This window comes from Cellulomonas sp. P22 (genome assembly GCF_044392165.1).
Window position 1 is genome coordinate 1 of the sequence record NZ_JBISBW010000012.1, and the last position, 55360, is coordinate 55360.

Annotated in this window: 56 protein-coding genes and 1 tRNA gene (1 of these 57 cut by a window edge); 44 read left to right on the top strand and 13 right to left on the bottom strand. The window is 72.0% G+C overall.

Annotated features, from left to right (window positions below):
* Nucleotides 1-23: 23 nt before the first annotated feature.
* Nucleotides 24-1289 carry an OFA family MFS transporter gene (locus ACGIF2_RS13710; RefSeq protein ID WP_396047521.1) on the bottom strand — a complete coding sequence of 422 codons (1266 nt, stop codon included), beginning with the start codon at nt 1287-1289 and terminating at the stop codon, nt 24-26.
* A gap of 2 nt (nt 1290-1291) precedes the next feature.
* Nucleotides 1292-2902 (bottom strand): acyl CoA:acetate/3-ketoacid CoA transferase, encoded by a 1611-nt coding sequence (locus ACGIF2_RS13715; protein WP_396047523.1) that lies wholly within the window; start codon nt 2900-2902, stop codon nt 1292-1294.
* Nucleotides 2903-3100: 198 nt separating this feature from the next.
* Between ACGIF2_RS13715 and ACGIF2_RS13720 the strand changes: the two genes are divergently transcribed.
* Genes ACGIF2_RS13720 through ACGIF2_RS13740 form a run of 5 tightly spaced genes read left to right on the top strand, consistent with a single transcriptional unit; the run spans nt 3101 to nt 7580 of the window.
* Nucleotides 3101-4243, top strand: a complete 1143-nt coding sequence (locus tag ACGIF2_RS13720) for an acyl-CoA dehydrogenase family protein (RefSeq protein ID WP_396047526.1) — start codon at nt 3101-3103, stop codon at nt 4241-4243.
* Between the two features lie 29 nt (nt 4244-4272).
* Nucleotides 4273-5046, top strand: a complete 774-nt coding sequence (locus tag ACGIF2_RS13725; protein WP_396047528.1) for an electron transfer flavoprotein subunit beta/FixA family protein — start codon at nt 4273-4275, stop codon at nt 5044-5046.
* Nucleotides 5047-5059: 13 nt separating this feature from the next.
* On the top strand, nt 5060-5986 hold the full coding sequence (locus ACGIF2_RS13730; protein WP_396047530.1) for an electron transfer flavoprotein subunit alpha/FixB family protein: 927 nt from the start codon (nt 5060-5062) through the stop codon (nt 5984-5986).
* Nucleotides 5983-7302, top strand: coding sequence for an FAD-dependent oxidoreductase (locus ACGIF2_RS13735; protein ID WP_396047532.1), 1320 nt, complete (start codon nt 5983-5985; stop codon nt 7300-7302). Before ACGIF2_RS13730 ends, ACGIF2_RS13735 begins: the two co-directional genes overlap by 4 nt.
* Nucleotides 7299-7580: a ferredoxin family protein gene (locus ACGIF2_RS13740; protein WP_396047535.1), complete on the top strand. Its 282-nt coding sequence runs from the start codon at nt 7299-7301 to the stop codon at nt 7578-7580. Before ACGIF2_RS13735 ends, ACGIF2_RS13740 begins: the two co-directional genes overlap by 4 nt.
* Here ACGIF2_RS13740 and ACGIF2_RS13745 read toward each other — a convergent pair.
* Nucleotides 7561-8307 carry a TetR/AcrR family transcriptional regulator gene (locus tag ACGIF2_RS13745; RefSeq protein WP_396047537.1) on the bottom strand — a complete coding sequence of 249 codons (747 nt, stop codon included), beginning with the start codon at nt 8305-8307 and terminating at the stop codon, nt 7561-7563. The two genes, ACGIF2_RS13740 and ACGIF2_RS13745, sit on opposite strands and share 20 nt — an antisense overlap.
* 9 nt (nt 8308-8316) lie before the next feature.
* On the bottom strand, nt 8317-8937 hold the full coding sequence (locus ACGIF2_RS13750) for a TetR/AcrR family transcriptional regulator (protein ID WP_396047539.1): 621 nt from the start codon (nt 8935-8937) through the stop codon (nt 8317-8319).
* An 88-nt stretch (nt 8938-9025) separates the two neighbouring features.
* Here ACGIF2_RS13750 and ACGIF2_RS13755 point away from each other — a divergent pair, with 88 nt between their 5' ends.
* From ACGIF2_RS13755 to ACGIF2_RS13770, 4 genes are all read left to right on the top strand, one after another.
* A complete protein-coding gene (locus ACGIF2_RS13755; protein WP_396047541.1) occupies nt 9026-9412 on the top strand; it encodes a DUF1304 domain-containing protein in 387 nt (128 codons plus the stop codon).
* Nucleotides 9413-9459: 47 nt separating this feature from the next.
* Nucleotides 9460-10494, top strand: a complete 1035-nt coding sequence (locus tag ACGIF2_RS13760; RefSeq protein ID WP_396047543.1) for an NADP-dependent oxidoreductase — start codon at nt 9460-9462, stop codon at nt 10492-10494.
* Between the two features lie 72 nt (nt 10495-10566).
* Nucleotides 10567-11010 carry a type II toxin-antitoxin system PemK/MazF family toxin gene (locus tag ACGIF2_RS13765; protein ID WP_396047545.1) on the top strand — a complete coding sequence of 148 codons (444 nt, stop codon included), beginning with the start codon at nt 10567-10569 and terminating at the stop codon, nt 11008-11010.
* Nucleotides 11011-11265: 255 nt separating this feature from the next.
* Nucleotides 11266-12645 (top strand): MDR family MFS transporter, encoded by a 1380-nt coding sequence (locus ACGIF2_RS13770; RefSeq protein WP_396047547.1) that lies wholly within the window; start codon nt 11266-11268, stop codon nt 12643-12645.
* 58 nt (nt 12646-12703) lie between these two features.
* Here ACGIF2_RS13770 and ACGIF2_RS13775 read toward each other — a convergent pair whose 3' ends face one another.
* Nucleotides 12704-13276, bottom strand: a complete 573-nt coding sequence (locus tag ACGIF2_RS13775) for a sugar O-acetyltransferase (RefSeq protein WP_396047549.1) — start codon at nt 13274-13276, stop codon at nt 12704-12706.
* A 67-nt stretch (nt 13277-13343) separates the two neighbouring features.
* On the opposite strand from ACGIF2_RS13775, the gene ACGIF2_RS13780 reads away from it, so the two are divergent.
* From ACGIF2_RS13780 to ACGIF2_RS13800, 5 genes are all read left to right on the top strand, one after another.
* Nucleotides 13344-13931 (top strand): DinB family protein, encoded by a 588-nt coding sequence (locus ACGIF2_RS13780; RefSeq protein ID WP_396047551.1) that lies wholly within the window; start codon nt 13344-13346, stop codon nt 13929-13931.
* A gap of 131 nt (nt 13932-14062) precedes the next feature.
* The gene (gene thiD, locus ACGIF2_RS13785) at nt 14063-14863 is read left to right on the top strand and encodes a bifunctional hydroxymethylpyrimidine kinase/phosphomethylpyrimidine kinase (protein ID WP_396047746.1); all 801 of its coding nucleotides are present in this window, start codon (nt 14063-14065) and stop codon (nt 14861-14863) included.
* A 54-nt stretch (nt 14864-14917) separates the two neighbouring features.
* Nucleotides 14918-14991, top strand: a tRNA-Met gene (locus ACGIF2_RS13790).
* Nucleotides 14992-15146: 155 nt separating this feature from the next.
* A complete protein-coding gene (locus tag ACGIF2_RS13795; RefSeq protein WP_396047553.1) occupies nt 15147-15923 on the top strand; it encodes a hypothetical protein in 777 nt (258 codons plus the stop codon).
* Nucleotides 15924-16167: 244 nt separating this feature from the next.
* Nucleotides 16168-16557: an NUDIX domain-containing protein gene (locus ACGIF2_RS13800; RefSeq protein WP_396047555.1), complete on the top strand. Its 390-nt coding sequence runs from the start codon at nt 16168-16170 to the stop codon at nt 16555-16557.
* Here ACGIF2_RS13800 and ACGIF2_RS13805 read toward each other — a convergent pair.
* Nucleotides 16473-17129, bottom strand: a complete 657-nt coding sequence (locus ACGIF2_RS13805) for a hypothetical protein (RefSeq protein ID WP_396047557.1) — start codon at nt 17127-17129, stop codon at nt 16473-16475. The two genes, ACGIF2_RS13800 and ACGIF2_RS13805, sit on opposite strands and share 85 nt — an antisense overlap.
* A gap of 225 nt (nt 17130-17354) precedes the next feature.
* On the opposite strand from ACGIF2_RS13805, the gene ACGIF2_RS13810 reads away from it, so the two are divergent.
* Together ACGIF2_RS13810 and ACGIF2_RS13815 are read left to right on the top strand one after the other, a co-directional pair.
* The gene (locus ACGIF2_RS13810; protein ID WP_396047559.1) at nt 17355-17939 is read left to right on the top strand and encodes a DapH/DapD/GlmU-related protein; all 585 of its coding nucleotides are present in this window, start codon (nt 17355-17357) and stop codon (nt 17937-17939) included.
* A gap of 72 nt (nt 17940-18011) precedes the next feature.
* Entirely contained in the window at nt 18012-18752 is a 741-nt protein-coding gene (locus ACGIF2_RS13815; protein WP_396047561.1) for a Mut7-C RNAse domain-containing protein, read from the top strand.
* On the opposite strand, the gene ACGIF2_RS13820 is transcribed toward ACGIF2_RS13815, so the two are convergent.
* A complete protein-coding gene (locus tag ACGIF2_RS13820; RefSeq protein ID WP_396047563.1) occupies nt 18727-19125 on the bottom strand; it encodes a cupin domain-containing protein in 399 nt (132 codons plus the stop codon). The genes ACGIF2_RS13815 and ACGIF2_RS13820 overlap by 26 nt on opposite strands.
* Before the next feature lie 70 nt (nt 19126-19195).
* Nucleotides 19196-20242 carry a zinc-binding dehydrogenase gene (locus tag ACGIF2_RS13825; protein ID WP_396047565.1) on the bottom strand — a complete coding sequence of 349 codons (1047 nt, stop codon included), beginning with the start codon at nt 20240-20242 and terminating at the stop codon, nt 19196-19198.
* 158 nt (nt 20243-20400) lie between these two features.
* On the opposite strand from ACGIF2_RS13825, the gene ACGIF2_RS13830 reads away from it, so the two are divergent.
* The 17 genes from ACGIF2_RS13830 (at nt 20401) to ACGIF2_RS13910 (ending at nt 38708) form a co-directional block, all read left to right on the top strand.
* Complete coding sequence (locus ACGIF2_RS13830) at nt 20401-21306, top strand: helix-turn-helix transcriptional regulator (protein WP_396047567.1); 906 nt, start codon at nt 20401-20403, stop codon at nt 21304-21306.
* Nucleotides 21307-21332: 26 nt separating this feature from the next.
* Nucleotides 21333-22319: an aldo/keto reductase gene (locus ACGIF2_RS13835; RefSeq protein ID WP_396047569.1), complete on the top strand. Its 987-nt coding sequence runs from the start codon at nt 21333-21335 to the stop codon at nt 22317-22319.
* An 81-nt stretch (nt 22320-22400) separates the two neighbouring features.
* A complete protein-coding gene (locus ACGIF2_RS13840) occupies nt 22401-23549 on the top strand; it encodes an NAD(P)/FAD-dependent oxidoreductase (RefSeq protein WP_396047571.1) in 1149 nt (382 codons plus the stop codon).
* A gap of 77 nt (nt 23550-23626) precedes the next feature.
* On the top strand, nt 23627-24505 hold the full coding sequence (locus tag ACGIF2_RS13845) for a universal stress protein (RefSeq protein ID WP_396047573.1): 879 nt from the start codon (nt 23627-23629) through the stop codon (nt 24503-24505).
* Nucleotides 24506-24749: 244 nt separating this feature from the next.
* Complete coding sequence (locus ACGIF2_RS13850) at nt 24750-25784, top strand: LacI family DNA-binding transcriptional regulator (protein ID WP_396047575.1); 1035 nt, start codon at nt 24750-24752, stop codon at nt 25782-25784.
* A gap of 61 nt (nt 25785-25845) precedes the next feature.
* Nucleotides 25846-27090, top strand: a complete 1245-nt coding sequence (locus tag ACGIF2_RS13855; RefSeq protein WP_396047748.1) for an extracellular solute-binding protein — start codon at nt 25846-25848, stop codon at nt 27088-27090.
* A 44-nt stretch (nt 27091-27134) separates the two neighbouring features.
* Nucleotides 27135-28112: a carbohydrate ABC transporter permease gene (locus ACGIF2_RS13860; protein WP_396047577.1), complete on the top strand. Its 978-nt coding sequence runs from the start codon at nt 27135-27137 to the stop codon at nt 28110-28112.
* On the top strand, nt 28109-28927 hold the full coding sequence (locus ACGIF2_RS13865; protein ID WP_396047579.1) for a carbohydrate ABC transporter permease: 819 nt from the start codon (nt 28109-28111) through the stop codon (nt 28925-28927). Before ACGIF2_RS13860 ends, ACGIF2_RS13865 begins: the two co-directional genes overlap by 4 nt.
* Nucleotides 28928-28980: 53 nt before the next feature.
* Nucleotides 28981-30984: a TIM-barrel domain-containing protein gene (locus ACGIF2_RS13870; protein ID WP_396047581.1), complete on the top strand. Its 2004-nt coding sequence runs from the start codon at nt 28981-28983 to the stop codon at nt 30982-30984.
* Nucleotides 30985-31056: 72 nt separating this feature from the next.
* On the top strand, nt 31057-33012 hold the full coding sequence (locus ACGIF2_RS13875) for a glycoside hydrolase family 127 protein (protein WP_396047583.1): 1956 nt from the start codon (nt 31057-31059) through the stop codon (nt 33010-33012).
* A gap of 95 nt (nt 33013-33107) precedes the next feature.
* Nucleotides 33108-33383 (top strand): helix-turn-helix transcriptional regulator, encoded by a 276-nt coding sequence (locus ACGIF2_RS13880; protein WP_396047585.1) that lies wholly within the window; start codon nt 33108-33110, stop codon nt 33381-33383.
* A complete protein-coding gene (locus ACGIF2_RS13885; protein WP_396047587.1) occupies nt 33380-34606 on the top strand; it encodes a type II toxin-antitoxin system HipA family toxin in 1227 nt (408 codons plus the stop codon). Before ACGIF2_RS13880 ends, ACGIF2_RS13885 begins: the two co-directional genes overlap by 4 nt.
* 228 nt (nt 34607-34834) lie before the next feature.
* A complete protein-coding gene (locus ACGIF2_RS13890; RefSeq protein WP_396047589.1) occupies nt 34835-35323 on the top strand; it encodes a hypothetical protein in 489 nt (162 codons plus the stop codon).
* A gap of 154 nt (nt 35324-35477) precedes the next feature.
* Complete coding sequence (locus ACGIF2_RS13895) at nt 35478-36428, top strand: ABC transporter ATP-binding protein (RefSeq protein ID WP_396047591.1); 951 nt, start codon at nt 35478-35480, stop codon at nt 36426-36428.
* Nucleotides 36425-37198, top strand: a complete 774-nt coding sequence (locus ACGIF2_RS13900) for an ABC transporter permease (protein WP_396047593.1) — start codon at nt 36425-36427, stop codon at nt 37196-37198. Before ACGIF2_RS13895 ends, ACGIF2_RS13900 begins: the two co-directional genes overlap by 4 nt.
* The gene (locus ACGIF2_RS13905) at nt 37195-38013 is read left to right on the top strand and encodes an ABC transporter permease (RefSeq protein WP_396047595.1); all 819 of its coding nucleotides are present in this window, start codon (nt 37195-37197) and stop codon (nt 38011-38013) included. Before ACGIF2_RS13900 ends, ACGIF2_RS13905 begins: the two co-directional genes overlap by 4 nt.
* A gap of 131 nt (nt 38014-38144) precedes the next feature.
* Nucleotides 38145-38708 (top strand): hypothetical protein, encoded by a 564-nt coding sequence (locus ACGIF2_RS13910; protein ID WP_396047597.1) that lies wholly within the window; start codon nt 38145-38147, stop codon nt 38706-38708.
* 33 nt (nt 38709-38741) lie between these two features.
* Here the strand turns inward: ACGIF2_RS13910 and ACGIF2_RS13915 are convergent, their stop codons facing one another.
* From ACGIF2_RS13915 to ACGIF2_RS13925, 3 genes are read right to left on the bottom strand one after another with little or no spacing between them, the layout of a single operon-like run.
* Nucleotides 38742-40589: a carbohydrate-binding domain-containing protein gene (locus tag ACGIF2_RS13915; protein WP_396047599.1), complete on the bottom strand. Its 1848-nt coding sequence runs from the start codon at nt 40587-40589 to the stop codon at nt 38742-38744.
* A 23-nt stretch (nt 40590-40612) separates the two neighbouring features.
* On the bottom strand, nt 40613-41389 hold the full coding sequence (locus tag ACGIF2_RS13920) for a polyphosphate polymerase domain-containing protein (protein WP_396047602.1): 777 nt from the start codon (nt 41387-41389) through the stop codon (nt 40613-40615).
* Entirely contained in the window at nt 41386-41988 is a 603-nt protein-coding gene (locus ACGIF2_RS13925) for a DUF4956 domain-containing protein (protein WP_396047604.1), read from the bottom strand. Before ACGIF2_RS13925 ends, ACGIF2_RS13920 begins: the two co-directional genes overlap by 4 nt.
* A 251-nt stretch (nt 41989-42239) precedes the next feature.
* Between ACGIF2_RS13925 and ACGIF2_RS13930 the strand changes: the two genes are divergently transcribed.
* Nucleotides 42240-43130 (top strand): hypothetical protein, encoded by an 891-nt coding sequence (locus ACGIF2_RS13930; RefSeq protein WP_396047606.1) that lies wholly within the window; start codon nt 42240-42242, stop codon nt 43128-43130.
* Nucleotides 43131-43187: 57 nt separating this feature from the next.
* Here the strand turns inward: ACGIF2_RS13930 and ACGIF2_RS13935 are convergent, their stop codons facing one another.
* Nucleotides 43188-44021, bottom strand: a complete 834-nt coding sequence (locus ACGIF2_RS13935) for an alpha/beta fold hydrolase (RefSeq protein ID WP_396047608.1) — start codon at nt 44019-44021, stop codon at nt 43188-43190.
* Between the two features lie 157 nt (nt 44022-44178).
* Between ACGIF2_RS13935 and ACGIF2_RS13940 the strand changes: the two genes are divergently transcribed.
* The 8 genes from ACGIF2_RS13940 to ACGIF2_RS13975 all read left to right on the top strand — a co-directional run bounded on the left by ACGIF2_RS13940 (nt 44179) and on the right by ACGIF2_RS13975 (nt 53242).
* Entirely contained in the window at nt 44179-44703 is a 525-nt protein-coding gene (locus tag ACGIF2_RS13940) for a MarR family winged helix-turn-helix transcriptional regulator (protein WP_396047610.1), read from the top strand.
* Between the two features lie 243 nt (nt 44704-44946).
* Entirely contained in the window at nt 44947-45039 is a 93-nt protein-coding gene (gene kdpF / locus ACGIF2_RS13945) for a K(+)-transporting ATPase subunit F (protein ID WP_396047613.1), read from the top strand.
* A complete protein-coding gene (gene kdpA / locus ACGIF2_RS13950; protein ID WP_396047615.1) occupies nt 45036-46700 on the top strand; it encodes a potassium-transporting ATPase subunit KdpA in 1665 nt (554 codons plus the stop codon). Before kdpF ends, kdpA begins: the two co-directional genes overlap by 4 nt.
* 62 nt (nt 46701-46762) lie before the next feature.
* Entirely contained in the window at nt 46763-48868 is a 2106-nt protein-coding gene (gene kdpB / locus ACGIF2_RS13955; RefSeq protein WP_396047751.1) for a potassium-transporting ATPase subunit KdpB, read from the top strand.
* A 1-nt stretch (nt 48869) separates the two neighbouring features.
* Nucleotides 48870-49541 carry a potassium-transporting ATPase subunit KdpC gene (gene kdpC, locus ACGIF2_RS13960; protein WP_396047617.1) on the top strand — a complete coding sequence of 224 codons (672 nt, stop codon included), beginning with the start codon at nt 48870-48872 and terminating at the stop codon, nt 49539-49541.
* Between the two features lie 95 nt (nt 49542-49636).
* Nucleotides 49637-52132, top strand: coding sequence for a DUF4118 domain-containing protein (locus ACGIF2_RS13965; RefSeq protein WP_396047753.1), 2496 nt, complete (start codon nt 49637-49639; stop codon nt 52130-52132).
* Nucleotides 52129-52812, top strand: a complete 684-nt coding sequence (locus ACGIF2_RS13970; RefSeq protein ID WP_396047619.1) for a response regulator — start codon at nt 52129-52131, stop codon at nt 52810-52812. The genes ACGIF2_RS13965 and ACGIF2_RS13970 overlap by 4 nt, the downstream gene beginning before the upstream one ends.
* An 82-nt stretch (nt 52813-52894) precedes the next feature.
* A complete protein-coding gene (locus tag ACGIF2_RS13975) occupies nt 52895-53242 on the top strand; it encodes a cupin (protein ID WP_396047621.1) in 348 nt (115 codons plus the stop codon).
* Nucleotides 53243-53262: 20 nt separating this feature from the next.
* Here the strand turns inward: ACGIF2_RS13975 and ACGIF2_RS13980 are convergent, their stop codons facing one another.
* A complete protein-coding gene (locus tag ACGIF2_RS13980; protein ID WP_396047623.1) occupies nt 53263-53952 on the bottom strand; it encodes a Crp/Fnr family transcriptional regulator in 690 nt (229 codons plus the stop codon).
* Nucleotides 53953-54259: 307 nt separating this feature from the next.
* Between ACGIF2_RS13980 and ACGIF2_RS13985 the strand changes: the two genes are divergently transcribed.
* Together ACGIF2_RS13985 and ACGIF2_RS13990 are read left to right on the top strand one after the other, a co-directional pair.
* Nucleotides 54260-54505, top strand: a complete 246-nt coding sequence (locus ACGIF2_RS13985) for a heavy-metal-associated domain-containing protein (RefSeq protein ID WP_396047625.1) — start codon at nt 54260-54262, stop codon at nt 54503-54505.
* A protein-coding gene (locus ACGIF2_RS13990; RefSeq protein WP_396047628.1) for a heavy metal translocating P-type ATPase crosses the window boundary here: on the top strand, nt 54505-55360 show its start. The gene runs 1085 nt beyond the window's last position; 856 of the gene's 1941 nt are visible here — the first part of the coding sequence; the start codon lies at nt 54505-54507; the stop codon falls past the right edge of the window. The genes ACGIF2_RS13985 and ACGIF2_RS13990 overlap by 1 nt, the downstream gene beginning before the upstream one ends.

The window sequence follows — 55360 nt, forward strand, 5'->3', positions numbered from 1 at the left end:
CACCACGGCTGTCGAGCGGAAGGTCAGCTGCCGACCTTCGCGTCCGCGGCGAGCGGCGCCTCCGCGGGGACGGGGCCGGCCGCCGAGTTGGCAGAGAGCCGGGTGAAGCCGAGCGTCAGCACGAGACCGACGAACGCAAGGCCGATCGCGATGACGAACGGCTTGGTGTAGTCGCCCTCGGCGCCCATGCTGGCGGCGATCCGGGGGGCGAAGAACGCAGCGATCGAGTACGCGGTGAACACGATGCCGTAGTTGACGCCCTGGAACCTGGGACCGAAGTTCTTCATCGTCAGCGCCGGGAAGATGCCCATGACGCCGCCGAAGCACAGGCCCAGGCCGATGATGCCGATCGCGAAGCCCACGGTCGACGAGACGAGCACGAGCACGAGCATCGACAGCGCGACGGTGCCGTAGATCATCATCAGCGCGTTGGTGTAGCCGAGGCGGTCGGAGATCGCGCCCCACACGATGCGGCCCAGCATGTTGCACGCCGCGTAGATCGAGACGAACGCCGCTGCGGTGCCGGCGCTCAGGCCGAACATGGCGCTCTGACCGATGCCCGAGGCCTGCGAGGCGATCATGAGGCCCGAGAACGCGCCGACTCCCATCATCAGGAAGATGAGGAAGAACCGCGGGGTGCGCACCATGCCGGTCCAGGGGAGGTTGACGGCCGGGCCGGCACCCGCGGGCGCCGTCCAGCCGGCCGGGGTGAAGCCCACCGGCGCCGTGCGCAGGAAGAACGACGCGACGATCACGATGACCGCGTAGACGGCACCCATCCTCAGGAACGCGGCGTCGACGCCCGCGCTCTTGATGAGCGCCCGGGCGACGGGCGCGGCGATGACCGACGCGGCGCCCATGCCACCCGTGATCAGGCCCGCTGCCATGCCCCGCTTGTCGGGGAAGAGCTTGAGGGTGTTGTTCAGGCACCCGGAGTACGCCAGGCCCTGCCCGAGGCCCGCCAGCACGCCGTAGCTGAGGTACAGCATGGTCGTGGTGGTCGCGGCGCCGGCGAGCATGAAGCCCGCGGCGAACATGAGTCCGCCGACCATGATGGGGATCCGGACGCCGCCCTTGTCGACGATCCAGCCGCCCAGGATCATCGGGATCGGCCCGATGGCCGCGTTGATGGTGAACGCCATCATGACCTCGGGCATCGTCCAGCCGCGCAGCCCGCTGAGCGGGCCGGCGAAGACGGAGAACGAGTAGATCGCGCCCGTGCACATGAGGATCGCGACGGACCCCCACAGCACCGCCCACCTGTTGATCGTGGTGCTCGGTGTGGACATTGTCAGGCCTTTCCGACAGGCGCGGGCGTCATCGCCCGCGCGGTGGGGGTGTGGGTGGTGCTCAGGTGCGAGGCGAGCTCGCCCCAGGTCTGGCGGAAGATCCCCGCGGGCATGAGCCGCAGGTCGGGGGAGACGGTCGGGACGAAGCTCATCTGGTCCAGGACGTCGGCCTGCAGGTCGATGCCGGGTGCGATCTCGATGAGCGTCATGGTGCCCGCGCCGAGCTCGAACACGGCGCGCTCGGTGACGTAGAGGACCCGCTGCCCGCGCGCGGCGGAGAACGGGCCGCTGAACGTGATCTGCTCGACCTGGTCGAGGAACTTGCGGGTCCGGCCCTCGGTGGTGATCCGCAGCTCCCCGTCGACGACCTCGATCTCGAGGCCGCCGGCGGTGAAGGTCCCGGCGAAGACGAGCGTCTTGGCGGACTGGCAGATGTTGATGAACCCGCCGCAGCCGGCGACACGCGAACCGAACTTCGAGACGTTGACGTTGCCGACAGCGTCCGTCTGGGCCAGGCCCAGCACCGCCACGTCCAGGCCGCCGCCGTCGTAGAAGTCGAACTGCGCGTGCATGTCGACCAGGGCCTGCGGGTTGTAGGAGTGCCCGAAGTCCCTGAGCCCGGCCGGGACGCCGCCGATCGCGCCCGCCTCGGTCGTGAGCATGATCTGGTCGCTCACGCCCTCCTCGGCGACGACGGTGCCGACGTCGGCCGGGATCCCGACACCGAGGTTGAGCACGGTGTGCGGCGCGAGCTCCATCGCGCAGCGCCGGGCGATGATCTTGCGCTCGCTGAGGGCGATCGGCTCGACGTCCGAGAGCGGGATCCGCAGCTGACCCGAGAACGACGGGTTGTAGTGCGTGTTCTCCGTCTGGAAGTGGTTCTCGGGCTCGGAGACCACGAGGTAGTCCACAAGGATGCCGGGGACCTTGACGTCGTTGGGGTCCAGGCTCCCGCGGGCGGCGACCGACTCGACCTGGGCTATCACGATGCCGCCGCAGTTGTGGACGGCCTGCGCGATGGGCAGGACCTCCATCTTGAGGCCTTCGTGCGTGAGGGTGAGGTTGCCGTCCTCGTCGGCGACGGTGCCGCGGATCAGAGCGACGTCGAGCGGGAACGAGGGGTAGAACAGCCACTCCTGCCCGGCGAGCTCGACGACCTGGACGATGTCCTCGACCGAGGAGGGGGACATCCGGGCGCCCTCGACGCGGGGGTCGACGAACGTGCCGAGACCGACCTTGGTGATGACGCCGGGGCGCTTGGCCGCGATCTCGCGGTAGAGCTGGGAGATGACGCCCTGGGGCAGGTTGTACGCCTCGCAGCCGTCGGCCTCGATGAGCTTGGCCACGGCGGGCGACGCGATGGCGATCCCGCCGATCCAACGCTTGATCAGGCCGTCGTGCCCGAGGTGGCTCATGCCCTTGTCGCGGCGGTTGCCGACGGCGCTGGCGTGCATGACCGTGAGGTCGCGCGGGGCGCCGTGCTCGAGGAACCTCTGCTCGATCGCGGCGAGGGTCTCTTCGTTGACGCAGGCCAGGCCGAACCCGCTCAGGGCGACGGCGTCGCCGTCCTTGACGAGCTCTGCAGCCTGAGCTGCGGTGATCACGTGAGCCATGTGCCGGTCTCCCTTGACGCAACGGTCGGCTGGTCCGCCGAACAGCCGCAACGATTCCGGACGACTTGCGTCTGGAATCAGGACCATCGTCCTGAGATCGGGGCACCACCCAGCCCCCACGATGGTTCGCAGCGGCCACCAGTGCCGTCGTCGCACACCTTCGTGGTGAGGCGGGCCCTGACGGAGAGGCGTACGACCATGGACTTCGGACTGACCGACGAGCAGCAGCTCCTGCTCGAGAGCCTTGACGAGCTGCTCGAGCGCGACTGTCCTGAGTCGTACATCGCCGAGCTCGACCTGACCCACCAGCCGCCCACGACGTTCCGCAAGGCGATGAACGAGGCCGGCTTCGGCTCGCTCGGCTTCCCCGAGGAGTTCGGCGGCACGCCCAGCGACGCCGTGACCCTCGTGATGCTGGCCGAGCGCGTCGCCCGGCAGGGCCTCAACAACGGCTACGGCCTCGAGCTGCTCCAGGCCATGGACATCCTCGAGTTCGGCTCGGACGAGCAGAAGCAGGAGATCCTCGGCCTGCTCGCGGCCGGCGAGGTGCCCTTCGCCCTCGGCTTCACCGAGCCGGGCGCCGGCTCGGACAACTCGGCCATGTCGACCACCGCCGTCCACCACGACGGGATGGTGACGTTCAACGGCACCAAGACGCTCATCACGAACGCGCTCCAGTCGAAGTACCTGCTGCTGATGGCCAAGAACCCCGGGGGCGACGACCCGCGCCGGGCGATCTCGATGTACCTGGTGCCGATGAACGCGCCGGGGGTCACCACCAACCAGCTCGACAAGATCATGTGGCACATCTCCGACTCGTGCGAGATCTTCCTCGACGACGTCACGCTCCCCGAGAGCTGCCTGGTCGGTGTCCAGGGCAACGGCTTCAAGCAGCTCATGCGCAACTTCGAGCTCGAGCGCCTGGTCATCGCCGCCAACTGCCTGGGCATGGCCCAGTGCGCGTTCGACGACGCGGCCACCTACGCCGCCCAGCGCGTGCAGTTCGGCAAGCCGATCGGCTCGTTCCAGCTCATCCAGCTCAAGCTCACCGACATGGCCATCAAGCTCGAGAACATCCGCAACTTCGTCTACAAGACGGCGTGGATGGTGGACCAGGAGCTGCCGCTCAAGAGCCAGGGCGCGCTGTGCAAGCGCTACTCGGCGATGGCGGCCTTCGAGGTCGCAGACGAGGCCATGCAGATCTTCGGTGGCGTGGGCGTGACCGTCGGCACCCGCGTCTCGCGGCTGTGGCGCGACCTGCGTGGCCACCGGTTCGGCGGCGGGACCGACGAGATCATGGTCCACATCGCGGGGCGCCAGATCGTCAAGGACCACAGCTGAGTCGTCCGTCCGGAGAAGGAGAACCCCCGATGAAGATCGTCGTCGCCTACAAGTGGGCAGCGAACCCCCAGGACGCCGAGGTCCGCCCCGACGGCACCGTCGACCTGAGCCGCGCCAAGGCAGCCGTCAGCGAGTACGACCCCGTCGCGTTCGAGCTGGCCCGCCGGCTCGCCGACGCCACGGGCGGAGAGGTGGTCGGCCTGACGGTCGGCGACAGCTCGATCGACAGCCCCCTGGCCCGCAAGGCCGCGCTGTCGCGGGGCCTGGACCGTCTGGTGATGGTCGCCGACGACGCCCTGGCCGGCGCCGACGGCACACGTCTCGCGGCCGTGCTCGCCGCGGCCGTCACCGCCGTCGGCGACGTTGACCTCGTGCTCACCGGCGACTCGTCGGTCGACGTCGCGCAGGGGCAGGTGTCGATGACCCTCGCGGGCCACCTCGGCTGGCTCGCGCTCGGCGCCGTCTCGTCCGTGGCCCCCGCCGAGGGCGGGCTCGTCGTCGAACGGGACCTGCCCACCGGCGTGACCACCCTGAGCCTCACCGGCCCCGCGGTGCTCGCCACCACGAGCGACGCCGCCGTGCCCCGGGTGCCCGGGATGAAGGACATCCTGGGCGCCGCCAAGAAGCCGGTCGAGGTGCTGGCCCTGGCCGACCTCGCCGTCGAGCCCGCCGCGGTCACCCTGAGCACGCTCAGCACCTCGCGTCCGGCCGAGGCCACCCGTGGCGCCGTGCTGTTCGACGGGGACGCCGCCACCGCCGCAACCGAGCTGGTCGGCGCGCTGCGCCTGGCCGGCGTTCTGTAAGAGAGAAGGAACCATGGACGTCTCAACGCAGGCATTCGTCCTGGTCGCCGGCGACCCCGCTGTCAGCGGGCTCGTCGACGTCGCCCGGACGCTCGGGTCCGAGGTCGTGGCTGTCGTCGCGGGCGGCCGGGACGTGGCCGACGCCGTCGCCCCCGCCGTCGACCGCGTGCTGTGGCTCGGCGACCCCGGCGGGGTCCCGGTCGAGGCGTTCGCGCCCGACGTCGCCCGGCTGGTCCTCGAGGCGGCGCCGCGCGTCGTCGTGGGTGCCACGACGGCGGCTGGTCGTGCCCTGCTCGGGGCCGTGGCTGCGCGGCTCGGCGCCCCGGTCCTCGGTGGCGTCGCCGCTGTCGAGCTCGACGGCGAGACCGTCGTGGTCTCGCACGGCGTGCTGGGCGGCATCGCCGAGCACCGCACCGCCGTGACCGGTGGGCCCGCGGTCCTCGCGGTCCAGCCCGGGACGGTCGTCCCCGCGGGCGCCGGACCCGTTGTCGAGGAGCGCACGTCCGAGCCCCTCACGGGTGCGCAGACCACCGAGGTGCGCGCCAAGGTGCACGTCGGCGTCGACCTCGGTGCGGCCGCCACGGTCGTCGGGGTCGGACGCGGGCTCAAGGCGCGCGAGGACCTGGCCCTCATCGAGGACCTGGCCCGCGCCGTCGGGGGAGAGGTCGCGTGCTCGCGGCCCCTCGCCGAGGGCGTCGACTGGGTGCCCAAGGAGCGGTACATCGGCATCTCGGGCCAGCACATCGCCCCCGCCCTGTACGTGGCGATCGGCATCTCGGGCCAGCTGCAGCACATGGTCGGCGTCCGCGACGCCACGACTGTGGTCGCGATCAACAGCGACCCGGCGGCCCCCGTGTTCGCCCAGTGCGACTACGGCATCGTCGGCGACCTGTACGACGTGGTGCCGGCGCTGACCGCGGCGCTGCAGGCCGGCGCATGAGCACCGAGGCCGTCGAGCCGGACTTCGACGTCGTCGTGGTCGGGGCCGGTCCGGCGGGTGCCGTGACCGCGTACCGGCTGGCCCAGGCCGGGCTGTCGGTCGCGATGATCGAGCGCGGGGAGGCTCCCGGGACCAAGAACCTCTCGGGCGGCGTGCTGTACGGGCGCGTGCTCGACGGCCTCTTCCCCGGGTTCGCCGACCAGGCACCGGTCGAGCGCCGCATCACCCGGCACGTCACGACGTTCCTGACGCCGGACTCGGCCGTCGGCATCGACTACTCCGGCCGCGCGCTGGCCGAGCCGGTCAACGCCGTCACCGTGCTGCGGGCGAAGTTCGACCCGTGGCTGGCCGCGCAGGCCGAGGAGGCCGGGGCGTACCTGATGGCCGGCGTACGGGTCGACGGTCTCCTGACCGAGCCCGGCCCGGACGGCAGGACGCGGGTGGTCGGCGTCCAGGCGGGCGACGACCAGCTCCGGGCGCGCGTCGTCGTCGCGGCCGACGGCGTGAACTCGTTCCTGGCGCGCAGCATCGGTCTGCGCCACCAGGAGCCCACGAACCACATGGCCGTGGGGGTCAAGGCCGTCATGGCCCTGCCCCGCACGGTGATCGAGGACCGGTTCGGGGTCAGCGGGGACCAGGGCGCGGCCCACGCGATCGTCGGTGACTGCACCGAGGGCATCGGTGGGGGCGGCTTCCTGTACACCAACACCGAGTCGCTGTCGGTGGGCGTCGTGCTGCGGCTCGACGACCTGCTGCGCTCGGGGCGCACGGCCGCGGAGGTGTTCGAGCGCTACGTCGAGCACCCCGGGCTCGCGCCGTACCTGCGGGACGCGAAGATCGTCGAGTACGGCTCGCACCTGGTCGCCGAGGGCGGCTACGCGATGGTCGGCGAGGTCGCCACCGACGGCCTGGTCGTCGTGGGTGAGGCGGCCGGTCTGACGATCAACAGCGGCCTGACCGTGCGCGGCATGGACCTGGCGATCGGATCGGGCATCGCGGCGGCGGACGCCGTCGCCGAGGCCGTGGCGGCGGGCGACGTGTCCCGCGAAGGGCTCGCCGGGTACCGGCGGCGGCTCGAGGAGAGTTTCGTCATGCAGGACATGAAGACGTACGCCCGCGCGCCGAAGTTCCTGGAGCGGACGGGCATGTACGGGGCGTACGGAGAGCTCGCAGCGAGCATCTTCCACGACGTCTTCGCCCTGGACGGCACCCCTCGACGGCACCTGGTCTCGACGGCCCGGGCCGCGCTGAAGAAGTCCCCGGTGGGCATCCGCCAGCTGGTCAGTGATGGATGGGCGGGAGTGAGAGCACTGTGAGCACCACGGTCCCCGAGCGGCTGGCCCGCAACCGGTTCGTCCTCGACGAGGAGGAGTCGCACATCGTCATCGACCAGGAGATCTGCCGCGCGACCGGCACCGGCAAGGCGCTCGTCGCGGTGTGCCCCGCCGGGGTCTACCGCGAGCAGGACGGCGAGGTCGTCGCCGACTACGCCGCGTGCCTGGAGTGCGGCACGTGCCTGGCGGTCGCCGCACCCGGATCCCTGACGTGGCACTACCCGCGGGGCGGGTTCGGCGTCAGCTTCCGGGAGGGCTGAGCAGCGGCCCCCCGGGCGCCTCAGGCGCCCGGGGGGTGTAGCCCACGGCCGCGAGCTGGCGGTCGACCATCTCCTCGATGTACCGGGGCACGGTCTGGCGCACCCGGTCCACCAGGTGCGGGGGCGTGACCAGCACGTGCATGAGCATCGAGCCCTCGACCGCGTCCAGGAGATGGATGGCCGACGCCCCCGGGGGGAGCTCCCCGGTGTGCACCGCTGCCTCGACGCGCCGACGCTGCGAGAGCACGAAGTCGGTGATCGCCTCCCGTCGGATGTCGGAGAACACCTCGGGGTACGCCCGCGACTCGACGTACAGGCGGAGCATGGCCAACCCGTACGGGCCGAGGTAGAGCTCGGCGCGGTCGTTGGCGTGGGTGATGAGGTAGTCGCGCAGCGACTGGGGAGGGACCGGCTCGGCAGGGGCCTGCTCGTCCGGGGCGGTCGTCGGCGCGGTCGGTGCGTCGGGGGACTGCCCCTCGTCGCCGCCCTGGATGCGACGCAGCGCCGAGGCGAGGAGCTTCTCCTTGTCGGGCCACCGCAGGTACACCGACGACTTGCCCACCCGGGCGCGGCCGGCCACCTCGTCGATCGTGAGGCCTGACCAGCCCTTCTCGCCGTACACCTCGAGGGCGGCGCGCAGCGCGCGGTCGGCGAGCTCCGGGTCGCGGGGGCGCCCTCGGCGTCGAGGGCGTGTGGCGGCGTCGTCCTCAGGCTCGCACGTCGTCACGCGTCCACACTAGTCGGCGTCCGGCGCGGGGCCGTCCCACTCGGCGACCTGGCCGAGCGCGGCTTCGAGCGTGGTGACGGCGTCGGACGTGCTGGTGCGCGCCACGACGAGCGCGCTGATGCTCAGGGACGTGAGGACCCGTGCGCGGCGCAGGGCCCCGGCGTCGTCGAGTGCGGGGTAGCGCGTGCGGAGCGCGTGCCGGAACGCGTCGACGAGCTCGGCGCGGTAGGCGTCGACCACGGCTCGTTGTGCGTCGTCGCGCGACGCGAGGCCTGCGGTGCTGTCGATCAGCAGGCAACCGCGCCGGCCGGCGTCCTCGGGGCGCTGCGTGAGCGCCCTGACGAGCCTCTGCAGGTAGACGAGCACGGCGTCGGGATCGCGGGGCTCGGCGGTGAGGACCCGCAGGCGTGGGCGGACGACGGTGTCGAGGTAGTCGCGCACCGCCGCGTCGAACACCCCGCGCTTGTTCTCGAACGCGTGGTAGAGGCTCGAGCGCGCGAGGCCTGTCGCCAGCTCGAGATCGGGCACCGAGGTGCTGTCGTAGCCCTTGTCCCAGAAGACGTCGCGGGCGGCCTGGACCACCTGCGTGGTGTCGAAGCCCGGGTGCCGTCCCATGTCGCGTCCGCCCATCGTGTGTACCGAACTTGTGTACCGAGGCTTCCACCTTATAGTGGAACGGTTGGTCCAGAAAGCCTGGGCCTGAGCGAGGGGCAGTGCCATGACGGCGACAGGGCTCGTGCTGGCGGCGGTCGCCGCCCTCATCCACGTCTACATCTTCACGATGGAGTCGCTCACCTGGACGTCCCCGCGCACGCGGCGGACCTTCGGGACGTCGCCCCAGGAGGCCGCCGCCACGCAGGAGCTGGCCTTCAACCAGGGCTTCTACAACCTGTTCCTGGCGGTGGCCGTGATCGTCGGCATCGTCGTGACCGCCGCCGGCACCACGACCGTCGGCCTGACGCTCGTCCTGACCGGCGCGGGGTCCATGGTCCTGGCCGGCCTCGTCCTGCTGGCGTCCTCGCCCGACAAGGCGCGCGCCGCCCTCGTCCAGCTCGTCCCACCGGCGCTCGCCGTCGTGGCGACCGTGGTCGCGCTCGTCGTCTAGGCCCCGGCCCGCCTGCCCCGCACCACCCCTGATTCGGAGATCCCCTCATGACCACACCCACCACGCCCACGCGCAGCACCCAGGTCCAGCTCGTCGCCCGCCCGCACGGCTGGCCCACCCACGACGACTTCCGCACCGTCGTCGTCGACCTCCCGCCGCTCGGCCCGGGCGAGGTGCGCGTCCAGAACGAGTTCATCTCCGTGGACCCGTACATGCGCGGACGCATGAACGACGTGAAGAGCTACACCCCGCCGTACCCCCTCGGCGAGACCATGGTCGGCGGCGCCGTCGGCCGCGTCGTCGCCTCGACCGACGAGCGCGTCGCGGTCGGTGACGTGGTGGTGCACCAGTTCGGCTGGCGTGACGTCGCCCAGGGGCCGGCCGCCGCGTTCCGCGTCGTGCCGGAGCTCCCGGGCGTGCCGTTCTCGGCGCACCTCGGCATCCTCGGCATGACGGGCTTCACCGCCTACGTGGGCCTGCTCGAGATCGCCCGCATGCAGCCCGGCGACACGGTGCTCATCTCGGGCGCCGCAGGCGCCGTCGGCACGGCCGCCGGGCAGATCGCCCGGCTCAAGGGCGCCGGGCGGGTCATCGGATCGGCCGGCTCCGCCGAGAAGGTCGCCCTGGTCACCGAGCGCTTCGGGTACGACGCGGCCCTCTGCTACAAGGACGCCCCCGTGCGTGAGCAGCTGCCGGCCCTCGCGCCCGACGGCGTCGACGTCTACTTCGACAACGTGGGCGGCGACCACCTCGAGGCCGCCCTCGACGTGATGAACCGCGGCGGGCGCATCGCGCTGTGCGGCGCGATCGCCGGGTACAACTCGACCGACCGCGCCCCCGGCCCCGACAACATGGCGAAGGTCATCACGCAGGGCCTGACGCTGCGCGGGTTCACGCTCGGCGACCACATGCAGCACTACGCCGACTTCGCGCGCGACATGGGCGAGTGGTTCGCCGCCGGCCAGATCGACCACGACGAGACGGTCGTGGACGGCATCGACCACGCCGTCGACGCGTTCCTCGACCTCATGCGCGGGGCCAGCACCGGCAAGATGGTCGTCCGGATCGACCCCCGGGCGTAGCGCGGCCCGCGTGTCGTCCCTCCACCAGGCCCCGCCGCGCAGGCGGGCGCCCTGGTGGGCGGACGGAGATCGATGGACGACGTGGTCGGCATGATCGAGACGCTGGTCGGCACGCCCTGGGGTGCCGCGGTGGCGGTCGTGGCCGTCGTCGCGGTCCTGGCAGCGCTCGCCGGTCGGCTGCGGCGTGGCCCACGGCCGGTCCCCGGCGAGGTGTGGTTCGCCGAGGTGCCGTTCGAGGACCGGCCGGGGAGCAAGGACCGGCCCGTGCTCGTGCTCGCCGTGACAGGCCGCACGTGCTCGGTCGCGGCGTTCACCTCGCAGGACCGCAGCGCGCGCCGTGACCACGCACGGGTCCCGGACGGCGTGACCGGGCTGGCGAAGGCGAGCTGGGTCCGGCTGCGGCCGACCACCCTGCGGCGCTCGGCGCTCCGGCGACGGGTCAGCAACCACGGGCCTGCGATCGTGCTCTGGTACGAGGGAGCCGTCGCGCGGGAGCAGGCGCCGCGCGTCCGGTGAGGAGCAGCACCTCGTCGGTGCCGAAGTGGCGGATGACCAGCGCCGGGTCGGTCTCGGCAGTCCAGCGCACCGGTTCTGATCCCGTGCGCGCGTCCGGACCGCGCCCAGGAATGTCGGTGGCACCTGCGAGGTTGGCACCTGCGGACGTCCCGATGCGAGAGAGGCACTGCCCTGACCACCACACGACACCCCGCGACCGAGACCGAGACGGGGATCGGGTTCCGGTCAGCGCGCGGACCGGTCCTCATCGCGGTCATGGTCACCACTGGCCTCATCGCGATCGACTCCACGATCCTCGCGACAGCGGTTCCGACGATCGTCGCCGACCTCGGGGGGTTCTCGAGCTTCCCGTGGCTGTTCTCGATCTACCTGCTCACCCAGGCGGTGAGCGTCCCGATCTACTCGAAGCTCTCGGACACCGTGGGCCGCAAGCCGATCATCCTGATCGGGGTCGGCCTCTTCCTGCTGGGGTCGGTGCTCTGCGGGCTGGCCTGGTCGATGCCCGCGCTCATCGTGTTCCGGGCAGTCCAGGGCCTCGGCGCCGGGGCCGTGCAGCCGATGGCCATCACGATCGTCGGTGACCTCTACACCCTCGCCGAGCGGGCGAAGGTCCAGGGCTACATCGCGAGCGTGTGGGCTGTCTCGTCCGTCGTCGGGCCGACCCTCGGTGGCCTCTTCTCCGAGTTCCTCACCTGGAACTGGATCTTCTTCGTCAACATCCCGCTGAGCATCGCGGCGGGCTGGCTGCTGGTGAAGCACTTCCACGAGACGGTGCCCAGTCGTGAGCACCGCATCGACTGGGCGGGCGGTGCGCTCCTGACCGTCTCGACCAGCCTGCTCATCCTGGCGCTGCTCGAGGGCGGGAACGCCTGGGCGTGGGACGCGCCGCAGAGCATCGGGGCTTTCGGGATCGGGCTCGCCGTGCTCGCCGTGTTCGTGGTGGTCGAGCGTCGCGCCGCCGAACCCGTGCTGGCACCGTGGGTGTTCTCCCGCCGGCTCTTGGGCACCACGGCGCTGATCGCGGTGGGCGTCGGCGCGATCCTCATGGGCGTGACCACGTACGTGCCGACGTTCCTCGAGGCGCTCCTCGGCTCGTCGCCCCTGGTCTCGGGGCTGACGCTCGCGACCCTGACCATCGGCTGGCCCATCTCGGCCTCCCAGGCGGGACGCCTGTACCTGCGCTGGGGGTTCCGCACCACGGTGCTGATCGGCGCCGCGATCGTCGTGCTCAGCTCGGCCGCGCTCGCGGTGACGTCGACGACCCCGTCCGTCCTCGCCGTCGGGCTCTCCTGCTTCGTGATGGGGCTGGGCCTGGGCCTCGTCGCCGCGCCGAGCCTGATCGCCGCGCAGTCGAGCGTCGGGTGGGGGGAGCGCGGGGTGGTGACCGGCGCCAACATGTTCGCCCGTTCGATGGGCAGCGCCGTCGGCGTCGCGGCGCTGGGTGCGCTCGTCAACGCGCGCATGCACGGAGCCGACGCGCAGGCCGACCCGCAGGCGTTCGGCGTGGCGGCGACCGCAGTGTTCGTCGCGGTGGCCGCCGTCGCGCTCGCGACGACGGTGGCGGCGCTCGCCATGCCGCGGACCGGGCGCCCGGTGACGCAGGTGGTGCCCGATGCGGAGCTCGCCGCGCCCTGACACCAGCGGCGATCGGCGAGCCCCGTGCACGGCCCGGCGGTGCGGCGGTCGGCAGTGCTCAGAGGGTGCGGACCACCCGGGCCGGGTTGCCGACCGCGACCACGCCCGCGGGCAGGTCCTTCGTGACGACCGAGCCGGCGCCCACCACGGTGTCGGCGCCGATCGTGACGCCGGGCAGCACGATCACGCCGCCGCCGAGCCACACGTTGTCGCCGATGACGATGGGCTTCGCGGCCTCCCACTTGTCGCGCCGCGGCCCCGGCTCGACGGGGTGGGTCGGGGTGAGCAGCTGGACGTTCGGACCCATCTGCACGTCGTCGCCGATCGTGATCGGCGCGACGTCGAGCGCCGTCAGACCGAAGTTGGCGAAGCATCGGGCACCGATCGTGATCTGCGTGCCGTAGTCGACGTAGAAGGGTGGGCGGATCTCGGTGCCCTCGCCGATGCTGCCCAGGAGCTCCTCGAGGAGCCGGCGGCGCAGCGGTCCCTGGCGCGCGGTCGTCGCGTTGTAGGCGTCCATGAGGTCGAGCGCGGCGGCGCTCTGCTCGCCCAGCTCGGGGTCGTCGGCGATGTAGAGGTCGCCCGCGAGCATCCGCTCGCGCATCGACCTGGCGTCGGTGGTGTCGGTCATGCGACCACCCTACGGAAGCGGGTTCACGCCCCTGGCGCGTGTGGGTGCCGGGCGAGAGGGTGGCGGCATGGATGACAAGGAGACGTTGCACCGGTACCTGCGCGGCCAGCGGGCCGATCTGCTCGGCAAGCTCGACGGCCTGAGCGACTACGACGTGCGTCGGCCGCTCACCGGCACGGGGACGAACCTGCTGGGGCTCGTCAAGCACGTCGCGACCGTCCAGCTCGGTTACCTGGGGGAGGTCTTCGGGCGGCCGTCGGAGCGTTCGTTGCCCTGGGAGGACGCAGAGCCCGACGCCGACATGTGGGTCACCGCCGACCAGACCCGCCAGCAGATCATCGACCTGCACCACTACTCGGCCGCGCACGCCGACGCGACGGTCGAGGCGCTGGCGCTCGACGCCCCGGGACTGGTCCCGTGGTGGTCTCCCGAGCGCCGCGCGGTCACGCTCCACCAGATCCTGGTCCACCTGTGCGTGGACACCGCACGGCACGCCGGGCACGCCGACATCCTCCGCGAGCACCTGGACGGCGTCGCAGGCGGGCGGCCGGGCGACCCGAACATCACGTCGCGCAGCGCTGGGGAGTGGGCGGCCTACCGGGCACGGATCGAGGCTGCCGCGGTGCAGGCCGGGAGCGCGCCGCCGGCGACCTGACCCCTGGGCGTCGGGCGTGGAAGGTGAGGTCGACCTGAACCCGCGTCCGCTGGGCGGAGCAGTGCGCGGCGTGCCCATGTCGGCGTGCAAGGCTCTGTGCACTGCACGTGGACATCGAGAGGAGCACCGACGTGGTCGACCTTGCGTACGTCATCGCCGGATCGGAGGCGACCGGCGGCGCCGGCCTCCAGGTGGACCTGAAGACCTTCCAGCAGCTGGGGGTCTTCGGCCTGGGGACGGTGACGTGCATCGTCTCGTTCGACCCCGAGAACGGGTGGGGTCACCGGTTCTTCCCTGTCCCCGCCGAGGTCATCGCCGCGCAGATGGAGGCCGCGACCGCCGCCTACGCGCTCGACGTGGTCAAGATCGGCATGCTGGGCACGCCCGCGACCATCGAGGTCGTCGCCGAGGGCCTGCGCCGTCAGCCGTGGCGGCACGTCGTGCTCGACCCGGTGCTGATCTGCAAGGGTCAGGAGGCCGGCGCCGCGCTCGACACCGACAACGCGCTGCGCGAGCAGGTGCTGCCGCTCGCGACCGTCGTCACCCCGAACCTGTTCGAGGCACGCACCCTCTCTGGCATGGACCGCATCGAGACGGTCGCCGAGCTCACCGAGGCCGCCCGCCGCATCCAGCAGCTCGGCCCGCGCTACGTCGTCGCGAAGGGCGGGGTCGACCTGCCCGGCGACGACGCCGTGGACGTGCTGCTCGACGGCGACGAGGTCACCGTGCTGTCCACGCCCAAGATCGGCCAGGAGCGGGTCTCCGGCGCGGGCTGCACGCTCGCCGCCGCCATCACCGCCGAGCTCGCGAAGGGCACCGACGTGGGCGCGGCCGTGGCGATCGCCAAGGAGCTCGTCACCGCCGGCATCGAGGCACGCGTCTCGGGCCGTGCGCCGTTCGAGACCGTGTGGCAGGGCGCCGTCCGCGTCTGACGCGGGGGTGTGGCGGGGACCGGTCCCAGCGTGCCGTAGAGTTGGTCCTACCGACGCGGGGTGGAGCAGCTCGGTAGCTCGCTGGGCTCATAACCCAGAGGTCGCAGGTTCAAATCCTGTCCCCGCTACGCATCAGACCTGTGACGTCAGGTCCGGCCGAAAGCCCTCAGGGACTCCCTGGGGGCTTTCGTCATGAAGTCCTTCGCTGTCGTGGGGGACAACCGCTGTGCAGCGATCGTGATTCTCGTCGTCCTCGGTGCCTGCTGGTGCCATCATGGCGACGATGAAGCAGCCTGCGCGTGCGGACCGCTACCTGCTGGACGGCGCGTGGCTCCCCGTCACGCGGGGGTTCACGTTCCTGAACGCGGACGCGCCGCGGTGCGCCCAGCTGATGGTCGACTGGCGCGGGGCCGCGACCGCCCAGCTCACGGGCGCGTCCCTGCAGATCCGGCGAGTCGAGGGGACACTTCCCGAGCTGCTGTCCGCCCTGCTGCCGTTGGTGTTGACCGTGAAGACCCGGTGTCTGTTCCTGCCCACCCGGCACCCGGAACCCTGGACCGCGTTCCTGGACAACAACTGGGGGGGTACGGAGGCCGGTCCCTACGCGACAGGGTTCGCCGCCCAACCGCACGGCGTCCGTGCGGTGGCGCTGCTGGACTGCCCCCAGACCTACGACAGAACCACCAACGCCGGAGACTTCGGCGTGCGCAGGGCGGTGATCACCGAGCCGGATCCCGGGTCACGCTTCGGCTACCGCGGCGGGTCGGTCGGCGTGCAGGTCGGCGAGTCCGGGCGACGCTGGGAGCTGCAGCCACCGACCCCCGACTGGCCGCTGCCGGACCCGATCGACTACTCGGCGCGCCGCGTCGCGGACAAGTTCAGCCAGGCACGCCTCCATCAGGTCGCCGCGCACTACGGGATCCGGATGGCCGACGAGGACTTCTACGCACCCGACGGCTGGGCCCTCGTCGTCGAGGCCGTCGGCGGCCACGCCGTGCCGGGCAACCGCGAGCGGACCCTGGCCCAAGCCCAGGCCAACGACTCCGGCAAGCGCTACTGAGTCCGCACGGGGCAGCGCCGTCACCGCCGCCGAATCGATGAGAGACGCCGTCGCACGGGCATGACGCCCCCGGCGCCCGGCCGGCTCAGCGTGAGCACGGCGCAAGCCGATGGGGCTCACAATCCGTGCCCCGTGTAGCGCCCCGCGGGGCGGTTTCGCTGCGCCCGCGTGCCCTGACCGACGTCGTCGGGGAGTGGCCGCGAACTCGGGCCCTCCGGACGGCTCGATCTGCGAGGCTCGGTGCGTGACGCGTCTGTCGTACCGCACGAGCCCGGTCGAGCACGTCGTCCTGCGTGACGGCGTCGTCGTGGTGGCGGTGGACGACGAGCACCGCGTCGCGCTGATCCGTCACACGGCCCCGCTGCACGGGGAGATGCTCTCCGTCCCCGGCGGGATGGTCGAAGAGGGCGAGAGCTCACGGGCGGCGGCCGAGCGGGAGCTCGCGGAAGAGACAGGGCTCTCGGCGGCGGACTGGGAGCGGGTCGGGGAGTTCGTCGGCGCCCCGGACGGAGACGAAGAACGGGTTGGTGCCTCCGGCGGGCGGCACGGTCAGGCGTCGTCGCCCCACGGCTGGAACGACCAGCCGGTCTCGTCCACCACGATGGACGGCCCATCGAACGACCCGGAGTCCTGATCCCTCTCGTTCATGAGCTGCGCGGTGAGTCCGCCCGTGGCTCCGGGCGAGACGGTCACGGTGAACTCGAAGACCGGTCCCTCCCCGACCAACTTCTCCGGATCGACGACGATCTCGGGTGACGTCCCGGTGAGGAGGACGTAACCGCGGCCCTGGTTCCAGCACAGCTTCACGGGCACGGCGGTGTCGAAGGGGTGGTGCGTCTCGTCGTAGGAGAAACCCGCGCCGAGCCCCGGGTCCCCCTCGGTCGAGGCGTAGTTGCACCCCGACAGATAGCCGACCTGTTGCTGCGGCTCGCCCGCCTGGCATCCGGCACTGAGCAGGATCAGGGCCGTTGCGCCGATGACCAGGCGGTACCGAAGGGTCACGCCGTCACGATGCCACATCTCTGTCTCTGAGCAGCCCACATGTGGCACGACGACGCAGCGCTTCACGCCGGTCAGGATCACCGACGTCGGCGCGATCGCATCGGTGGCCGCCAGCTCGGGCTTCTCGGCTGTCGTCCTGCGGGACGGCACACGACTGCCTGCTGCGATGTTCTCGTGACCATGACGAGGGGTGTGCAGATGCACAGGCACGTGACGTCGACCAGCGGAAACGCACGTAGGCCACCAGGCTGTTCCACCGCCCCGGTGATCCCCCCGCTACCAGTGAAGTAGCAGTTCAGAGGCTCTTTCGCTCGATAGAGCGAGAGGGCCTCTTTCGTCGATGTGGGCAGGTTGCGTCCGCCGGAACGCTCTCACCGGGTCCGACATCGTCAGGGGCGTCACTGCGGGGCCGAGTGACAGGATCAGTCGATGGAGCTGAAGGACTTCCTGGACCACGTGAACCGCGGAGCGCTGATCGTCGGCGGGTCGGAGATGCATGCCTTCATGCATCAGGCGAGCCAAGAAGCTCTGCGGATCATGGCCGAGCTCAACGGCGAGTACCGCACTCCGGATGAGGTGCGCCTCCTCTTGTCGACGTTGACCGGGACGACCGTTGACGAGTCAGTGACCGTCTTTCCACCGTTCTACTGCGAGTTCGGCAAGAACCTGACCTTCGGGAAGGGCGTCTTCGTCAACATGGGCTGCCGCTTCCAGGACACCGGTGGCATCACCATCGGGGAGGGGACGCTCGTGGGGCACGGCACCACCCTGACCACGTTGAACCATGCTGTGAACCCGGACCGGCGGGCAGACATGACGCCGGCTCGGATCGTGATCGGCCGCAACGTGTGGCTCGGTGCCGCGGTCACTGTCGTCCCGGGCGTGACCATCGGTGATGGTGCGATCGTCGGAGCCGGCGCTGTCGTGACCACAGACGTGCCAGCCAACGCGATCGTCGCTGGAGTACCCGCGAAGCTGATCCGGATGACCGGATTCGTCGCCGCGCCTGAGTGACTCGAGCACCGGTCCCGACGAGGGACGCTGCTCGTCCCGGCCGGCGCGCCGCGGCGCGCGCATGCTGGACGGGTGCGCGTCGTGACCCTGGACGTCGACCCGGACCTGTGGTTCCTGCTCGCGCCGCGGCGCCGGGGCGGGCCGTTCACGATGCGCGCGCAGGACACCGACACCTGGGGGCACGTGGTCCAGTCCGCGGGTGTCCCGCTCACCGAGGTGGGTGAGCTCGTGGTGGACGGCGCCGTGGTCGCGGCGAGCGGGCGGGTGGTCGACGGCGTGCTGCGCGTGGCGCCCGTCGCGCGTCCGCAGGCCACCGGGGAGTCACCGCCGCGCTTCCTGCTCGACGTGCACCTGGGTGGGCTGGTGCGCAGGTTGCGGCTGCTCGGCCTCGACGCGGCCTACCGGCCCGAGGCGGACGACGCCGAGCTGGTGCGGATGGCCGCGGGGGAGGGTCGGGTGCTGCTCACCCAGGACCGTGGCCTGCTGCGCCGCCGGAGCCTGCCGCACGGGGCCCTGGTGCGCGGCACGTCGACCGACGACGAGCTCGACGACGTGCTGGACCGGTTCGCGCCGCCCCTCGCCCCGTGGACCCGGTGCACCGCCTGCGGCGGGTCGCTCGCCGCGACGACCGCCGAGGACGCCGCCGACGACGTGCGCGCAGGGACCGCGCGCACCTACCGAGACTTCGCGCGGTGCGTGGAGTGCCGTCAGGTCTACTGGCGCGGGGCGCACGCCGCCCGGATCGTCCCCGTCGTGGCGCACGCGCAGCGGGTCGTGGCGCGGCGGCTCAGACGCGGTACTGCTCGTCGGTGACCTGCTCGGCCCACTCCGTCTCGGGCGTGCCGGCGGCGGCGCCCGCCTCCCACATCGCCAGGTGCGTCATCAACCGGTCGGGCACGGCGCCGTGCCAGTGCCACTCGCCCGGTGGTGTCCACAGCGTCTGACCGGGCTGGACCTCGACGACCAGGCCGTCACGGGTGCCGACGCGGGCCACACCCTCGGTCACGTGCAGGCTCTGGCCGTTCGCGTGCCGGTGCCACGCGGTGCGTGCGCCGGGCGCGAAGTGCACGGCGTTGACGCGCAGACGTGCGGGCAGGGGTGGGGCGGCGAGGACGTCGAACCACACGTCGCCCGTGAACCACGCGTCCGGGCCCTTCTGGGTGGGCTGCTGCGGGACGATCTCCATCGGTGGTGCGCCTCCTCGGTGGGGTTGTGCGAGCGTGACGCCGCCAGGTGTGCGGCGCACGGTGAGCGGTTCAGGGGACGAGCATGACCTTGAGCGCCTCGCGGGTGTCCATGGCCCGGTAGGCGTCGCTCACGTCGTCGAGCGCCAGGGTGCGGTCGAACACCCGGCCCGGGTCGATCCGGCCCGACAGCACGTCCGGCAGCGCGTCCTCGATGTACGCGCGCACGGGAGCCGGGCCGCCGTTCAGGGTCACGTTGTTGCCGAACAGCGACCTGAACCCGACGGGTGCCTCCTCGTACTGCGGGACGCCGACGCGCGAGATCGTGCCACCGGGCCGGACCAGGCCGTAGGCCTGCTCGTACGCGGGCAGCAGCCCGACGGCCTCGATGACGACGTGGGAGCCCTCGCCGCCGGTGAGCTCGAGGACCTTCGCCACGCCCTCCTCCCCGCGCTCCGCCACCACGTCGGTCGCGCCGAACTCCACGCCCAGATCGGTGCGGCTGCGGTGCCGGCCCATCAGCACGATCCGGTCGGCGCCCAGACGCTTCGAGGCCAGCACGGCGGACAGTCCCACGGCACCGTCGCCGATCACGGTGACGGTCCTGCCGGGCCCGACCCGACCCATGTGGGCGGCGTGGTGCCCGGTGAGGAACACGTCCGAGAGGGTCAGCAGCGACGCGAGCATCGCGTCGTCGGTGTCGGCCAGCGCGACGCCGGGCTTCACCAGCGTCCCGTCGGCCTGCGGCACCCGGATCGCCTCGGCCTGCGCCCCGCCGACGTCGCCGGACGCGAAGAAGCCGCCGTGGACGCACGAGGTCTGGACCCCCTCGCGGCAGTACACGCACGTGTTGTCCTGGAACGCGAACGGGGAGATCACGAGGTCGCCCGGGCGCACGGTCACGACGTCCGCACCGACGTCCTCGACGACGCCGAGGAACTCGTGGCCCATGGGCGCCCCGACCACGGTGGCCTGCATCGAGCGGTAGGGGTGCAGGTCGGATCCGCAGACGCAGGCCCGCACGACGCGGACGACAGCGTCGGTCGGGTGCTGGATGGTCGGGTCGGGTGCGTCCTCGACGCGCACGTCGCCGGCGCCGTACAGGAACGTTGCTCGCATCGGAGAGCCTCCGGAAGTCTGGGTGCGGGGATCAGCGCGGCCGTCGATCGCCGCGCTCCCCTCAGGAAACCCCATGGCGACGGCGTGAGCGAGTCCCTGGTGTCACAGGTACCGGCAGGGCCTCCCTCGTCCCGCGGGGTGCCCGTAGGGTCGACGGCATGGACCAGCGAGCGGAGATCCGCGACTTCCTCGCCTCGCGCCGGGCGAGGATCACCCCGCAGCAGGCCGGCCTGCCGGTGTACGGCTCGAACCGGCGGGTGCCCGGGCTGCGGCGCGAGGAGGTCGCGATGCTGGCGGGCGTCAGCGGCGACTACTACGTGCGTCTCGAGCGCGGGAACCTCGCGGGCGTCTCGGAGGGCGTGCTCGAGTCGCTCGCGAACGCCCTGCAGCTCGACGAGGCAGAACGGATCCACCTGCACGACCTGGCCCGCGCCGCCCAGCGCCGGACGCCGCGCCCCCGCCGCCGCGCGTCGACCCCGACGGTACCCGCGAGCATCCAGACGATCCTGGACGCGATGACCGGGGCACCGGCCGTGGTGCGCAACGACAGGCTCGACATCCTCGGGGCGAACGTCCTCGGGCGGGCGCTGTACGCGCCGCTCTACGCCGATCCGACGGGCCCGGCGAACCACGCCCGGTTCGCGTTCCCGGACCCCCGCGCGCGCGACTTCTGGGTCGACTGGGAAGGCGCCGCCGACGACACGGTGGGCATCCTGCGGGCCGAGGCCGGGCGGGACCCGTACGACACGGCGCTGACCTCGCTCGTCGGCGAGCTGTCGACCCGCAGCGAGGAGTTCCGCACGCGCTGGGCGGCCCACGACGTGCACCTGCACCGGGGCGGGGCGAAGAAGATCCAGCACCCCGTCGTCGGGCGGCTCGACCTGATGTACGACGTGCTGCCGGTCGCGCAGGCCCCCGGTCTGACCCTGCTCGTCTACACGGCCGAGGCGGGCACGTCGACGGCCGACGCCCTGCAGCTCCTCGCGTCGTGGGCCGCCACGCGCGAGCTCGAGGTGGCCGAGCAGACCCCACCGGGCAGCGGCCCGCGCGGCACGAGCGCCTGAGCACCACGACGACAGGAGGAGCAGCCATGCAGGCACGCACGCTCGGACAGGGCCTGGAGGTCTCGGCGATCGGCCTGGGCTGCATGGGCATGAGCCAGAGCTACGGCCCCAACCCCGGCCCGCGCGACGAGATGATCGCCGTGCTGCGGGGGGCCGTCGACCTCGGCGTCACGTTCTTCGACACCGCGGAGGTGTACGGCCCGTTCGTCAACGAGGAGCTCGTCGGCGAGGCCCTCGCACCGCTGCGCGACCAGGTCGTCATCGCCACCAAGTTCGGCTTCGCGATCGGCGACGACGCCCGAGCCTCCGGGCTCGACAGCCGTCCCGAGCACATCAGGGCCGTCGCGGAGGCGTCGCTGCGCCGGCTCCGCACCGACGTGATCGACCTGTTCTACCAGCACCGCGTCGACCCGGACGTCCCCATCGAGGACGTCGCGGGGACCGTCAAGGAGCTCGTCGCGGAGGGCAAGGTCCGCCACTTCGGCCTCTCCGAGGCTGGTGCCGCGACGATCCGCCGCGCGCACGCCGTGCAGCCCGTGGCCGCGCTGCAGAGCGAGTACTCGTTGTGGACCCGCGACCCCGAGGCCGAGGTCCTGCCGGTGCTCCAGGAGCTCGGCATCGGCCTGGTGCCGTTCAGCCCGCTCGGCAAGGGGTTCCTCACCGGCACCGTCGACGCCTCGACGGCGTTCACGGACGGCGACATCCGCACCAGGATCCCGCGGTTCACCGAGGAGAACCGGCAGGCGAACCAGGCGCTCGTGGACCTGCTCGGCACCGTCGCCGCACGTCACGGGGCCACTCCTGCGCAGGTCGCCCTCGCGTGGCTGCTCGCGCAGGAGCCGTGGATCGTGCCGATCCCGGGCACGCGGCGCCTCGGCCGGCTCGAGGAGAACATCGGCGCTGCCCGGCTCGACCTCGGCGACGACGTCGAGCTGCTCACCGCCGCGGCCGACCGGATCGGCGTGGCCGGCGCACGGTACAACGAGGCCATGATGCGCATGACCGGGCGCTGAGTATCGTCGGAGACGCTCAGGGCCGCCGGTGACGCCGGAAGCTGTGAGGCCTGCACGTTCCACCGACGGAGGGCTCTGGCGATGACGCGTGTCGTGGTGCTGGGTGCAGGTTTCGGCGGGCTCGAGGTTTCCGCACGGCTCTCCGAGTCGTTGGGCGATGCGGTCGAGGTCGTGCTCGTCGACCGGGCCGAGTCGTTCGTCTTCGGGTTCTCCAAGCTCGACGTCATGTTCGGCCGGGTGCCGGCCGAGCACGTCCGGCACAGGTACACCGACATCGTGAAGCCCGGGGTGCGCCTCGTCACCGCCTCGGTGCTGGCGATCGACCCGGTCGCGCGGCGGGTCGAGACCGACGCGGGCACGTTCGACGCCGACGTCCTGGTCGTGGCTCTCGGTGCCGACGTGCACCCCGAGGCGACGCCGGGCCTGGTCGAGGGTGGCCACGAGTTCTACACCGTGGCGGGTGCGTTCGCGCTGCGGGACGCGCTCGCGGACTTCGACGGCGGGCGCGTGGTGGTGGGCGTGACGTCCACGCCGTTCAAGTGCCCGCCGGCCCCGAGCGAGACGGCGCTGCTGCTCGACGAGCTGCTCACCCGGCGCGGTGTGCGCGAGACTTCCGAGATCACGCTCGTCATGCCGTTCGGGATGCCGATCCCGCCTTCGCCCGCCGCGTCCACGGCGCTCCTGGCGGCGTTCGGTGAACGGAAGATCGTCTGGCACCCCGAGGCGTTCGTGCAGTCCCTCGACCCCGCGGCTCGGGTCGCGCACCTGAGCGACGGTTCGACGCTGCCCTACGACCTGTTCCTCGGAGTGCCGGTGCACCGGGTGCCCGAGGTGGTCGCCGCGTCCGGCATGACGGTGGACGGGTGGGTCCCCGTCGACCCGTTCACGCTCGAGACGCGCTTTCCCGGCGTGTACGCGGTCGGTGACGTGACGAGCGTCGGGACGCCCAAGGCGGGGGTGTTCGCCGAGGGGCAGGGCGCGGTCGCCGCCGACCGGATCGTCTCGTCGTTGCGGGGGGCCCGACCGCGCGCCGAGTACGACGGCCACGGGGTCTGCTACCTCGAGGTCGGTGGCGGCGAGGTCGGCAAGGTCGACGTCTTGTTCCGCCCGGGGGAGCGGCCGTCGGGTGCGCTCGTGGGGCCGTCGGTGGACCTGGCGGCGGAGAAGAGCACGTTCGGTGCGACGCGGGTCGCGCGGTGGTTCGGCAGGACGTGGAGCCCGCTGGGCTGACAGGCCCTGCGCGCGGGCCGTAGCGGGTGCAGCCTGGAAGCAGGCCCGGGCCACGGTGCCAGGTGAGGAGTTTCACGATGAGTGCCCCTGTCGTCGTCGGGTACGACACGTCCGAGCAGTCCGTCGCCGCGGTGCGGTGGGCTGCCCAGGAGGCGCTCCGCTCGCGGAGCGAGCTCGTCGTGGTGCACGTCTGGGGCTTCGCGCACCAGCCGGAGAGCGCGGCGAGCCGCACGTGGCTCCGCGAGCAGGTGCTCGCGGGGGTGCAGGCCGTGGCCGACGAGGGCGCGTTCCTGGCGGCCGAGGCCGCGCCGGGCGTGGTGGTGACCGCCGTCGTGGGGCACGGCTCGCCCGCGCAGGCGCTCGTGGACCGTTCCACCGAGGCGCGGATGCTCGTGCTCGGCAGGCACGGCACGGGCTGGTTCCAGGAGATGGTGCTCGGTTCGGTCGCCGTCGCGGCCGTCCAGCACGCCACGTGCCCGGTCGCTGTCGTGCCCCAGGAGGCCGTGGGTCGCGACCCGCGGGGGCTCGTCGTGGTCGGCACCGACGGATCGGCGGGCGGCGACGGTGCGCTGGTCACGGCCGCCGAGCAAGCGGTGCTGCGCGGAGCCGACCTGCGGGTCGTCACGACGTGGACCTCGACGCCCGTCACCTCGTCCATGTCGTACTGGGTCGAGGCCTACCCGGACGTGACTCCCGACGAGGTCGCGATGGCCGCGGCCGAACGGGTGCAGGAGACAGCCCGTGAGGGCTTCGCCCAGGACTACCCGGACCTCGAGGTGTCGTGGGACGTCGCGGAGGGCCCCGCGTCGCACGTCCTGGTGCGGGCGTCGTCCGACGCCGACCTGACGGTGGTCGGCGCGCGGGGGCTCGGTGGTCTCGCGGGGCTGCTGCTCGGCTCCGTCAGCCGGGGTGTGGTCCGGGGTGCGCACAGCCCGGTGCTGGTGACCCGCTCGTGAGCGGCTCTCACCCGGAAGGCTGATCGGCACCACGCAGGAGGAGTCGCCCCGTGATCGGGGCGACTCCTCCTGTCTGTCCAGGTCTGTCCGTGTCGCCGCCGCATGAGCGCGGTGATGAAGCTCAAGCGCGGCGAACCGGTTCGACAGTCGGTGCGTGTTTACGGCTTGCGGGACGCGAATCGACGCGCATAGTGTGCGAACCGGTTCGACAGCGAACTGGTTCATCGATGATCCGGAGGCACAGATGGCGACGATCGGCGACGTGGCGAAGGCCGCGGGGGTCTCGCGCAGCACGGCGTCCTACGCGCTGTCGGGCAAGCGAGCGATCTCGCTCGAGGTGCGGCGTCGTGTCGACGACGCGGTGCGCGAGCTCGGCTACACGCCGAACGCCGGCGCCCGGGCCCTGGCCACCTCCCAGACGATGGTGCTCGGGCTGCTCGTGCAGTTCCTCGAGGACGAGTTCGCCCCCGCGATGCTCCAGTACATGCTCGGCGTCTCGAACGTCGCACGTGAGCTCGGCTACGACATCCTCATGGTCACCGACGGCGACGGCGCCCAGGCCCTGCGGCGGATCACCGACTCGCGCATGGTCGACGGCGTGATCCTCATGAACGTCGCCCACGACGACGTGCGGCTGCCCGTGATGCGTGCCGCGACCGTCCCCGGCGCGCTCGTCGGGCTCCCCGGTGACTGCACCGGCATGGACGTCTTCGACCTCGACTTCGAGGAGGCCGGCCGCACGATGGTCGACCACCTCGCCGACCTGGGCCACCGCGAGCTCGTGCTCGTGTCTCAGCCAGAGCACGTGGTCGAGCGCGGCGGTGCGTACGTGTGGCGTCTGCGCGACGCCGCACTGGCCCAGGCGCGCTCGCGGGGCATCACGCTGCACGCCGAGTTCGGTGAGTCGCAGCAGCCAGCGGTCGGGCGCTTCCTCGACGACCTGCTCGACCGCCACCCGCAGGCCACGGGCCTGCTGGTCCACAACGAGGCTGCCGCGGCCGCCCTGCCGTCGGTGCTGCACGCCCGCGGGCTCCAGGCCCCGCGCGACCTGTCCGTGGTCGGGCAGTACTCGGACGAGTTCGCCCGCACCTTCTCCCTGCCGTTCTCGTCGATCGAGAGCGCCCCCGACCGGCTCGGCCGGATGGCGGTGCGTCAGCTCGTCCGGCGCATCGAGCAGCAGGACCCGACCGAGCCGCACGTCGTGCGGTTCGTGTCACCCGAGCTGGTCGAACGGGGCAGCACGGGTTCGCCCGCGCCGTCCCGCGCCGACCAGCGCTAGCAAGTCCGCTCCCTGGGGCAACGCCGCCCCGAGATCACCGTGTTCAAGGAGGAATGACGTGATGCGCAAGACAACCATCCGCAGCTGGGGCGTGCTGGGGGCGGTCACGCTCGCGGCGATGAGCCTGACGGCGTGCTCGTCCGACGCGGCGTCCGACGACGCCGGCGGCACCTACACCTGGTGGGACCCGTACCCCCAGCACGACGCAGCCTCCGACTGGGGCAAGCGCGTCGAGGCGTGCGGCACCGAGGCCGGTGTCACGGTCGAGCGCACCGCGTACGACACGACGGCGCTGACCAACCAGGCGCTGCTCTCGGCTCAGGAGGGCACGTCGCCCGACGTGATCCTGCTCGACAACCCGGCCGTCTCGACGCTCGCCGACACCGGCATGCTCAACACGATGGAGGAGTTCGGCTTCGACACCTCCGCGATCGACGCGAACCTCATCGCCGCGGGCCAGATCGACGGCGACACGTTCGGCATCCCCGTCGGGGCCAACACCCTGGCCATCTACTACAACCAGGACGTGCTGGACGCCGCTGGCGTCGACGCGGCGTCGATCACCGACTGGGCGTCGCTCACCGACGCCCTTGCGAAGGTCACCGCGTCGGGCAAGAAGGGCATCACGTTCGCGGGCATCGGCACCGAGGAGGGCTCGTTCCAGTTCCTGCCGTGGTTCTGGGGCGCGGGCGCCGACCTGCGCGAGCTCGACTCGCCCGCGGCCGTTGCCGCGCTCGAGCTGTGGACCGGCTGGCTCACCGACGGCTACGCGCCGAACTCGGTCATCAGCAACTCGCAGAACACGACCTGGGAGGAGTTCCTCACAGGTGACTTCGGGTTCGTCGTGAACGGCACGTGGCAGATCAACAGCGCAGCCGAGGCCGGCTTCGCCACGGGTGTCATCCCGATCCCCGCCAAGGACGGCGGCGCGGCTGCGGCCCCGACCGGCGGCGAGTTCATCACCATGCCCGTGCAGAAGGACGAGGCGCGCTACGAGACGACCCGCAAGATCGTCGAGTGCATGACGACGACGGACGGGTTCGTCGAGACCGGCACGACGTTCGCGTACTACATCCCGCCGACGGCCGAGGGCCAGGAGGCGATCCTCGCGGCCAACCCCGACCTGGAGCCGTGGGTCGCTGCCGTCAACGCCGCGAAGGGTCGCACGAGCGACGACCTCGGCACGGACTACCCGAAGGTCTCGGAGCAGCTGTGGACCGCGGTGCAGGAGGCGCTCTCGGGCGTCGAGACGCCGCAGGCCGCGCTGACCCAGGCCCAGGAGGCCGCCGAAGCCGCGATCGGCTGACCTGGTAACTGCTGCACCGAGCGCGAGGACATGAGCTGATGAAGATGACCCAGACCGCACAGGTCGGGGCCGGCGCAGCGACGCCGGACGGGGTGGCGGCGCGAGCCGTCGCCGCCCCGTCCGGGCGGGCGAGCAACCGGTCGCGATCGACCCGATGGGCGGCGGTCGGCTTCGCCGCTCCGCTCGTGGTCTACCTGCTGGCGTTCTACGCGTTCCCGCTCTGGCGGAACATCGAGCTGAGCCTGCACGACTACACGCCACGCGCGTTCGTCCAAGGGAATGCCGAGTTCGTGGGGCTCGACAACTACGCCGACGTGCTGGCTTCGCGCACCTTCTGGCCCGCGGTGCGCAACACCGCGATCTTCGTGGTGGTGTCGATCGCTTTCCAGTACGTGCTCGGCCTCGCACTGGCCGTCTTCTTCCGGCAGAACTTCCGGCTCTCCGGGATCCTGCGCGGGATGTTCCTGATCCCGTGGCTGCTGCCGCTCATCGTCTCGGCGTCCACCTGGTCGTGGATGCTCAACAGCGACAGCGGCATCGTGAACTCGGTGCTGGGGGCGTTCGGGGTCGGTCAGGTCAACTGGCTGACGTCTCCCGAATGGGCGCTGGTCTCGGTGATCGTCGCCAACATCTGGCTCGGCATCCCGTTCAACCTGGTGATCCTCTACTCGGGCCTGCAGAACATCCCGGGCGACCTGTACGAGGCTGCGAGCCTCGACGGTGCGACCGGCTGGCAGCAGTTCCGCAAGATCACGTTCCCGCTGCTGCGTCCCGTCTCGGTCATCACGCTGCTGCTCGGGCTGATCTACACGCTCAAGGTCGTCGACATCATCTGGATCATGACGACCGGCGGCCCCGGCAGCTCGTCGACCACGCTCGCTGTGTGGTCCTACCGGGAGGCGTTCGGCACGGGCCAGCCCGACTTCTCGCCTGCGGCGGCCGTCGGCAACCTGCTGATCCTCATCGCGCTCGCCTTCGGGTTCGTCTACCTGCACCTCCAGCGCCGACAGGAGCAGTCATGAACGGCCACCGCCCCTGGTGGAAGACCGCGCTCGGCGTCTTCTTCACCGCCCTGATGCTGTTCCCGGTCTACTGGATGCTCAACGTCTCGCTGACGAAGACGAGCGACATGCGGGCCGACCCGCCGCACTGGTTCCCGTGGAACCCCACGCTCGAGGGCTACAGCGACGTCATCGACCAGCAGCTGCCCCACCTGGGAACGAGCATGCTGATCGGGATCGGGACCGTCGTCCTGACGCTCGTCGTCGCAGCCCCGGCCGCCTACTCGCTCGCCCAGCTCAACCTGCGCGGCGGCAAGACGCTGAACTTCGTGCTGCTCGTGGCGCAGATGATCCCGGGCGTGATCATGGCCATGGGCTTCTACGCCATCTACATCAAGCTCGGCCTGCTCAACACGGTGTGGGGGCTCATCGTCGCGGACTCGACCGTCGCGGTGCCGTTCGCGGTGCTGCTGCTGACGACGTTCATGCAGGGCATCCCACGCGAGCTGATGCAGGCCGCGACGGTCGACGGCGCGGGCACGTGGCGCACGTTCCGGTCGGTGGTGCTGCCCGTGAGCCGCAACTCGATGATCACGGCGTCGCTGTTCGCTTTCCTGTGGTCGTGGTCGGACTTCATCTTCGCCTCGACCCTGAACCGCAACGGCGACCTGATCCCCATCACGCTCGGGATCTACAAGTACATCGGCAACAACACGACGCAGTGGAACTCGATCATGGCGACCGCCGTGGTCGCCTCGATCCCCGCCGCCGTGCTGCTCGTCGTCGCCCAGAAGTACGTCGCCGCCGGCGTCACCGCGGGCGCCGTCAAGGACTGACCACCCGTCCTTCCCCATCTCGTCCCTCCCCGCACAACCGGAGCATCACAGCCATGGTGACCTTCCACCCGTCTGCCACGTCCCTCGAGGTCCGCCACCGTCACGAGGTGCTGCGCCTCGAGGCATGGGGCGTCGACAGCGTCCGCGTCCGCGCGGCCCAGCACCGCATCCCGACCGAGAGCCACGGCGCGCTCGACGAGGCCCCCGCCGCACCGGCCCCGTCGATCGAGGTGGGGGACGCGCACGCGACGTTCCGGCACGGCGACCTCACGGTCGAGGTCGACTTCGACCTGGGCGCCGCGTACCCCGAGCCGCTGCTGACGTTCCGACGCACCAGCACCGGCGAGGAGCTGCTCGCGGAGAGCCGCGAGCACTTCTGGATGCCGGGGGCGCGCTCGTACCAGGGCAACCGCTCGGGCGCCTACGAGATCCACCAGCAGTTCGCGGCGTACGACGACGAGAAGCTGTACGGCCTGGGCCAGCGCACGCACGGCCGGCTCGACATCAAGGGCCTGTCGCTCGACCTGGTGCAGCGCAACGCCGAGGTCAACATCCCGTTCGTGCTGTCCAGCCGCGGCTACGGCCTGCTGTGGAACATGCCCGCGGTGGGCCGCGTCGAGTTCGCGCAGAACGCGACCCGGTGGAGCGTGGGCCAGGCCCGCGGGATCGACTACTGGTTCACGGCCGCGCCGACCCCGGCCGCGGTCATGGCCCGGTACGCCGACGCGACGGGCCACGTGCCCGAGCTGCCGCAGTGGGCGTCGGGGTTCTGGCAGTGCAAGCTGCGCTACCTCGACCAGGACGAGCTGCTGGGCGTCGCGCGCGAGCACAAGCGCCGCGGGCTGCCGATGTCGGTCATCGTGACCGACTACTTCCACTGGTCGGCCATGGGCGACTTCCGCTTCGACGAGGCCGAGTGGCCCGACCCGCAGGCCATGATCGACGAGCTGCACGAGCTGGGCATCGAGCTCATGGTGTCGATCTGGCCCACGATCTCCCCGCTGTCGGAGAACTTCGCGGACTACCGCGACCAGGGCCTGCTCGTCGGATCCGACCAGGGCGTCGAGTTCCACCAGACGATCCAGGACAAGGGCATGTCCACGCCCATGCCGCTCGCGTTCTACGACCCCACGAACCCGCGCACCCGCGAGTACGTGTGGGACCTGATCGAGCGCAACTACCTGTCGTACGGCATCAAGGTGTTCTGGCTCGACGCGTCCGAGCCCGAGCTCAACCCGGCCCACCCCGGCAACCTCGCGCTGTACGCGGGCCCGGGCGCCGAGGTCGCCAACATCTACCCGCGCGACAACGCGCAGCTCTTCGCCGAGGGCATGGCAACCGCGGGCCAGGAGCCCACGGTGCTGCTGTGCCGCTCGGCGTGGGCGGGCGCGCAGAAGCACGGGGCGGCCGTGTGGTCGGGGGACATCCCCGCGACGTGGCTCTCGCTCGAGCAGCAGATCCGGGCGGGGCTCAACATCGCGATCTCGGGCATCCCGTGGTGGACCACCGACATCGGCGGCTTCCATGGCGGCGACTCGCGCGACCCGGCGTACCGCGAGCTGATGATCCGCTGGTTCCAGTTCGGCGTGTTCTGCCCGCTGTTCCGGCTGCACGGCGACCGTGAGCCCCGCACGCCCACGTCGTACGCCCAGACGGGCGGGCCCAACGAGGTGTGGTCGTTCGGCGACGAGGCCTACGAGATCATCGCGGACCTGCTGCACCTGCGGGAGCGCCTGCGCCCGTACATCCACGAGCAGATGCACCTGGCCGCGACGGACGGGCTGCCGCCCATGCGTCCGCTGTTCGTCGACCACCCGGACGACCCGGGCGCGTGGGAGGTCGAGGACGAGTTCCTGTTCGGCCCCGACATCCTCGTCGCGCCCGTCTCGCGCCCCGGCCAGCGCAGCCGTCCGGTGTACCTGCCGCGCGGCGCCCGCTGGGTCGACGCCGCGACCGGCGAGGTGCACGAGGGCGGCCAGACGATCGAGGCCGACGCGCCCATCGAGCGCATCCCCGTGTTCACCCGCGAGGGGTCGGACGTGCCGCTGCACGCCTGAGCCTGCCCGTCCGCGCCGCCTCGACCCCGCGCCCCGCGCTCCCGTGACCCCCAGACCAGGAAGTTGACCGCCGTGCTCCCCAGCTCCACCGACGCCCGCCCCGGGACCGTCGGCACCGACCCGACCGGGGGTCGTCCCGTGGTGCCCGCCCACGGCACCCGGCGTCCGCTCGGGCTCGCCGAGATCGCCCTGACGGACGGCTTCTGGTCGACCCGGCAGCAGACGAACGCGGCTGCGACGCTCGCCCACTGCGAGCAGTGGATGGAGCAGCTCGGCTGGGTCGCGAGCTTCGACCGCGTCGCGGACGGGACGATCGGCCCCGACCGTCCCGGCTGGGCGTTCGCGGACTCGGAGGTCTACAAGCTGCTCGAGGCCCTCGCGTGGGAGCACGGCCGCACGGGCTCGACCGTGGAGGAGGACGCGTTCGTCCGGCTCGGCGCGCGGGTGGCCGCCGCGCAGGACCCGGACGGGTACCTCAACACGTGCTTCGGGCACGGGGCGCAGGCCGCGCGCTACTCCGACCTGGAGATGGGCCACGAGCTCTACAACACCGGGCACCTGCTGCAGGCCGCGGTCGCCCGGGTGCGCACCGTCGGGGTCGACGCGTTCGTCGAGGTCGCGCGCCGCGCCGCCGACCACGTGTGCCGCGAGTTCGGGCCCGGGGGGCGCGAGGCGATCTGCGGGCACCCCGAGATCGAGGTCGGGCTCACCGAGCTCGGCCGGGCGCTCGACGAGCCGCGCTACCTCGCGCAGGCCGCGCTGTTCGTCGAGCGGCGCGGTCGGGGGCTGCTGGGTCCCGTGGCGTTCGGGCCGGCGTACTTCCAGGACGACGTGCCCGTGCGCGAGGCCACCGTGTGGCGTGGTCACGCCGTGCGGGCGCTGTACCTGGCGGCCGCCGCGGTCGACGTGGCCGTCGACACCGACGACGCCGAGCTGCTCGCGGCGGTCGAACGGCAGTGGACCACCACCGTCGCGCGCCGCACCTACCTCACGGGCGGCATGGGCTCGCACCACCAGGACGAGGGCTTCGGCGAGGACTGGGTGCTGCCGCCCGACCGCGCCTACTGCGAGACCTGCGCCGGGATCGCGTCGAACATGGTCTCGTGGCGGCTGTTCCTGGCCACCGGCGACGTGCGGTACGCCGACCTCATGGAGCGCACGTTCTACAACGTGGTGGCCACGTCACCGCGCGCCGACGGCCAGGCCTTCTTCTACGCCAACCCACTCCACCAGCGCACCGCCGCGCACGACGCGGTGGACGGCGAGGTCAACCCGCGCGCCGAGGGTGGCCAGCGCGCCCCCTGGTTCGACGTCTCGTGCTGCCCCACGAACGTGGCCCGCACGCTCGCGACCTGGCAGTCGTACGCGGCGGTCGCCGAGCCCGACGGGCTCACGCTGCTGCAGTACGCGTCGGGCACCGTGCACGTCGAGCTGCCTGGGGCAGGTCCGTGCGGGGGAGAGGTGCTCGGGCTCGACGTCACCACGACCTACCCCGACGCGGGCACCGTGACCGTTCGGGTGACCGCGGCCCCTGAGCGGGCGGTGCGGCTGCGGCTGCGCGTGCCCGACTGGGCCGACGGCGCCGTCCTCGAAGAGGGCGGTCACGAACGGCCCATCGAGCCGGGCTTCGCCGAGGTCGCACGCCGCCTGGTGGTCGGCGAGGAGCTGCGGCTCGAGCTGCCCATGGCCGCGCGGCTGACCTGGCCCGACGAGCGGATCGACGCGGTGCGCGGCTGCGTGGCCGTCGAGCGCGGACCCCTCGTGCTGTGCGTCGAGTCGACCGACCTGCCGGGCGTCGACCTCGACACCCTGCGGATCGACCCCTCGGTCGCGCCGCGGGCCCACGGCGACGGCGCGGTCGTGAGCGGACGGCTCGTCGACCCGGCGCCCGCCACCGGGTCGCTGCCCTACGCCACGGCCCCCGGGCACCCGGCACGGAACGAGGACGTCGAGATCACCCTGGTGCCGTACCACCGCTGGGCCGAGCGCGGCGCCTCGACCATGCGCGTCTGGCTGCCCCGTACTTAGGGTGGGCTGGTCTTGGATGAAGAACAAGGCCGGCGATGAATCATGGGCGACTCATTCGCCCTCCGCTGTGCCGGTGGCTCAGATATGATTCATCAATGGACAACCGCGTAGATGAATCATCTGTGACGCAGCGGTTCTACCGAGCGCGGGATACCACCAGCCTCGGACGCGCAGTTCAGGGCGCGCGGACCGCCCGCCGCTACACCCAGGACGAGCTCGCCAGCATGATCGACTCGTCCCGCCCCACCATCTCCCGACTCGAACGAGGGGCCGCCGCCACTTCGACCGATACCCTCCTGGACGCCCTCGCGGCGTGCGGGTACGAGCTCGTCGTCGTCCCCCGCGGGGCTCGCATCACGGTGACCTCATGACCCGCGTCCTGCACGTGTGGCTGCGAGGTCGGCACCTCGCGGAGCTCGAACAGCTCCGCAACGGGCGCCTGCGCATGCGGTACGACGACAGCGCGCTGGACACCTACGGCATCGGCGCCAAGCCGCTGTCGCTGTCGCTGCCCCTGACGGACAGGCGCGTCCAGGGAGACCACCTCGAACGGTTCCTCGACAACCTCTTGCCTGAAGGCGCGGTGCGCGGGGCCCTGGAGCGGCAGCACGCCATCCGACCGGGGGACGCGTTCGCGCTGCTGAGCCAGATCGGCCACGAGTGCGCGGGCGCCATCCAGCTCACCACCGAGGCGGAACCACCTGGCGACGGAACGCTCTTCGACCTGTCCTCCGCCGAGGTGGACCGGGTCGTGGCCCAGCTCCCGACGCTGGAACCGCCCGAGGGGCAGGTCGTGTCAGCGTCGCTCGGTGGTGTTCAGGCGAAGGTGCTGCTCACCAAGACCGCTCACGGGTGGGCGTGGCCGGGAGATGGTGCGATGTCTACCCACATCATCAAGCCGGAACCAGTCACCGACGTCGCCGTGCGCGACCTCGTCCGCTGGGAAGAGTGGGCGCTGCGCCTGGCTCGCGGCGCGGGCCTGCCAGCTGCGAACGCCGAGCTCGCGGACTTCGACGGGCGCCTCGCCCTCGTCGTCGAGCGGTACGACCGTGCCGACGGCGCGCGCCTCCACCAGGAGGACCTCACCCAGGCGCTCGGTGTCTCCGCGCGGGACAAGTACGAGTCCTCCCCAGACGACAGGCGGCTACGGCGGATCGCGCGAGAGGCCGGAGCGGAGTCCCTGACCCCCGCCGGGTTCGTCGCTGACGAGCTCGCACAGGTGACGTTCAACCTCATCGTCGGCAACGGGGACGCGCACTCCAAGAACTACTCGATGATGATCGACGAGACCGCGACGTTCTCCATGGCGCCTCTGTACGACGTCGCGCCGGTGTACCTGCTCAACTCGGTCTTCCAGGGCTTCGGGCACCACCTCGACGAGCAGGCGCGCCTGCGGTACCTCACCGGCGGGCACCTGCTCCGTGAGGCGAGCACCTGGGGAGTGCCGGACATGATCGTGACCGACGTGATCGAGACCGTCGCCTCCCGTGTTCGCGACATCGTGGAGGGCTGCGACGCCGACGGGATCGACGTCGCCCCTTTGGCCCATGAGATCAGGGCGCGAGCGGGTGCGATCCTCGACCTCCTGACCTGAGTCGCCAGCCCTTGACCCAGCCAGACCTTCGTCGTGACGCCGCTCACCAGGACGGTGCCGCCGCTCATCGTGAGGAGCCGTTGACCGCTACGAGGACGTCGGTTTCCGCCCGCGGCTCAGCATCGACACGAGAGGCTGGGTAGAAGTCGGACTTGCCGGAGGGGTGCGGAGGGTGTCGTGCAACACGAGAAAACAGGTCAACGGGACGCCGTGGGGGTCGCTCGCGCCATGACCGACCTGCCGGCCGCCATGGTCGAGATGATCGTTCAGTTCTTCGGTCGCGGGCCTCAGCCCTCGTACGGCAAGGCGTTCGAGATCATCGAGAGAGACCCCTACCGGCGCGTGCGAGAGCGATTCAACGCGGACTGGGGTGCCTACGACTTCACGGACCACAACAGCGACGTGGCCAGCGTCGTCAACCTCCCGGGACACCCTCGGCGCCTAGCGGTACGGCTGTCGATCGTCGGGTCCTACGCCTACGTGAACGACTACGGCGGGCGAGCGGTCGACGACCCGGAGATCGCCGGGACACTCGCGGCGGAAGGGTTCCTGGTCCTCCCGCGAGAGCTGCTCATGCGTCCCGTCCCCCTCTGGGAGCCCGAGTTCCCGGTCACGGTGTGGGAGCTCCTGTTCCAGTTCGACGAGGAGCCACCGTGGGAGGCGCTGGCCCGGTTCGCCGACGACGAGACCGGCACGACAGGCACGGGTCCCGCCTGATCGGCAGCGGAGATCGGCCCGGTCTGGCACGGTCCGTCGTGGCCAAACGGCCAGCCGCAGCGCCCTGTTCCCGCTAGTTTGTCGGCAGGAAAGCCAGCGCTCGTCGGCCGGTGCGCGGACGTGCGTCCAGACTGCACCGGGGAGCGACCGAAACATGCTGGCTGTCGACGTTCGCGGGATCGCACGGACATTTGAGGGGCGGCGTGACCGCTCGACGGTCCGGGCGCTGGGCGGCGTCGACCTGTCCGTCGAGCAGGGGTCCGTCCACGGGCTCCTCGGACCCAACGGCGCCGGGAAGACCACCCTCGTCAAGATCCTGTCGACGGTCCTGCTGCCCACCAGCGGCACCGCCCGCGTGCTGGGCATGGACGTCGTCGAGGACGTGCGCGAGGTGCGGCGGCACGTGGGCGTCGTCCTCGGCGGTGAGCGCGGCCTGTACACCCGCGTCACCGCACGACGGAACATGCACTTCTGGGGCGCCCTCTACGGGCTCGGCAACCGGACCACCCGCGAACGGACCGAACGGCTGCTGGACATGGTGGGCTTGACCGCGCGCGCGGACCAGCCGGTCGAGACGTTCTCACGGGGCATGAAGCAGCGGCTGCACCTCGCGCGGGGACTGATCCACGAGCCGAAGGTGCTCTTCCTTGACGAGCCGACGACGGGCATGGACCCGGTCGCCGCACACGAGTTCCGTGATCTGGTGCGCGCCCTGCAGGGCGAGGGCAGGTCCGTCCTGATCACCACGCACGACATGGCCGAGGCCGAGGCCCTCTGCTCGCGGGTCACGCTGATCGACAAGGGCGAGGTGATCCTCGACGGCGACCGGCAGGACGTCGCGCGTGCGCTCGGGACGACAGAGTGCGTGGAGTTCACCTGCGCGGACCCGGCGGTCGTGGCAGCGCTGCGGGAGCAGCCGTTCGTCGCCTCGGTGGAGCCGGCCCCCGACGCGGCCGACGGATGGCAGGCGTTCCCGCACGAGGACGCCACGGCGAGCACCATGCGGTGGCTCATCGACCGCGACGTGCTCTCCGCGCGCCAGGCGACACCGTCCCTCGAGTCGGTCTACCTGCGTGTCGTCGGCCCGCGTGGGATGGTCCTGTGAGCGCCCTGCGCCAGGTCGGGGCTGGTCTGCGGCTCCAGCTCGCGATCAGCCGGCGCAGCCCGGCCCAGTTCCTGGTCCTGGTCACCGCCCCGCTGTTCACGGTCATCTTCCTGTCCCTCGCCGTGCACTACGACAACCCGGATCAGGTGACCAACGCCGTGATCGGCCCCGGGCTGATCGGCCTCTGGGCCATCTCGCTCGACGTCGCGTCCTCGATCCTCGCCGAAGACCGCTGGTACGGCCGCCTCGAGCTGCTCGTGGGCGCCCCGGGGTCGCTCGAGCTGGTCGTCGCGGGCCGCATCGTCGCGGTCGCGCTCGCGGGGAGCCTGGCCTTCCTGGAGTCCTGGCTCGTCGCCACGTGGGGCTTCGGGCTCCGGATCCACATCGCGCAGCCCGGCGTCGCGGTGGCCGCGCTGGTCGCCACGACGGTCGCGACCGCGTGCACCGCGACGATGCTCGCGGCGCTGTTCATGGTCTCGCGCACGGTGCACGTGTTCCAGAACTCGATGAGCTACCCGGTCTACATCCTGGGCGGGGTCGTCGTCCCGGTCTCTGCGCTCCCCGGATGGCTCGGACCGGTGAGCGACGTGATCTTCCTGTCCTGGAGCGCTGACCTGCTGCGCGACGCCGTGGACGGCGTCGCTGGCGACGTGGGGTGGCGGCTGCTCGCCATCCTCGGGCTCGGCGGCGCGGCTCTCGGTGCGGCGACCCTCCTCATGCGCGCGGTCCAGGACCGCCTGCGCCGCACGGCGACGGCGGCCTTCGGATGAGCGCGCCGCCCATCGCGTCCCGAGGCGCGGCCCGCGAGCTGGTGCGCGAGACCATCGCCTTCGCGTGGGCGGACATGCGTGCCATCCACACGTGGAAGACCTACACGTTCGGCTGGCTGACCCGTCTGCTGCTCCAGGTGGTCTTCTTCGCCCTGGCCGCCGGCTTCGCTGGCCGGGAGTCGGCCCTCCAGTACTCGCTGGTCGGCAACGCCGTGGCCCTGGGCACGCTCGAAGGCATGATCATCGTGACGATGATGGTGCAGGAACGCATGTCGGGGACGCTGCCCCTCCTCGCGATCGCACCGACCAGTCACGTGCCGGTGTACCTCGGACGTGGCGTGCAGTGGCTGGCCAGCGGCATGGTCTCGTCGACGCTCGCCTTCGTCCTGCTCCCGCCCCTGGCAGGCGTCCCGCTCCCGTGGCCGCGTGCCGCGGCGGCGCTCCCGATCATCGCCGTCGTCTGCGTGGCCAGCTACTCCTTCGGGTGCGTCCTGGCGAGCGTCGCCCTGCGGCACGTCGGCATGACCTGGGTCATCCTCAACCTGGGGTACCTGCCGATCATGGCGTTCTGCGGCGTGAACGTGCCCTCGACCTTCTGGCCGCCCGTCGTCCGAGCGATCTCCGAGGTGCTCCCTCTGACGCACGGCCTGCGTGGCGTGCGGGGTGTCGTGGCGGGCGCACCCGTCGGCACCGTGCTCGTCGACGTCGCCCTGGAGGTGCTCGTGGGCGCGCTCTGGATGGCCGTCGCCGTCCTGTCCATCCGGCGCGTGGTCACCCGGGGCGTCGCCGACGGGACGCTCGACCTCGGCGCATGACCCTCGAACCTAGAGGTCGGCCGACGCCCAGGCCAGGCCCGCCGAGCGCTGCCCCGGAGCAGCGTCGTGCGGATCCAGCGCAGGCGCCCACGCCTGCCGCAGCTCGACGACGTGAGGCAGGCGTGAGTCCCATGGTGGCGAGGCGCGCCCGCGTCATCAAGACCGCCCTCCTCGTCCCGTTCGCGCTCGTGTGTGCAGGTGCTCCAGTTGCCGCCGAAGGGGATGTCGTCGTCGCCTCCACGGCTCAGATCGCCGCAGTAGATGACGCGCTGCGCTCGTACCTCCTGGTGAGCGACGAGGTGTGGACGGGTCCACCCGATGCGTCGCAAGAGGGTGCGGGATCGGGGGCCGGGTGGACCGAGTGGCACTCCCTCAACAGCCGGGTCCGGGACGCGATGGCCGACGTGGGAGCCCCTGTCGTGTCGGCGACGTCCACGGCCGACGTCATCGTCGTGACCCCACGCGGGGACCGGGCCCTGACCGTCCGTGCTGAGATCAGCACGGTCTTCGCCTACGGCACCGCCGGGTCCGACGGCTCACCCAGCGGCGTCTGGACCGACGAGCACGAGCTGGTCGTGGACGTCTCCGGGGCGACGCCGGTCGTGCTGACCGACCGTGTGGTCGATCCGCCCGCCGACGACACCCCGGGGACGCCCTCCGGCGACGCGCCCGTCCCGTCCTCCGCCGACAGGTGAGGGCGGCGTCGCCCGCCCCAGGACGGCGGTGGCTCAGCGACCGGGACGTCCGCCGCCGCCCATCGGGCCGCCACCGCCCATGCCCGGCGTGACCTCGCCGGCGGTCCCGGTGGCCGCGACGGTGGCGCCGCTCGGGTCGCCCGACGCCGCGAGCGGGCCCGTGCCCGGCTCGGTGACCGAGCCGCCGACGGCCGCCCGGTAGGTGTCGCCCGCGACGACGTCGGCCGAGGAGTAGACGACCGAGGAGAACGCCTTGGTCGACTCGAACGTCGCGATCGCGTCGCCGTCGGCGTCCAGCACGTGCACGACAGTCCCGGCGGGCTGCGTCTGGTTGAACGTGAGCCCGACGAAGGACTGCGAGGACGACGCGGAGGGCGTCTGCGCCATGCCCGAGGCCCCGACGGCGACGAGCTCGCCGCCCGAGATGTCGAACGTCCCGTCGTAGTCGAGGGACGCGTTGCCGTTGTTGGTGGGGCCGCTGACCACCACCGTGCCGCCGCTCATCGTGAGCGAGCCGTTCACGTCGAGGCCGTCGCCGTCCGCGTCGACCACGATCGTGCCGCCCGTGATGGTCAGGGTGGCGGTGCCGACCTCGCCGCCACCCTGGCCCGGGTCGCCACCCGGCGCCGGGCCGTCGCCCCCCTGGTCCTCGGCCGCGTCGTCGGTCGACTCGGCGGCGTTGATGCCGTCGTCGCTCGCCACGACGGAGACGTCACCGCCGGCGAGCGTGATCGCAGCGGCCTCGAGCCCTTCGTACGAGCGGGTCACCTCGACCGTGCCGTCGCTGATCTGCAGGGCGTTGTCGGCGTGGATGCCGTCGTCGCCCGCGGCGAGCGTCAGGTCACCGCCGTGCACCGAGACGACCCCGTTCGAGTGCACAGTGTCGTCGGGGGAGTCGACCATCACCTGGCCGCCGCCGATCACCACGCTCACGTCACCCACGAGCCCCTTGGGGGACGCGTCGGCGGCGAGGGTCGCGGTGCTGCCGCCACCCGCGACGACTGTGAGGGTGCCGTCGGCGACGAGCACGTCGGTCGCGGCGGCCACGCCGTCGTCGCCCGAGGTCACGTCGACGTCGCCGTCGGCGAGGTAGACGTAGCCGAGCGCCGCGTCGTCGGCGTTGTCGGACTTCAGGGCGTCGCCGCCCGCGTCGACGTCGATCGTCCCGCCCGTCACGACGAGGTAGTCCTTGCCGCGGATGCCGTCGTCGACGGCCGTGACTGTGATCGTCCCGGAGTCGATGACCAGGCCGTCCTTGCCGGTGATGCCGTCGTTCGCGTTGCCCTCGACGTCGAGCGAACCGGTGCCCGTGATCGTCAGGTCGGCCGTGCTGTACAGGGCCGCGTTGGGCTCGTCGGTCTCGGCGTCCGGGTAGACGTACGTCGCCGCGTCGGACAGGTGGTTCGTGGACCCGTCGGCGAGCACCACCACGGCCTCGTCGGCGTCCATGATCTGCAGGGGCGAGGTGGTCGACGACGAGATGTCCGCGCCGTCGAGCACGACGCGCACCACGCCGTCGGCCGCGCTGTCGACCACGACCTGGCCGTCGCCGAGCGTGCCCGTCACGCGGTAGGTGCCGGGGGCGGTGATCGTCACCGTCGACCCGTCGACCTCCACCCCGTCGCCGTCGAGGCTCGCGCCGGATCCCGTGAGGGTGATCGCGACCTCGTCGGACTCGTCCCACCCGGCCTCGGTCGCGTGGGGCTGGGTGTTGGCGGCGAGGGCCTCCTCGACGGTGATGTCGGCGTCGGCCGCGGCGACGGCGCTGGACGTGCCCTCGCCGGTCGTGGACGTGCCCGAGTCGTCGGCGGACGAGCAGCCCGCGAGGACGGCGGCGAGGACCGCAGCGGGTGCCAGGTAGGTCAGGGTCGAGCGTCGCATCATGTGCTCCAGGGGGTCGGGGATCAGGCGGCGGGGGCGACGTACCGGTCGAGGACCCGGCGCCAGGGCGTCGACGGCAGCTCGGGGTGCAGGGCTGCCATCCCGGTGCCGTACTTCGAGATCCGCACCGGGCGGAACCCGTGGCTCCACAGCAGGCGGTCGGTCGAGGACGGGGTCGAGCCCGTCTTGGTCTCGATCACCGCGAACCCGCTCAGCGGGAGCTCGTCGCCCGTCGCGACGTCGGTCCACACCAGGTCGGTGTCGATCGTGGTGCGGCTGTTCGTGCACGGCAGGTGGATCGTGGTGCGGCGGTAGCGGCTGACGAGCGTGGGGGCGAGGTCGGACTCGCTCGGGTACGCCACCTCGGCGTCGTCGAGCACGTCCTCGGTGAACTGGCGGGAGTCGGCCGTGAGCCGGTCGCGGTCACGCGGCTCGTGCGGGTGCCGGTTCTTGACCGTCGTGCCCCGCGGGCCGCGCGTCTTGACCTCGACCCAGCACTGCGCCGAGTCGACGTACGTGCGGGTGCGGACCTTGAACCGGCGCCGCCGGCGCCGCGCCGCGCCGAGGTAACTCGTGAGCTCCGGGGTGTCGAAGTACACCGACTCGTACGCGAAGTCCCGCTCGCCGCCGATCTCGAGCACGCGGGCACCCGGCTCGAGGCCCGGCAGCAGCCGCTCGAGCGCGTCGAGCGGCACCACGTACTTACGGTCGACCCGGGTCTGCAGCGACGCGAGGGTGTCGAGCTCGGCGAGGCCCACCGGGCGCAGCAGGTCGAGGGTGGCGCTCGCGACGGTGGTCATCGGGCCACCTCGCCCCAGCCGGGGGTGCCGACGAGGGCCGGTGTGGTGGCCTGCCCGGCGGGCAGCTCGAACCGCACGTCGACGGTCGTGGTGTCGTTGACGAGGTCGACGCGCTGCACGCTCACGCCGTGCACGCGGGCGCCCAGCAGCTGCTCGAGGTGCGCGACCAGCGCGGCCTCGTCGGTGAACGCCGCGTCGAGCACCACGAGCTGGTGGCGGTAGCGGCGCAGCACCCGGGGGCTGTCGGCCACGGCGATCACGAGCACGATGAGCGCCGTGAGCGCGACCCCCAGCGGGATCGAGGCGCCCGAGAGCCCTCCGATGAGACCGAGCGCGAGCGCCGAGAAGTAGTACGCGACCTCGTGCTGGCTCAGCTCTGTCGATCGGAGCCGGATGATCGACAGCACGCCGAACAGGCCGAGCCCGAGCCCCGCACCCACCGCGCTCTGGGCCAGCGCCCCGGCGACCGCCAGGACACCCACGTTGACGCCCAGGTAGGCGACCACGAGGTCACGGCGGCGGTGGCGCGGGAAGTACAGCCCGAAGGCGAGGATGCTGATGGCGATCAGGTCGACCGCGTACAGGACGTACTGCGACATGTGGGGCCCTCCGAGGGTCTCTTTCGGCGATGCTCCATTGAGCGACGGGCCTCTGTGGAGCCCCTGTGAGGACGCTTTGGGTAGGGTGCGGATCCGGTGTCACGACCGCCTTCGCCGGACCAACGTCCTCCCGCGACGGAGTCGCTGACCCGCAGGCTTGGCCGCGGGCACCGTCGCCCGCCCGGGACGTCATCGGAGGACCCATCGTGCGCACTGCCGAGATCGACGCTTTTGGCCCGTGGATCAGTGAGGTGACCACGCCTGACGAGGTGCCCGCCCTCTTCCGTGGCCACCCGGTCGACCTCACCAGCGCGCTCCGGGTGCTCAAGGTCCCGCGCGTGATCGACCGTCGCGACGTGGTCCCCGGCATGGACCTGTACGACCACCTCCTCGTGGTCACCCCGGACGACCTGACGGTGCTCAGCAGGACCCCGGGCGGCACGACCCGCCGTGTCGTGGCCCACCGTGACGTGTGCGCGATCGAGCACGGCACCGACCTGCTCGAGGGGTGGCTCACGCTCCACGACGCGACCAGCCCGGTGCCGCTGCGCGTCGCCTACAACGGGTCCTCGCGCGAGACCGTCGAGGATCTCGTCCAGCTCGTGCGCGCGCGGCACCTCGCTGCCCGTCCCGACGCCGTCAGATGGGCCGACGTCCCCGACGGCCTGGCGACCCCCGGGCTGCGTGACCTCGGCGAGGCCGACATCGCGCTGGTCGGCGCCGTGCTGACGTTGCTCGAGTCCGAGTACGGCACCCGTCTGCTGGCGACCCACGGGCGCGTGCCGGTCGCGCCGCTGAGCGCACCGGCCCGCCTGGTGCGACTGGTCCGCCCGATGGTGCTGCACGCCGCGGCCGTGTGCGCCACCGAGCGCGAGCTGCTCGTGGTGCACCGCCGTCACGCCGTGGCTCGCACGAGCCATCCCGAGCACTCGCTCGCGACGACAGTGGTGCCCCTCGGGCAGATCGAGTCGATCGCTGCGGGCGACGACGCCCGGGAGGCCGACGTGCGGGTCGTCACGATCCGGTGCGGGGAGGCGGCGATCGAGATCCGGGTGCCGCGCGGGGCGCCGACCGAGCACGCGCTGCTCGACGCCGCGGGCGGGGTCGGCGCGTCGGGCTCGTCGAGCTGCGGCATCAGCTGACGGCACGCGCAGCGTGGGGCCGGGACCGTGTCCCGACCCCACGCTGTGCGGCTGTCGTCAGGCCTTGAGGAAGCTCAGGAGCGCCTCGTTGACCTCGTCGGCGTGCGTGAGCAGCAGGCCGTGCGGTGCGCCCTCGATCTCGACGTACTCGGCCTGCGGCACCCGGGCGTGGAACGGTCGCGCGGTGGCGTCGATCGGCAGGATCCGGTCGGCGGTGCCGTGCAGGATGAGCGCGGGCACGTCGATGGCGTCGACGTCGGCGCGGAAGTCGGTGAGCCACGTCGGGACCACCGCGTACGCGGCGGAGGGCTCGGAGCCGATGGCCGTGGTCCAGGCGGCGCGCAGCGCGGCCTCGCTGAGCCGGTTGCCGAGCGTCTCGTCGGTGTTGAAGAAGTCGGCGAAGAAGTTCTCGAACCAGGCGTACCGGTCGGCCGTCGCGGCGGCGCTGATGCCGTCGAAGACCTCCTGCGGGACGCCGGTGGGGTTGTCGTCGGCCTGCAGCAGGTACGGCTGGAGCGAGGCCAGGAACGCGGCCTTGGCGATGCGCTCCGAGCCGTAGGTGCCGAGGTAGCGGGCGACCTCGCCCGATCCCATCGAGAAGCCGACGAGGACCGCGTCGTGCAGGTCGAGCGCCTCCAGGAGGGTGTTCAGGTCGGCCGCGAACGTGTCGTAGTCGTAGCCGGTCCGGACCTTGCTCGAGCGGCCGAACCCGCGACGGTCGTACGTGATGACGCGGTGGCCGGCGTCCAGGAGCGCGGTGGTCTGCTTCTCCCACGAGGCGCCGTCGAGCGGGTAGCCGTGGATCAGGACGACCGGCTGCCCGGTCCCGTGGTCCTCGTAGTAGAGCTCGATGGCGGTGGAGTTCTCGGTGCCGACGGTGAGGTGTGCCATGGACGTTCTCCTTCGAGAGGGGCCGGGGCGGATGCACCGACGTTTTCCTTGCGAACAACTACATCGTGCACGATGTAAGTGGGAACGTCAACCCCGGGCGATGACATCGTGCACGATGTCATCGTGGCATCGGCCTGCAAGGCGTAGACTCGGAGGCATGAACGAGACGGTCGACAGCCCTCCCACCCCGGACGCCGACGCCCTCGCGCGGTTCCTCTGCTTCGACCTCTACGCCGCATCCCGGGCCATCACCGGGGTGTACCGGCACCTGCTCGACCCGCTCGGGCTCACCTATCCCCAGTACCTCGTGCTGGTGGTGCTGTGGCAGCGCGAGAGCGCGACGGTCCGCGAGGTCATCGAGGCGCTCCAGCTCGACTACGGCACGGTGTCGCCGCTGCTCAAGCGGCTCGAGGCCCGGGGCCTGGTCGAGCGTCGCCGCCGGCCCGAGGACGAGCGTTCGGTCGACGTGACGCTGACCGACGCGGGCCGCGCGCTCCAGCACGAGGCCGCGGGTTTCGCCCAGGTCGTGACAGCGGCCCTCGGCCTCGACGAGCAGGACTCCGAGCAGTTCCGCCGGATGCTCGGCCGGGTGCGGACGTCGGCCGCGAGCGAGGCGCGTCGGCTGTCCGGGGCGAGCAGCGAGCCGGTGGCCGGTTCGCCGGCATCCACCCGGGACGACTGAGCAGCTTCCCGTCAGGGTTGCGTCAAGGCGGTGGGGGAGACCGCTAAGGAGTCGTCAACGTCGGGCTGCGGGGGCCTCACCCGGGCATAGGACGGTCCTGTGCGCAGGTGCGCACCGGTCCGTCGCGTCACGCGGACCGCCCGACTCCCGAAGGTGCTCCGTCATGGCCGATCTGGCCTTCCTCGCGCTCACGGTGGCGTTCTTCGCCGCCGTCGCGCTTGTCGCACGCACGCTGGACCACCCGTGACCGGGGCCGACTGGGTCGCCCTCGTGGTCACGGCCGCCCTGCTCGTCTACCTGTTCGTCGCCCTGGTCCGCCCGGACACGACCCGATGAGCGCGACGTGGGCCGCCCTCGGCCAGATCGCGCTGCTGGTGGCGCTGCTCGCCGCCGTGCACGTGCCGCTCGGTGCGTACATGGCGCGCGTCTTCACCTCCCCCCGGCACCTGCGGGTCGAGCGGGCCGGGTACCGCCTCGCGCGGGTCGACCCCGACGCCGACCAGCGATGGAGCACGTACCTGCTCTCGCTGCTCGGCTTCTCGCTCGCGTCGGTGCTGCTCCTGTTCGGCCTCGCGCGGCTGCAGAACCACCTGCCGCTGTCGCTCGGGATGTCGCCCATGGACCCCGCCGGGGCCTGGAACACCGCCGTCTCGTTCGTGACGAACACGAACTGGCAGTGGTACTCGGGTGAGCAGGCCGCGGGGCACCTGCTGCAGATGGCGGGCCTCGTGGTGCAGAACTTCGTCTCGGCCGCGGTGGGCATCGCCGTGGTCGTCGCCCTGATCCGCGGGTTCGCTCGCTCGGGCGCCGATGGTCGCGTCGGCAACTTCTGGTCCGACCTGATGCGCTCGACCGTGCGCATCCTGCTGCCGATCGCCGTGATCGGGGCGGTGCTGCTCGTCGTGACGGGCGTGATCCAGAACCTGGCGGGCCCGACCGAGGTCACCACGCTCGCGGGCGGCACGCAGAGCGTGCTCGGGGGGCCGGTGGCCTCGCAGGAGTCCATCAAGCTCCTGGGCACCAACGGCGGCGGGTTCTTCAACGCGAACTCCGCCCACCCGTTCGAGAACCCGACCCCGATCAGCAACCTGTTCCAGATCTTCCTGATCCTGCTGATCCCTTCCGCGCTGCCGCGCACCTTCGGGATCATGGTCGGCGACAAGCGCCAGGGCCACGCGATCCTCGGGGCGATGGCCACGCTGTGGGTCGCCGCCGTGGGGCTGCTGACGTGGGCCGAGATGGCCGCGCCGGGCGCCGTGCCGCAGCTCGTGGGTGCCGCGTCGGAGGGCAAGGAGACCCGCTTCGGTGCCGCGGGCAGCGCGCTGTTCGCCGCGGCCACGACCGGGACGTCCACCGGCGCCGTCAACGCGATGCACGACTCGCTGACCGCGCCGGGCGGCGGCGTCACGATCTTCAACATGATGCTCGGCGAGGTCGCCCCGGGCGGCGTCGGCTCCGGGCTCTACGGGATGCTCGTGCTCGCGATCGTCGCTGTCTTCGTCGCGGGGCTCATGGTCGGGCGCACTCCCGAGTACCTGGGCAAGAAGATCGGCCGCCAGGAGATCACCCTCGTCGCGCTCTACGTGCTCGCCGTCCCTGCGATCGTGCTGCTCGGCACGGCGGTGGCCATCGCGACGACCGCGGGGCAGGCCGGGATGCAGGAGGCGGGTTCGCACGGGCTCTCCGAGGTGCTGTACGCGTTCACGTCGGCCGGGAACAACAACGGCAGCGCGTTCGCGGGCCTGACCGTCTCGACGCCCTTCTACAACACGCTGCTCGGCCTGGCGATGCTCCTCGGTCGCTTCGTGCCGATCGCTCTCGTGCTGGCCCTCGCCGGCCGGTTCGCGGGCCAGCAGACCGTTCCCGCCGGCTCGGGCACGCTCCCGACGCACCGGCCGCTGTTCGTCGGTCTCCTGGTCGCGGTGACGCTCGTCGTCGTCGGCCTGACCTTCATCCCCGTCCTCGCCCTCGGCCCGATCGCCGAGTCCCTCTCATGAAGGACACAGTCATGCACCCGACCCTGGTGGACCCCGTGGGCCCGTCGGTCGACCCTGAACCCATGAAGCCCCTCGGCGCGCCTCGCCCGGCAGGCACCCGGCGCGCGCTGAGCGGTCGCCAGCTGCTCGAGGCGCTGCCCTCGGCGCTGCGCAAGCTCGACCCCCGCGAGCTGTACCACTCGCCGGTGCTGTTCGTCGTCGAGATCGGGGCGGTCGCGTCGACCGTGCTCACTGTGCTCGACCCGACCCTGTTCGCGGTCTCGGTGACGTTGTGGCTGTGGTTCACGGTCGTGTTCGCGACCCTGGCCGAGGCCGTCGCGGAGAGCCGCGGCAAGGCGCAGGCGGCGAGCCTGCGGGCGACCCAGGCGCAGACCACGGCCCGACGGGTGATCTCGCCGCAGGACGCGGTGGGTGGCCGGGTGCTGTCCGACCTGCCCACCGCCCCGGTGGCGTCCTCGACGCTGGCCGTCGGGGACGTGGTCGTGGTCGTCGCGGGGGAGACCATCCCGGGCGACGGCGACGTGGTCGAGGGCATCGCGAGCGTCGACGAGTCGGCGATCACGGGCGAGTCGGCCCCGGTGATCCGCGAGTCGGGCGGTGACCGGTCGGCCGTCACGGGTGGCACCGTGGTGCTCTCCGACCGCATCGTCGTGCGGATCACCGCGCCCGCCGGGCACACGTTCGTGGACCGGATGATCGCGCTCGTCGAGGGCAGCGAGCGTCAGCGCACCCCCAACGAGGTCGCCCTCAACGTGCTGCTCACGTCCCTGACCATCATCTTCGTGCTGGCCGTGGCCACGCTCCAGCCGTTCGCCGTGTACTCGGGGGCCCGGCAGTCGCTCATCGTGCTGGTGGCGCTGCTCGTCTGCCTGATCCCGACCACGATCGGCGCGCTGCTCTCGGCCATCGGCATCGCCGGCATGGACCGGCTCGTGCAGCGCAACGTGCTCGCGATGTCGGGCCGCGCGGTCGAGGCCGCGGGTGACGTGGACGTGCTGCTGCTCGACAAGACGGGCACCATCACGCTCGGCAACCGCCAGGCCTCCGAGCTGGTGCCCGTCGACGGCGTCGACCTGGCCGAGCTGGCCGACGCCGCGCAGCTGTCCTCGATGGCCGACGAGACGCCCGAGGGCCGCAGCGTCCTGGTGCTCGTCAAGGACCAGCTGGGCATGCGGGCACGGGAGGACGGCGAGCTCGTGGGCGCCGAGCTCGTGCCGTTCACGGCCCGCACCCGGATGAGCGGGCTCGACCTGCCGGGTCCGGACGGAGTGCGTCGCATCCGCAAGGGCGCCGCCGGAGCCGTGAGCGGCTGGGTGCGCTCGACCGGCGGCGGCACGGGCGCGCAGACCGCGCAGCTCGTCGACGCGATCAGCTCCTCGGGCGGCACGCCGCTCGTGGTGGCCGAGCAGATCGGTGACGGACCGGCCCGCGTGCTCGGGGTCATCCACCTCAAGGACGTGGTCAAGCACGGCCTGCGCGAGCGGTTCGACGAGCTGCGCGCGATGGGCATCCGCACCGTGATGGTCACGGGCGACAACGCCGTGACGGCCCGCGCGATCGCGCTCGAGGCCGGCGTCGACGACGTGCTCGCCGAGGCCACCCCCGAGGACAAGCTCGCGCTCATCCGCCGCGAGCAGGCCGGTGGCCGCCTGGTGGCGATGGCGGGGGACGGCACGAACGACGCCCCCGCGCTCGCGCAGGCCGATGTCGGGGTCGCGATGAACACCGGCACGAGCGCGGCGAAGGAAGCCGGGAACATGGTCGACCTCGACTCCAACCCGACCAAGCTCATCGAGATCGTGCAGATCGGCAAGCAGCTGCTCATCACCCGGGGCGCGCTGACCACGTTCTCGATCGCCAACGACGTCGCGAAGTACTTCGCGATCCTGCCCGCGATGTTCTTGGTGGTCTTCCCGCAGCTCGAGGTGCTCAACGTGATGCACCTGTCGAGCCCCGAGTCGGCGATCCTCTCGGCCGTCATCTTCAACGCGCTCGTGATCGTCGCGCTCATCCCGCTCGCGCTGCGCGGCGTGCGGTACCGGCCGGCGAGCGCGGCCGTGATGCTGCGCCGCAACCTGCTCGTCTACGGCGTCGGCGGCCTGATCGCCCCGTTCGTCGGCATCAAGCTCATCGACCTGATCGTCTCCCTCATCCCCGGGATCAGCTGACATGACCACGCCCCGCACCGCGACCCCCGTCGCACCGCACCCCCGCCCCCACACCCCCCGCTCGGCCGGGGCCACGCTCGTGGCCCTGACCCGGCAGACCTGGGCCGGGCTGCGCGTCCTGCTCCTGCTCACGCTCGTGCTCGGCTTCGCCTACCCGCTCGCCGTGACGGGGGTCGCCCAGCTCGCGTTCCCCTGGCAGGCCAACGGGTCGCTCGTGGACGCCGAGGGGACCCACGTGAACGAACCCGACCAGGCGATCGGCTCGCTGCTGATCGGCCAGACGTTCGAGGGGGACGAGTGGTTCCACCCGCGCCCGTCGGCCGGCGGGTACGACACCCTCGCCTCGGGCGGCTCGAACCTCGGGCCCACCGACCCGGGCCTGCTCGCCACGGTGAGCGAGCGCCGTGCCGAGGTGGCCGCGCAGGACGGCGTCGACCCCGCGTCGGTGCCGCCGGACGCGCTCACCGCCTCGGGCTCGGGGCTCGACCCCGACATCTCGCCGGCCTACGCCCGCCAGCAGGTCGAGCGCGTCGCGCAGGCCCGCGGGCTGTCCGCCGCGGAGGTCGCCGCGCTCGTGGACCGCACCACGCAGGGCCGTGACCTGGGTGTTCTCGGCGAGCCGCGGGTCGACGTGCTCGAGCTGAACGTCGCGCTGACCACAATGGGGTCGTGAGCACTTTCGCGCCCGGCGCGGCAGGACCGGCAGGCGACCTCGCGTCGTCGGCCGGTCCTGCCGCGCACGCGGGCAACCCCGGCCGTGGTGGACGTCTGACTGTCTACCTCGGTGCGGCCCCGGGCGTCGGCAAGACGTACGCGATGCTCGACGAGGCGCACCGGCGTGCGTCGCGCGGCACGGACGTGGTGGTCGGGCTCGTCGAGACGCATGGGCGGGCGGCCACGGCCGCGCTGCTCGACGGGCTCGAGGTCGTGCCGCGGCAGACCGTCACCTACCGCGACCAGGAGTTCGGCGAGCTCGACGTGGACGCCGTGCTGAAGCGCGCGCCGCAGGTCGTGCTCGTCGACGAGCTCGCGCACACCAACGTGCCCGGCGTCGAGCACGCCAAGCGCTGGCAGGACGTGCACGACCTGCTCGACGCGGGGATCGACGTGGTCACCACCGTGAACGTGCAGCACCTCGAGTCGCTCAACGACGTGGTCGAGGCCATCACCGGGGTCCGGCAGCGCGAGACCGTGCCCGATCACGTGGTGCGCGACGCCGACCAGGTGCAGCTCGTGGACCTCTCGCCGCAGGCGCTGCGCCGCCGGCTCGCGCACGGCAACGTGTACCGGGCCGAGCAGATCGACGCATCGCTGTCGTCCTACTTCCGGGTCGGCAACCTCACCGCGCTGCGCGAGGTCGCGCTGCTCTGGCTCGCCGACCGGGTCGACGACGCGCTCACCACCTACCGCCGCGACCACAGCATCGAGGAGCCGTGGCCGGCGCGTGAACGGGTCGTCGTGGCGGTCACGGGGGGGCCCGAGGGGGAGACGCTCATCCGCCGCGGAGCCCGCATCACGCAACGCTCGGCGGGCTCCGAGCTGCTCGCTGTGCACGTGCTGCCCACCGACGGCCTGCCCGGTGCAGCACCCGGCGCGATCGCGGCCCAGCGCGAGCTCGTCGAACAGCTCGGCGGCGCGTTCCACACCGTGGTCGGCGAGGACGTGGCCACGGCCGTGGTCGACTTCGCGCGCGGCGTCAACGCCACGATGATCGTGGTCGGGGTCTCGCGCCGCAGCCGCTGGCGTGAGGCGCTCTCGGAGAGCAACGGCGTCGAGATCGCCCGCCTCGCCGAGAACATCGACGTGCACCTCATGACCCACGAGAAGGCCCGTGCCGGGCGGGGCCCCGAGCACCGCAGCGCGCTGCTGTCGCGGCGGCGCACGATCGGCGGCTGGGTGCTCGCCGCGCTCGGACCCGTCGCCCTGACCCTGCTGCTCCACACGGTCGGTGGTGGCGTCGACCTGTCGACCGAGCTCGTGCTGTTCCTCGCCCTGACGGTCGCGGTCGCGCTCGTCGGCGGTCTGTGGCCCGCGGTGTCGAGCGCCCTGATCGGGTTCTTCGCGCTCAACTTCTACTTCACCCCGCCCACCGGCCGGTTCACGGTCTCGTCGCCCGAGAACGCGCTCGCGCTCGTCGTCTTCGTGCTCGTCGCGGCGGCCGTCGCCTCGGTCGTCGACCTCGCGGCACGGCGCACCGGGCAGGCGTTCCGGGCCCGCGCGGAGGCGTCGGCGCTCGCGGCGGTGTCCCGGTCGGTGCTCTCGGGGCAGGACTCGGCCCAGGCGCTCGTCGAGCGGCTGCGGGAGACCTTCCTGCTCGAGTCCGTGGCCCTGCTCGAGCGGGTGCCCGGCGGTGAGCGGGGCCGCAAGGAGTGGCGGGCGCTCGCGACCGACGGTCCGGCCCCGGCCCTGGCGCCCGACGACGCGCAGACCGTGGTCGCGATCGACGACACGCGCGTGCTCGCGCTACGGGGCCGGGTGCTGCCCGCGAGCGACCGGCGCGTGCTCGACGCGTTCGCCTCGCAGGCAGGCGCCGTGCTCGAGCACCGGCGCCTGCGCCAGGAGGCCGACCGGGTGCACGCGCTGCAGCAGGCCGACGCCGCCCGCTCGGCCCTGCTGGGTGCGGTGTCGCACGACCTGCGCACCCCCCTCGCGACGATCCGCACCGCCGTCGACGGCCTCACGTCGCCCGACGTGCGGCTCGACGCGGAGGACACGGCCGCGCTGGTGGGGGCCCTGGGCACCTCGACGGCCCGGCTCGAACGGCTCATCGACAACCTGCTCGACCTGTCGCGGCTGCAGACGGGCAGCGTGCGACCCGCGCTGCGCCCCACGAGCCTCGACGAGGTGGTGCCGCTCGCGCTCGAAGGTCTCGACCCGGGGCACGTCGAGCTCGACGTGCCCGAGGACCTGCCGCTCGTGAGCACCGACCCGGGCCTGCTCGAACGGGTCGTCGCGAACGTCGTGGGCAACGCGGCCCGGCACGCGCCGCCCGGCACCCGGGTGCGGCTGGCCGGCTCGGCGACGCGCCGCACGGTCGAGCTGCGGGTGATCGACACCGGGGCCGGGCTCTCGGACGAGCTCAAGGACCAGATGTTCGAACCGTTCCAGCGGCTGGGAGACAGCTCGCCGGGCGGGCTGGGTCTGGGGCTGGCCGTCGCGCAGGGCCTGGCCGAGGCGGTGGGCGCCGAGCTCACGGCCGAGGACACCCCGGGCGGTGGCCTGACCATGGTGCTGACGGTGCCGCGTGCCGAGGAGGGCTCATGAGCGGGTCGAGGGTGCTCGTGGTGGACGACGAGCCGGGCCTGGTGCGCGCGCTCGCCATCAACCTGCGTGCGCACGGCTGGGAGGTCGCGACCGGCGCCGACGGCGCACAGGCCCTCGACCTCGCGGCGTCCTGGCATCCCGACGTGGTGCTGCTCGACCTCGGGCTGCCCGACATCCCCGGGCTCGACGTCATCGCGGGCATCCGCGGCTGGAGCCGGGTGCCGATCGTGGTGCTCTCGGCCCGGCAGCACGGCGAGGACAAGGTCGATGCCCTCGACGCCGGCGCCGACGACTACGTCACCAAGCCGTTCGCCATGAACGAGCTGCTCGCCCGGCTGCGGGCCGCGGTGCGCCGCGCCGCACCCGGCGACGCCACCGAGGCTGTCGTCGTCGCGGGCGACCTCGAGATCGACCTGGCCCGACGGCGCGTGCTGCGTGCAGGCACCGAGGTGCGGCTCAGCCCCACCGAGTGGGCGATCGTCGAGGTGCTCGTGCGCAACCGCGGCCGCCTCGTGTCCCGCGAGCAGCTGCTGCGCGAGGTCTGGGGCCCGGCCTACACGTCCGAAACCGGGTACCTGCGCGTCTACACCGCGCAGCTCCGCCGCAAGCTCGAGGTCGACCCGTCCAACCCGCGCCACCTGCTGACCCAGCCGGGCATGGGGTACGTGTTCGAGGTGTGAGCGCGCGCCGCGCCCGACACGCCGAGCTCCACGTCGGCCTCGCGCCGAGCCCCGTACGCTCGGCGCGATCCCTGGAGGAAACGTGGCCAACCTGAGCCTTCTCGCCCAGTCGCACCTCGACGCCGCCCGCGCGTCTGACCACGGCCGCAGCGCCGAGCTCCTGCTGCACGACGGCCCGCTGCGACAGACCGTCATCGCACTCGCGGCCGGCACCGAGCTCGCCGAGCACAACTCGCCCAGCGCGGCCAGCCTGCAGGTCCTCGTGGGTCGCGTGAAAGTCACCGGCGTCGAGGTCGATGCGTTGGTCGCAGGCGAGATTGCGCTGCTCACGCACCTCCGGCACGCGGTGCTGGCGGAGGAGGACTCGGTCTTCCTGCTGACGACGGTGACCGGCGTGGAGCCAGCCACGGAGCCCACCAGGGCGCGGTAGGCGCGTGTTCCGCGCTGCGTTCAGTCCGAGGGGCCCGCAGCGACGTCGGCCAGGCGCTGCCGGTCGAGGACAGCGGTCCAGCGGCGTCCCGAGTCGATGACCTGGTCCTTGCGCAGCTGGCTCATCACCCGGGACACGGACTCGGGCGTCGAGCCGGTCATCCCGGCGAGGTCTGTGCGGGAGAGCGGGATCTGGAGCAGGGTGCCGCCGTCGTCGGCGCGTTCCTGGCCGAGCTTGTCGGCCAGTCGGAGCAGGGTCGCGGCGACGCGCTGGGCCACGGTGTCCGTGGAGTGGTGGCCCAGGTCGGAGCGGGCCTGGGCGAGGCGAGCCGCGACGTCGTCGAGGACGCGCAGGGCGACCGGCGGGTGCTCGGTGAGCACGGCCCGGAACGCGGCGGGGTCGATCCGCAGGGCGCAGGTGGTCGTGAGGGCCTCCGCCGACTCCGGGTAGGTCGGATCCCCGAGGGTGGTCAGGGTCCCGAAGAGATCGCCCGGGGTGAGGAGGTCGACGACGATCTCGCGCCCGCCGCCGGTCGGCCGGGAGACCTTCACCCGGCCGGAGGCCAGGACGTAGAGGTGGTCTGCGGGGGCGCCGGCGGTGAACACACGGCTCCCGGCCGCCCAGGCGAACGAGACCATCCGGGCGTCGATGGCCTCGAGCTGCGGGACCGAGAGGCCGGAGAACAGCGGGACGTGGCTCAGCACGCGCATCCGGACCGGTGCCGGGCACTGGTGGGGTTCGGCGCAGGGCGTCCGTAGCGGGATCCGCCGTCGATCCGATGGTGGCCTCGAACCGTCGTGCTGGTGGTGCGTGTGCGGGGTGCTCACATCGTCTCCTGGGCTCGGCGTGAGCGTATCTCTCCTGCCCAAGGCCCCGTCGCTGGTGACGCGGGCGTCGATTCCGTGCGGTGCTGCGGGTAACTGATCCGCGTCATGTTCGCGTGGCGGTGCGCCTCCTAACGTCGGCGTCAGTCGCCTCGGACGGGGCGGCCGAGGCTCCACCAGAAGAGGTCCGATCATGAGCTCCACCACCCCCTCCACTGCTGTGACCCGCACGATCCTGCGGGCCGAGGGCTTCTCGTGCCCGTCGTGCGTGGCGAAGATCGAGAAGCAGGTCGGACGGCTGGCCGGCGTCAGCGCCGTCACTGTGCAGTTCGCCTCGAGTCGCATCGAGATCGACCACGACCCGCAGGTCGTCGGGGTCGAGGCGCTGATCGCCGCGGTCGCCAAGGCCGGCTACGCCTCCACTGCCGCAGCGTTCTGATGACCGTCGCCCAGAAGTTGCGCGGTCGCTGGGGAGTTCCCGCAGTGAGCGGACTGCTCATCGCGGGATCCGCCGCGATCGCCACGGTGTTCGGGGCGGGGTTCGCGAGCAACGCCGTCATGGTCGCGGCAGCCGTCGCTGCCGGCTCACCGATCGCGGTCCACGCCGTCCGCGCACTGGCGGCGCGAGTGGTCGGCATCGACCTGCTCGTCACCGTCGCGTCCGTCGGGGCGGTGGTGATCGGCCAGTACTGGGAGGCCGCCGCGGTGACGTTCCTGTTCGCGGTCGGCCACGCCTTGGAGCAGGCGACCCTGAACCGGACCCGGTCGGCGTTGGCCGAGCTGGTCGCCGTCGCCCCGGACGTCGCCGTCGTGCTGCGGGAGGGCGGCCAGATCGAGGTGGCAGCCGCCGACGTCGCCATGGGGGAGACGGTCGTGGTCAAGAACGGCGCGAAGGTCCCGGTCGACGGCGAGGTCGTCGCCGGGGCCGGGGCTGTCGACCAGGCCTCCATCACGGGGGAGTCGATCCCGGTGGAGAAGGCCGTCGGGGACCAGGTCTTCGCCGGCACCGTCTCCCGTGGTGGTGTGCTGCAGGTGCGGGCGACCGGGGTCGGGGCCGACACGACGCTGGCCCGGATCATCCACCGCGTCGAGGAGGCGCAGGACGCCAAGGCCCGCACCCAGCGGTTCATGGACCGGTTCTCCCGTTGGTACACGCCCGGCATCGTCGTCCTCGCGGTCGCCGCGGGGGCGGTCACCGGCGATGTCGTCCTCGCGCTGACCCTGTTGGTGATCGGTTGCCCGGGGGCGATGGTCATCTCCATCCCGGTCTCGATCGTGGCCGGCATCGGCCGCG

Bases quoted from the DNA above. Each gene is read 5' to 3' on its own strand.
- ACGIF2_RS13710 (WP_396047521.1), bottom strand. From the start codon at position 1,289: ATGTCCACACCGAGCACCACGATCAACAGGTGGGCGGTGCTGTGGGGG.
- ACGIF2_RS13715 (WP_396047523.1), bottom strand. From the start codon at position 2,902: ATGGCTCACGTGATCACCGCAGCTCAGGCTGCAGAGCTCGTCAAGGAC.
- ACGIF2_RS13720 (WP_396047526.1), top strand. From the start codon at position 3,101: ATGGACTTCGGACTGACCGACGAGCAGCAGCTCCTGCTCGAGAGCCTT.
- ACGIF2_RS13725 (WP_396047528.1), top strand. From the start codon at position 4,273: ATGAAGATCGTCGTCGCCTACAAGTGGGCAGCGAACCCCCAGGACGCC.
- ACGIF2_RS13730 (WP_396047530.1), top strand. From the start codon at position 5,060: ATGGACGTCTCAACGCAGGCATTCGTCCTGGTCGCCGGCGACCCCGCT.
- ACGIF2_RS13735 (WP_396047532.1), top strand. From the start codon at position 5,983: ATGAGCACCGAGGCCGTCGAGCCGGACTTCGACGTCGTCGTGGTCGGG.
- ACGIF2_RS13750 (WP_396047539.1), bottom strand. From the start codon at position 8,937: ATGGGCGGACGCGACATGGGACGGCACCCGGGCTTCGACACCACGCAG.
- ACGIF2_RS13755 (WP_396047541.1), top strand. From the start codon at position 9,026: ATGACGGCGACAGGGCTCGTGCTGGCGGCGGTCGCCGCCCTCATCCAC.
- ACGIF2_RS13760 (WP_396047543.1), top strand. From the start codon at position 9,460: ATGACCACACCCACCACGCCCACGCGCAGCACCCAGGTCCAGCTCGTC.
- ACGIF2_RS13765 (WP_396047545.1), top strand. From the start codon at position 10,567: ATGGACGACGTGGTCGGCATGATCGAGACGCTGGTCGGCACGCCCTGG.
- ACGIF2_RS13770 (WP_396047547.1), top strand. From the start codon at position 11,266: ATGGTCACCACTGGCCTCATCGCGATCGACTCCACGATCCTCGCGACA.
- ACGIF2_RS13775 (WP_396047549.1), bottom strand. From the start codon at position 13,276: ATGACCGACACCACCGACGCCAGGTCGATGCGCGAGCGGATGCTCGCG.
- ACGIF2_RS13780 (WP_396047551.1), top strand. From the start codon at position 13,344: ATGGATGACAAGGAGACGTTGCACCGGTACCTGCGCGGCCAGCGGGCC.
- ACGIF2_RS13795 (WP_396047553.1), top strand. From the start codon at position 15,147: ATGAAGCAGCCTGCGCGTGCGGACCGCTACCTGCTGGACGGCGCGTGG.
- ACGIF2_RS13810 (WP_396047559.1), top strand. From the start codon at position 17,355: ATGGAGCTGAAGGACTTCCTGGACCACGTGAACCGCGGAGCGCTGATC.
- ACGIF2_RS13820 (WP_396047563.1), bottom strand. From the start codon at position 19,125: ATGGAGATCGTCCCGCAGCAGCCCACCCAGAAGGGCCCGGACGCGTGG.
- ACGIF2_RS13825 (WP_396047565.1), bottom strand. From the start codon at position 20,242: ATGCGAGCAACGTTCCTGTACGGCGCCGGCGACGTGCGCGTCGAGGAC.
- ACGIF2_RS13830 (WP_396047567.1), top strand. From the start codon at position 20,401: ATGGACCAGCGAGCGGAGATCCGCGACTTCCTCGCCTCGCGCCGGGCG.
- ACGIF2_RS13835 (WP_396047569.1), top strand. From the start codon at position 21,333: ATGCAGGCACGCACGCTCGGACAGGGCCTGGAGGTCTCGGCGATCGGC.
- ACGIF2_RS13840 (WP_396047571.1), top strand. From the start codon at position 22,401: ATGACGCGTGTCGTGGTGCTGGGTGCAGGTTTCGGCGGGCTCGAGGTT.
- ACGIF2_RS13845 (WP_396047573.1), top strand. From the start codon at position 23,627: ATGAGTGCCCCTGTCGTCGTCGGGTACGACACGTCCGAGCAGTCCGTC.
- ACGIF2_RS13850 (WP_396047575.1), top strand. From the start codon at position 24,750: ATGGCGACGATCGGCGACGTGGCGAAGGCCGCGGGGGTCTCGCGCAGC.
- ACGIF2_RS13855 (WP_396047748.1), top strand. From the start codon at position 25,846: ATGCGCAAGACAACCATCCGCAGCTGGGGCGTGCTGGGGGCGGTCACG.
- ACGIF2_RS13860 (WP_396047577.1), top strand. From the start codon at position 27,135: ATGACCCAGACCGCACAGGTCGGGGCCGGCGCAGCGACGCCGGACGGG.
- ACGIF2_RS13865 (WP_396047579.1), top strand. From the start codon at position 28,109: ATGAACGGCCACCGCCCCTGGTGGAAGACCGCGCTCGGCGTCTTCTTC.
- ACGIF2_RS13870 (WP_396047581.1), top strand. From the start codon at position 28,981: ATGGTGACCTTCCACCCGTCTGCCACGTCCCTCGAGGTCCGCCACCGT.
- ACGIF2_RS13880 (WP_396047585.1), top strand. From the start codon at position 33,108: ATGGACAACCGCGTAGATGAATCATCTGTGACGCAGCGGTTCTACCGA.
- ACGIF2_RS13885 (WP_396047587.1), top strand. From the start codon at position 33,380: ATGACCCGCGTCCTGCACGTGTGGCTGCGAGGTCGGCACCTCGCGGAG.
- ACGIF2_RS13890 (WP_396047589.1), top strand. From the start codon at position 34,835: ATGACCGACCTGCCGGCCGCCATGGTCGAGATGATCGTTCAGTTCTTC.
- ACGIF2_RS13895 (WP_396047591.1), top strand. From the start codon at position 35,478: ATGCTGGCTGTCGACGTTCGCGGGATCGCACGGACATTTGAGGGGCGG.
- ACGIF2_RS13905 (WP_396047595.1), top strand. From the start codon at position 37,195: ATGAGCGCGCCGCCCATCGCGTCCCGAGGCGCGGCCCGCGAGCTGGTG.
- ACGIF2_RS13910 (WP_396047597.1), top strand. From the start codon at position 38,145: ATGGTGGCGAGGCGCGCCCGCGTCATCAAGACCGCCCTCCTCGTCCCG.
- ACGIF2_RS13915 (WP_396047599.1), bottom strand. From the start codon at position 40,589: ATGCGACGCTCGACCCTGACCTACCTGGCACCCGCTGCGGTCCTCGCC.
- ACGIF2_RS13920 (WP_396047602.1), bottom strand. From the start codon at position 41,389: ATGACCACCGTCGCGAGCGCCACCCTCGACCTGCTGCGCCCGGTGGGC.
- ACGIF2_RS13925 (WP_396047604.1), bottom strand. From the start codon at position 41,988: ATGTCGCAGTACGTCCTGTACGCGGTCGACCTGATCGCCATCAGCATC.
- ACGIF2_RS13935 (WP_396047608.1), bottom strand. From the start codon at position 44,021: ATGGCACACCTCACCGTCGGCACCGAGAACTCCACCGCCATCGAGCTC.
- ACGIF2_RS13940 (WP_396047610.1), top strand. From the start codon at position 44,179: ATGAACGAGACGGTCGACAGCCCTCCCACCCCGGACGCCGACGCCCTC.
- kdpA (WP_396047615.1), top strand. From the start codon at position 45,036: ATGAGCGCGACGTGGGCCGCCCTCGGCCAGATCGCGCTGCTGGTGGCG.
- kdpB (WP_396047751.1), top strand. From the start codon at position 46,763: ATGAAGCCCCTCGGCGCGCCTCGCCCGGCAGGCACCCGGCGCGCGCTG.
- kdpC (WP_396047617.1), top strand. From the start codon at position 48,870: ATGACCACGCCCCGCACCGCGACCCCCGTCGCACCGCACCCCCGCCCC.
- ACGIF2_RS13970 (WP_396047619.1), top strand. From the start codon at position 52,129: ATGAGCGGGTCGAGGGTGCTCGTGGTGGACGACGAGCCGGGCCTGGTG.
- ACGIF2_RS13980 (WP_396047623.1), bottom strand. From the start codon at position 53,952: ATGCGCGTGCTGAGCCACGTCCCGCTGTTCTCCGGCCTCTCGGTCCCG.
- ACGIF2_RS13985 (WP_396047625.1), top strand. From the start codon at position 54,260: ATGAGCTCCACCACCCCCTCCACTGCTGTGACCCGCACGATCCTGCGG.